Source organism: Pseudomonas sp. BN411, assembly GCF_029871235.1.
Classification (GTDB): domain Bacteria; phylum Pseudomonadota; class Gammaproteobacteria; order Pseudomonadales; family Pseudomonadaceae; genus Metapseudomonas.
Map to the genome: position 1 here is coordinate 1 of NZ_SSOM01000066.1, position 55,572 is coordinate 55,572.

Below are 55,572 nucleotides of genomic sequence, written 5' to 3' on the forward strand. Positions count from 1 at the left end.
CCGCACTGGCGCCAACCGCGTTGCCGAAGGTGGTGCCGACCGCACTGGCGCCAACCGCGTTGCTGAAGGTGGTGCCGACCGCACTGGTGCCAACCGTGTCGCCGAAGGTGGTGCTGACCGCACTGGTGCCAACCGCATCGCCGAAGGTGGTGCTGACCGTACCGGTGCCAACCGTGTCGCTGAAGGCGGTGCCGATCGCACTGGTGCCAACCGTATCGCCGAAGGCGGTGCTGACCGTACTGGCGCCAACCGCATCAGCTGATCCCGGAGCACCGTTCAGAGGCAGGCAATCACGATGTATGCAATCCCTCGAAAGGCAGAAGGCGCCACTTGTGGCGCCTTCTTCATTTTTGCGGAACGAAAAACCGATCTACCTGTGGGGGCGATTTCAATCGCCAGGCGGACCGCAGGTGACCTCGGCGACGTAGGATGGGTGGAGCTTGCGATACCCATCAGCCTTGTCCGCATGGGTATCGCTCCGCTCGCGGAGCGCCGCCCTTAGCGAATGAATTCGCCCCCAACAATCGATAGCCCGCGCTGGGTGATAAGCACTCTCCACCCGGCCGCACCGAATACATCGCCCCTACTTCACCAGGCTCAGGCGCTTGTCAGTGAACACGCAGATCACCCCCGCCTCGTTGTACATGACCGGGTGATTGAAGTCGCAATACGCCGCCGCCACGCTCAGCGGCAGGGACTGGTTGACCGCCTTGCCCGCCTTGAACCAGGACATCTGTCCGGACTTGCACAGCTTGGCCTCGGCATCGGTGCTGTAAGTGCAGAGCACCGCCTGGTCGATGGGTTCCTCTTTCATGCAACCAACCAGCGGCAAGGCCACCAGGCCAACGAGCGCGAGTTTTTTCAAAGGGGTCATGGATAGCTCCGTAGTGGGATGATCCGCCGAATCTGCGGACCCAGGGCCTTTGATCCATGGCCCCGTGCCAGGTTCCGCGGCAGGATCAGGTATAGCCGGTGTACAGCAGCATTCCCCAGGACATCAGGAAGATCGCTGCCAGTCCAACCAGATAATAGACACCCGCCAGCAACAGCCTGGTGGCGAGTGGGCGGGGTGAGTCGTGGATCAGCGGAAGCGCCGAAATGGCCGGCACCAGGAACATGCCGAAGGTGCTCAGACTGGAGTTGAACAACCAGTTGATCTGGAAGAATTCGTGAAGCAACTGGGCGAGGAAGATGAACAGCACAGGGGACCAGACCGGAGCGACCAGCAACAGGGCCTCCACCGGATCCCGAAAAGGATGTTTCTGCTCGCTATGGACGCCCATTTCGCCCCCTGTTCAGGTGGCCCAAGGTTCTTTTGAAACATTTTGTGTGAGGCTAGCCAAGCCTGCTACCAGTGCAAGCCCGCGCCGGTCGTAGCCGACATGCTGCCGCCCGGCGGTCATGGTCGGTACAGGGTCTATAGTCGTTGGAGGTCTTTTTTCCCGTTCAACGCCCTACCGGAGCCCCGCCATGGATACCAGCCATCATTCCCTCAGCGCCCTCTTCGACCAGCTCGGCCTGCCTTCCGACAAGAGCGGGATAGAGCGTTTCGTCGCGAACCACCGCCTGGCGGTGGGACAGCCCCTGCCGGATGCGCCGTTCTGGAACAAGTCCCAATCCGCCTTCCTGCGTGATGCCCTCGTGGAGGATTCCGACTGGACCGAGGAAGCCGACGAACTGGCGGTGCTCCTGAGCAAATGAGCGGAACGAAAAAAGGCGGCCACAGGGGCCGCCTTTTTCATGCCGCAGATCAGAAGTCCTGGAGCGTGGGTCGCAGTACCACTTCGCTGATGTCCACGTCGGCCGGCTGTTCGATGGCGTAGGCGATGGCCCGCGCCACGGACTCGGCCGGAATGGCCATCTTGTAGAACTCGCCCAGGGCCTGGCTGCTTTCCTCGTGGGAGCTGCCGTGCTTCAGCTCGGAGTCCACCGCGCCGGGGGAGATCACCGTGGTGCGGATGCTGCCACCGACCTCATGGCGCAAACCTTCGCTGATGGCGCGTACCGCGAACTTGGTGGCGCTGTAGACCGTGCCACCCGGGCTGAACACCTTGATGCCGGCCACGGAGGCGACGTTGATGAAGTGCCCGCTACCCTGCTTGCGGAACAGCGGCAGCGCCGACGCCACGCCGTGGAGTACGCCCATGACGTTGATATCGAACATGCGCGACCACTCGTCGACCTTGACCTCGTCCATGGGCGCGATGGCCATCAGACCGGCGTTGTTCACCAGCACATCGACACGGCCGAAGCGCTGGACCGCGCCTTCGATCAGCGCGGCCACCTGCCTGGCGGAGGTGACGTCGGTGGCGATGGCCAGGGCTTCGCCGCCAGCGGCTTCGATTTCGGCGACCAGGCCCTGCAGGCGCTCGACCCGACGCGCACCGAGTACCACCTTGGCGCCCAGGGATGCCAGGTGGCGGGCGGTGGCTTCACCCAGACCGCTGCTGGCACCGGTAATGACCACGACCTTGGTGGAAATGTTGTTGCTCATGAGGGCACTCCCAGGAAGCCCGGAGTCGGGATGAATCCGGTAACTGGGCGCCAGTATCGGGAAGGTCTTGCCGTCACTGAATGGAATAGTCAGGATTTTGAAATTCCACAAAATGGAACACCGAACATGTTCAATCGCATCGAACTGCTGCGCATCCTCTGTGTCGCCGCCGAAACCCCGAGCTTCCGCGAAGCCGCTACCCGCCTGGGTGCCTCGCCGCAAACCGTGACCCGCGCCATCAAGGACCTCGAAGACCAGTTCGGCGAACCGCTGTTCCACCGCAGCACCCGCCACGTGCAGATCACCGCCTTCGGCGAGCGTCTCGCCAGCCAGGCCCGCGAAGCCCTGGCCGGCCTGGATCAGCTGTTCCAGCAACATGGCGGCAAGCGCGAAGAGGAGCTGGCCGGGCGCGTGGGCATCGCCGCCCCCCGTTCAGTCGGGCGGCGCTTCCTGCTTCCCGTGCTGGCGCAGATCGCCCGCGAGCATCCGCGCATCCATTTCGACATGCGCCTGTCCGACCAGCTCACCGATTCGGTCGAGCAGCAGATCGACCTCGGCGTACGCATCGGCTTCATCCGCGACCGTCGCTACATCGCGCGGGCGGTTGCGCAGATTCCGCTGCTGGTGGTGGGCACTCCGGAACTACTGCAGCGCCATGGCGCGCCGAAATCGCTGGACGATCTGCACCAACTGCCCACCACCGCGCTGATCGACAACAACACCGGCCGTGTCTGGCCCTGGATGTTCGCCGACGGACAACAGATCCAGCCGGCCAACGCCGCGTTCTGCACCGACGACCAGGAAAACGAAGTGGAGGCCGTACTGGCCGGCATCGGCTTCGGCCAGTTACCCATCTACCTGGCCGAACCGCACCTGCGTGCGGGCCGTCTGGTGCCCGTGTTGCAGGACCAGGCGCCGCCGCCCTGGGAGATGTTCATCTACCGCCCGCAGCAGGGCCCCGTACCGTCCCGGGTGAGGCTGGTGCACGACCTGCTGGTGCAGCACCTGTCCGATCCGAACTTCGTGCCGCAGGGCTGACTTCCGTTAGCGCGTAGGGTGGGCTTCAGCCCACCATCGCAGGTCAGCGTGGGCTAAAGCCCACCCTACAAGGCTCCGGGCCATCGACGGGAATGATGTTCACCATCACCCCCTTTCAATTCCGCGCTGGATGCACCGGCATCACTATCGCTCCATCGGCCTTGCGGCCAACCGGAACGAGATCAACGCCATGTCTGCCGACCCTCGAATCAGCGACAGCCTGTACCAGGTCACCCACGTGACCCTCGATGAACTCCGCCTGCACTTCGAAACCGAAGTGGTGGTCAGCCTGGATGACGGCCGCCTGGCCGTGCGCGAGGCCCCGACTCCAGTGGCGGAGCGCAAGGCCCTGCGCGAACTGATCTACGCCAGCCAAGCCGCCTGATTCCTTCGGCAGCCTGTATCAGGCCTGCTGCACCTGCCGAGGCAGCGGCAGCTTGTAGATGCGCTGCCCCACGGCCGCATAGATCGCATTGGCCACCGCCGGCGCGATCGGTGGTACCCCCGGCTCCCCTACTCCGGTCGGCGCTTGCGCCGATGGCACGATGTGCACCTCCACCACCGGCATCTCGTTGATCCGCAGCACCTGGAAGTCGTGGAAATTGGATTGCTCGACCACACCTTCCTTCAGGGTGATGGCGCCGTGCAGCGCAGCCGCCAGGCCGTAGCCGATCCCGCCTTCCATCTGCGCGCGGATCACATCCGGATTGACCGCCAGGCCGCAATCCACCGCACAGACCACCCGGTCCACCTTGAAGCTTCCGTCCGCCTTGACCGTCACCTCCGCGACCTGGGCGACGAAGGAGCCGAAGGACTCGTGCACGGCAATGCCGCGACCACGTTTTTCACCCTCCGCTCCCGGCTTCAGCGGCTGGTCCCAGCCGGCTTTCTGCGCGGCCAGCTCCAGCGCGCCGAGATGGCGTGGCTTCTTGCCCAGCAAGTCGTGGCGGTACGTGTAAGGGTCCTTGCCGGCAATAGTGGCCGCCTGGTCGATCAGGGTTTCCACCGCGTAGGCGGTATGGGTATGACCCACCGAGCGCCACCATTGCACCGGGACGCTGATGTCGTCCGGCGTATGCAGCTCCACCTGCAGGTTGGGCACCGCGTAGGACAGGTTGGCCGCTCCCTCGACCGAGGTGTGGTCGATGCCTTCCTTCACCATCGCTCCCTCGAAGGCCGTGCCCTTGAGGATGGACTGGCCCACCACGCGCTGGTGCCAGCCCTGCAACTTGCCTTCGCTATCCAGCGCCAGGCGGGCACGGTGCAGGTAGGCAGGGCGGAAGAAACCGCCGTGGGTGTCATCCTCGCGGGTCCAGACCAGTTTCACCGGCACCTCGTGCCCCTTGGCTCGGGCCGCCTTGGCGATGGCCACGGCCTCCAGCAGGTAATCCGACTGCGGATTGGCACGACGGCCGAAACTGCCTCCGGCGTAGAGCTGGGTCAGGCTGACCTTCTCCACCGGAATGCCCAGGTACTTGGCAATGGCCAGTTGGTCCACCGTCTGGAACTGCTCGCCGTTCCACACATCGCATTGGCCGGCGGAAATCTTCACCAGGCAGTTCATCGGTTCCATGGCGGCGTGGGCCAGATAGGGGAACTCGTAGTCGGCCTCGATCAACTTGGCCGGCTGGGCCAGGGCTGCCGCGATGTCGCCCTGCTTGCCAGCGATAAGCCCTTCCTTGCTCGCTGCCTCGCGGTAACGGGCGAAGATCTCTTCGCTGCCGAGCTTGAATGCCTTGCTTTCGTCCCACTCCACCACCAGGGCGTCACGGCCCTGGCGCGCGGCCCAGGTGTTCTTCGCCAGCACGGCCACACCGGCCCGGCCGTGGGGCGTGTCCTTGAACTCCACCACCTCGACTACGCCGGATACAGCCTTGGCCTTGCTCGCATCGACAGACTTCGGCACGCCACCGAAACGCGGCGGATAGGCGACCACCGCCACCAGCATGCCGGGCAGCTTGAAGTCCTGGGTGAAGGTGGCGCTGCCGTCGGTCTTGTCGGCGCTGTCCTTGCGGGACAAGCGCTCCTGGCCGATCAGCGTGAATTCCTTGGGCGATTTGAGCTTCACCTCGCTCGGCAGCGGTTGGCGCGCCGCGGCTTCGGCCAATTCGCCGAATCCGGCCTGCTTGCCGGATGCGGCATGGCTGACCACGCCCTTGCTCACGCTGATCTCTGCAGCCGACACCTTCCATTGCTCGGCGGCAGCGGCCACCAGCATGGCGCGGGCACTGGCACCCGCCTTGCGCATCTGCTCGAAGGAGTTGGCGATGGCCGAGCTGCCGCCGGTGCCCTGCATCGGGCCGAAGGCTAGGTTGTTGTAGAGCGCGGCGTTGGCTGGTGCGCCCTCGACGCGCACCTGGCTCCAGTCGGCATCCAATTCCTCGGCCAGCAGGGTGGCCAGACCCGTGTAGGTGCCCTGCCCCATCTCCACATGCTTGGCGAGGATGGTCACGCTGCCATCTCCGGCGATACGGACGAAGGCGTTGGGCGCAAAGGGTTCGGCGGTGGCAGCCAGCGCTTCGCCACCCCGCAGCAGCGGTGCGAAGGCAATGCCGAGGGCGAAGCCGCCGCTGCCCTTGAGGAAGGTGCGCCGGCTGACATTGAGAATGCCGCTGGCCGCCCGGGTTTCGGTTTCGAAGGTGCCCATGTCGATTCTCCTCAAGCCAGCGTGCCGGCGGCTTCATGGATGGCGGCGCGAATCCGCACGTAGGTGGCGCAGCGGCAGATATTGCCGCTCATGGCCGCATCGATATCGGCATCGCTCGGTTTTGGATTGCCCCGCAACAGCGCAGTGGCGGACATGATCTGCCCGGACTGGCAGTAACCGCACTGCACCACGTCGAGCTTGCGCCAGGCGGCCTGCACGGCCTTGCCCACCGGGTCTTCGCTCACGGCCTCGACCGTGGTGATCTTCTTGCCCACCACCGCCGAAACCGGCGTGACGCAGGAGCGGGTCGCCTGGCCGTCGATATGCACGGTGCAGGCGCCGCACAGGGCCATGCCGCAGCCGTACTTGGTGCCGGTCAGGTTGGCGACGTCGCGCAGGGCCCATAGCAGGGGCATGTCCGCAGGCACGTCGAGTTCGTGGTCCTTGCCGTTCAGGTTGAGAGTAATCATCAGGCTCACCACCTCTGTCTGGATGGTTCAGGAAAAGCCGCTCGGCAACGCCGAGGGCATTCAGGATAAGGATGGTCCAGGGCGCCCCTGCCGGGGCGGTTTCACGCCGACTGGCGCAGGCGCGCGATGTCCCGCACGGGCGGTGCGCCGAACAGCCGGCTGTATTCGCGGCTGAACTGCGATGGGCTTTCGTAGCCCACCCGGCCGCCGGCGCTGGCGGCGTCCAGGGCTTCCACCAGCATCAGCCGGCGCGCCTCCTGCAGGCGCAACTGCTTCTGGAACTGCAGCGGGCTCATGGCCGTCATCGCCTTGAAGTGGTGATGCAGCGCCGAAGCGCTCATGTTCACCTCGCTGGCCAGGCGCTCGATCTGCAGCGGCTGGTGAAAGTTCTTCCGCAACCAGTTCACCGCCCGGCCGATGCGGTGGCCCTGGGTGCCGCTGCTGGCGATCTGGCGCAGCTGCGCGCACTGCTCGCCGCGCAGCAGGCGGTAGAGAATCTCGCGGCGCACCAGCGGCGCCAGCGCGGGGATGTCTTCGGGGGTATCCAGCAGCCGCACCAGGCGCAGCACGGCGTCCTGCAACGAATCGCCCAATCCGCTGACCGACAGGCAGCGCGGACAGGATTGCGGCGCGGGCGTGGGAATCGGCAGCTCCATCAGCAGGGTGCTGATTTCCTTCGGGTCGAGTTCCAGACGCAGGCTGAGGAACGGCACTTCGGGGCTGGCTTCGGTGACCTGACCGATCACCGGTAGGTCGACGGACACCACCAGGTACTCCGACGGCCCGTAGTAATAGGTTTCGTCACCCAGCAACACTTTCTTGCGCCCCTGTACCACCAGGCCGAGGGCCGGCTCGTAAAGGCAGTGCAGCGGCTCGCTGGGCTGGGTGGCGCGATACAGGATGAGGCCCGGAATGGCAGTTTCCAACAGGCCGCCCTGGCGGGTGAATCGTTCAATGATCCGCACCAGTTCCTGCTGCTGGCGCGCGACGGAATCGGATTCCTGAGTGGCGAGGAATGCATGTGCATTCATGGTTTGGACCCTCGGGGAAGATGGGCCAACTCTACCCATGGCTTGCAGGCTCGTCTCGCGCCTGGCAGTGGTTCAGGAGGATCAGGCAATAATCCAGCAGGATTCGGCTATCGACCCGGCCGCCTCGCGCGGCACACTGCCCAACATTCCACAACAAGACAGATTCGGGGCGGACCCAACGGCCCGCCCCGCCTTCCTCAGTCGGCAACCTTCATCACCACACGCCCACCTGCTGGGCAGGTTTCCATGTGACGGTTGGCCTCAACGAAGTCCTCGAACGCGAATACGCGATCAATCGGAGGCTTCAACAGATGATCACGGGTCATCTGGTTGATATGGTCCAGCGCCCGCTTGACCGAAGCCTCATTAGCCTCGATGCCCAACTCCGGAGAACCGGTGAAGTCGAGTACGCAATGACGATAGAACTGCAGATGTTTCTTGAACGCGGCGCAGGCCGGGAACGCGGTGTCGTTGCCGCCGTTGCAGCCATAGACCACCAGCTTGCCGCGCTGCGCGGCGACGTCGCCCAGAAGCTTCATCTGCTGGCCGGCGCACTGGTCCAGGACCACTTCGACGCCTTTGCCCTGGGTGAAGCGCTCGACTTCCAGGACCAGGTCCTGCTCCTCGGTGACGATGATCTTGTCGGCACCCAATTGCTTGAGGAAGGCACGGCTTTCCGGGTAGCTGGTGGAGGCGATGACCTTGGCACCCAGCGCCTTCGCCAACTGGACGGTCTGCGGCGCCAGACAGTGCCCAGCCTCGGTGACCAGGACGTGCTGACCAGGCTTCACGCCGCCCAAGTCGACCAGGGCGAAATAGGCCATCAGCAGTGCCGTGTAATGAATGCTGGCTTCCTCCGGCGTCAGCGCGTCGGGATAGGCAACCAGGCCGCTACGCGGCATCAGGACCAGGTCGCCCCAGGCCGGATGCTGGCTCGGCGTGCTGGCCGGGAAACTGGCAACGGGCGTACCGACAGCCAGGTCTTCAACGCCCTCGCCAACGGCTTCCACGATGCCGGCCATCTCGGAACCAAGGCCGGAAGGTAATTTCGCCGCCTGTTCGGCCGCCAGGTTCTGCCGCCAGAGCACGTCCCTCCAGCCCACACCCAGGGCCTGGGTACGCACCAGCACTTCACCCGGCCCCGGAACGGGGGTCGGCAGCTCATCCAGTTGGAGGACTTCGGGGCCTCCGAACTGATGGAAACGGATCATGCGGGACATCACATACCTCGCCTGTTGACTCTTCATAGCCACGGACTCTATCCGGGCTTTATCCACAAAACCACCCGCAGCCATTGATAGTTGTCATAAACGGCGATGATGTGAGCCTTGACGACCGGACCGGGGAATTGCACCTTTCACACATTAATTACGGATGATTCCATGAACCGGAACGACCTGCGAAGAGTTGACCTCAACCTTCTTATAGTGTTCGAGACGCTCATGCATGAGCGCAGCGTGACACGAGCAGCGGAAAAGCTCTTCCTCGGCCAGCCGGCGATCAGCGCGGCGCTGGCGCGACTGCGCACCCTGTTCGACGACCCGCTGTTCGTCCGTACCGGCCGCAGCATGGAGCCCTCGGCGCGGGCCGTGGAAATCTTCGCCCTGCTCTCCCCGGCCCTGGACTCTATCTCCACCGCCGTCAGCCGCGCCGCCGACTTCGACCCGGCCACCAGCAACGCGGTTTTCCGCATTGGCCTGTCGGATGATGTGGAATTCGGCCTGCTCCCCGCCCTGCTGCGCCGCATGCGCGCCGAAGCGCCCGGCGTGGTGCTGGTGGTGCGGCGCACCAACTATCTGTTGATGCCCAACCTGCTGGCATCTGGCGAAATATCAGTCGGCGTCGCCTACACCGATGAGTTGCCGGCGAACGCCAAGCGCAAGACCCTGCGTCGCTCCAAGTCCAAGGTGCTGCGCGCCGACTCGGTGCCCGGCCCCCTGAGCCTCGACGACTACTGCACTCGCCCCCACGCCCTTGTGTCCTTCGCCGGTGATCTGGGTGGCTTCGTCGATGAGGAACTGGCCAAGGTAGGCAAGACCCGCAAGGTGGTGCTCGCCGTGCCGCAGTTCAATGGCCTCGGCACCCTGCTCGCCGGCACCGATCTGGTGGCCATGGTGCCGGACTACACCGCCGCCGCCCTGACCGCTGCTGGCGGCTTGCGCGCCGAAGACCCGCCGCTACCGGTGCAGTCCTTCGAGCTGTCCATGGCCTGGCGCGGCGCCCAGGACAACGACCCCGCCGAGCGCTGGCTGCGTTCGCGTATCCAGATGTACTGCGGCGATCCGGATAGCCTGGAATAGCCCCCGCCTGCACTTCTGTTGCTTTTCCTGTGGGGGCGAATTCATTCGCCAAGCAGGCCGAAGGTATGCCCATCAGACTCTCAGGGGATGCTCCGCATCCCTTGGCGATTGAAATCGCCCCCACAAGGTTCGTGCCGGGGATTGACCCCCAGCAACGTCGCCGCTTATCCCTGTAGGGGCGAATTCATTCGCCAAGCAGGCCGGAGGTCTGCCCATCAGACGCTCAGGGGATGCTGCGCATCCCTTGGCGATTGAAATGGCCCCTACAAGGTTCGTACCTGGGATTGGCCTCGAGCAACCGCGCAGCTTTCCTGTAGGGGCGAATTCATTCGCCAAGCAGGCCGAAGGGCTGCCCATCAGACTCTCAGGGGATGCTGCGCATCCCTTGGCGATTGAAATCGCCCCCACAAGGTTCGTGCCTGGGATTGGCCTCGAGCAACCGCGCCGCTTTTCCCTGTAGGGGCGAATTCATTCGCCAAGCAGGCCGAAGGTCTGCCCATCAGACCCTCAGGGGACGCTGCGCATCCCTTGGCGATTGAAATCGCCCCCACAAGGTTCGTGCCGGGGATTGACCCCCAGCAACGTCGCCGCTTATCCCTGTAGGGGCGAATTCATTCGCCAAGCAGACGGAGGGGCTGCCCATCAACCATCCAGGGGGATGCTGCGCATCCCTTGGCGATTGAAATCGCCCCTACAAGGTTCGTGCCGGGGATTGGCCCCGAGCAACCGCGCCGCTTTTCCTGTAGGGGCGAATTCATTCGCCAAGCAGGCCGAAGGTCTGCCCATCAACCATCCAGGGGGCTGCTGCGCAGCCCTTAGCGAATGAATTCGCCCCCACAATATTCCCCGGCCGCCTTACCGCCCCGCATCATCAACGAATCCATAACTCCCCCCTGATCAATCACTTCCAGTGATATTCATCTTCAGGGCATTCGATTCGTCTGGTCGAATCCCAGCTTGCAGACTCCGCCCATTCATAAAACCAATTGGCGGAGCTGTCCCATGGAAGCACTTCACAAGAATCTCTGGCGTTACCCACTTACCCTTGCGGCAGCAGTGGTACTGGTCGCCTGTGGCAAGGCACCGGAAGCCAACCTCAACCACGCAGCCCCCAAAGTCTCCGTTGCCGAGGTGATCGAGCAGCCCCTCAACGAGTGGGATGAGTTCACCGGTCGCCTGGAAGCCCCGGAATCCGTCGAAATCCGTCCGCGCGTCTCCGGCTACATCGACCGCGTGGCCTTCGACGAAGGCAGCCTGGTGAAGAAAGGCGACCTGCTGTTCCAGATCGACCCGCGCCCCTTCGAGGCCGAGGTCAAGCGCCTGGAGGCCCAGCTGCAACAGGCCCGCGCCAACCAGGGCCGTGCCGCCAACGAAGCCCGCCGCGGCGAGCGCCTGCGCCAGACCAACGCCATCTCCGCCGAACTGGCCGACGCCCGCACCACTGCCGCTGTCGAAGCCCAAGCCGCCGTTGCCGCCACCCAGGCCGAACTCGACAACGCCAAGCTCAACCTCAGCTTCACCCGCGTGACCGCGCCCATCGATGGCCGCGTCAGCCGTGCCGAAATCACCGAAGGCAACCTGGTCAACGCCAGCCAGTCGCTGCTCACCTCGGTGGTGTCCACCGACAAGGTCTACGCCTACTTCGACGCCGACGAGCGCGCCTTCCTCAAGTACGTGGAACTGGCCCGCAAGACCGGCTCCGACACCCGCGCCGCCAGCCCCGTCTACATGGGCCTGTCCAGCGAAACCGGCAACCCGCACCTGGGCCAGCTGGACTTCCTCGACAACCAGGTCAACCCGCGCACCGGCACCATCCGTGGCCGCGCCGTGTTCGACAACAAGGATGGCCGCTTCACCCCCGGCCTCTACGCCCGCATCAAGCTGGTGGGCAGCGAGACCTACCCCGCCGCACTGATCAAGGACGAAGCCATCGGCACTGACCTCGGCAAGAAATTCGTCCTGGTGCTCGGTGACGACAACAAGGTGAATTACCGCTCCATCGAGCTGGGTCCGAAGCTGGAAGGCCTGCGCATCGTCCGCAACGGCCTGGCCAAGGGCGAGACGATCGTCGTCAACGGCCTGCAGCGCGCCATGCCGGGTGCCCCGGTGGAACCGGAAGCCGTGCCCATGGCCGACGAAGCCACCCTCGACCAGTTGGCCCGCCTGCGCCAGTCCGTGGAAGAGCGCGACGCCCCGCGCGTTGCCGAGCAGAACGCCACCAAACCTTCCGTCGGTCCGCGCGGCTGAGGTAGCACGACATGAATTTTTCCCAGTTCTTCATCCAGCGGCCGATCTTCGCCGCCGTGCTGTCGCTGCTGATCCTGATCGGCGGCGCCATCTCGCTGTTCCAGCTGCCCATCAGCGAATACCCCGAAGTGGTTCCGCCGACGGTAGTGGTACGCGCCACCTTCCCCGGCGCCAACCCCAAGGTGATCGGTGAAACCGTCGCCTCGCCATTGGAGCAGGCCATCGTCGGCGTGGAAGGCATGCTCTACATGTCCTCCCAGGCCACCGCGGACGGCAAGCTGACCCTGACCATCACCTTCGCCCTGGGTACCGACCTGGACAACGCGCAGGTGCAGGTACAGAACCGCGTGACCCGTACCGAGCCCAAGTTGCCGGAGGAAGTCACCCGGATCGGCATCACGGTCGACAAGGCCTCGCCCGACCTGACCATGGTCGTGCACCTGACCTCGCCCGATAACCGCTACGACATGCTCTACCTGTCCAACTACGCCGCGCTCAACGTCAAGGACGAGCTGGCGCGCCTGGACGGCGTGGGTGACGTGCAGCTGTTCGGCATGGGCGACTACTCCCTGCGTGTGTGGCTGGACCCGAACAAGGTGGCCTCACGCAACCTGACCGCCACTGACGTGGTCAACGCCATCCGCGAACAGAACCGCCAGGTGGCCGCAGGCGCCCTCGGTGCACCGCCATCCAACGCCGGCAACAGCTTCCAGCTCTCGATCAACACTCAAGGCCGCCTGGTCACCGAGGAAGAGTTCGAGAACATCATCATCCGTTCCGGTGAAGACGGCGAAATCACTCGCCTGAAGGACATCGCCCGTGTCGAGCTGGGCTCCAGCCAGTACGCCCTGCGTTCGCTGCTGAACAACCAGCCGGCCGTAGCCATTCCGGTATTCCAGCGCCCCGGTTCCAACGCCATCGAGATTTCCGATGCCGTCCGGGCACGCATGGCCGAGCTGAAGCAGAACTTCCCCCAGGGCATGGACTACGAAATCGTCTATGACCCGACCATCTTCGTGCGCGGCTCCATCGAGGCGGTGGTCCACACCCTGCTCGAAGCCATCGTGCTGGTGGTGCTGGTGGTGATCCTGTTCCTGCAGACCTGGCGCGCCTCGATCATCCCGCTGGCCGCCGTGCCGGTATCGCTGATCGGTACCTTCGCGGTGATGCACCTGTTCGGCTTCTCGTTGAACGCCCTGTCGCTGTTCGGCCTGGTGCTGGCCATCGGCATCGTGGTGGACGACGCCATTGTTGTGGTGGAGAACGTCGAGCGGAACATCGGCCTCGGCAAATCCCCCATCGACGCCACCCGTCAGGCCATGAAGGAAGTGACCGGCCCGATCATCGCCACCGCCCTCGTGCTGTGCGCCGTGTTCGTGCCCACCGCCTTCATCTCCGGCCTCACCGGGCAGTTCTACCAGCAGTTCGCGCTGACCATCGCCATTTCCACGGTGATCTCGGCCTTCAACTCGCTGACCCTGTCGCCGGCCCTGGCCGCCGTGCTGCTGAAAGACCACCACGCACCGAAGGACCGCTTCTCCCGCGTGCTCGACAAGCTGTTCGGCGGCTGGCTGTTCGGCCCGTTCAACCGCATGTTCGAACGCGCAGGCGGTGGCTATGTCGGCACCGTGCGCCGTGTGCTGCGCGGCAGCAGCATCGCCCTGGTGGTGTACGGCGGCCTGCTGGTGCTCGGCTACCTGGGCTTCTCCAGCACCCCGACCGGCTTCGTACCGCAGCAGGACAAGCAGTACCTGGTGGCCTTCGCCCAACTGCCGGACGCCGCCACCCTGGACCGCACCGAGGCCGTGATCAAGCGCATGTCGGAGATCGCCTCCAAGCATCCGGGGGTGGAGAACACCGTGGCCTTCCCGGGCCTGTCCATCAACGGTTTCACCAACAGCCCGAACAGCGGCATCGTGTTCACCCCGCTCAAGCCCTTCGATGAGCGCAAGGACCCGTCCATGTCCGCCGGTGCCATCGCGGCCGAGCTGAACAAGCAGTTCGCCGACATCCAGGACGCCTACATCGCGATCTTCCCGCCGCCCCCGGTACAGGGCCTCGGCACCATCGGCGGCTTCCGCCTGCAGGTCGAGGACCGCGGCAACCTGGGCTACGAGGAGCTGTACAAGCAGACCCAGAACATCATCGCCAAGGCGCGCCAACTGCCGGAGCTGAACCCCATGTCGGTGTTCACTAGCTACCAGGTCAACGTGCCCCAGGTGGATGCTGCCATCGACCGCGAGAAGGCCAAGACCCACGGCGTGGCCATCAGCGACATATTCGACACCATGCAGGTGTACCTGGGTTCGCTGTACGCCAACGACTTCAACCGCTTCGGCCGCACCTACCAGGTCAACGTCCAGGCAGAGCAGCAATTCCGCCTGGAGCCCGAGCAGATCGGCCAACTGAAGGTGCGCAACAACCGTGGCGAGATGATCCCGCTGTCCACCTTCGTCAAGGTGGAGAACAGCGCAGGTCCTGACCGCGTGATGCACTACAACGGCTTCATCACCGCCGAGATCAACGGCGCTGCGGCCCCCGGCTACAGCTCCGGCCAGGCCGAAGCGGCGATCGCCAAGCTGCTGGACGAAGAACTGCCCAACGGCATGACCTACGAGTGGACGGACCTGACCTTCCAGCAAATCCTCGCCGGAAATACCGCGGTGTTCATCTTCCCGCTCTGCGTGCTGCTGGCCTTCCTGGTGCTGGCCGCCCAGTACGAGAGCTGGAGCCTGCCGCTGGCGGTGATCCTGATCGTGCCGACCGTGCTGTTTTCCGCCATCACCGGGGTGATCCTGGCCGGTAGCGACAACAACATCTTCACCCAGATCGGCCTGATCGTACTGGTGGGCCTGGCGTGCAAGAACGCCATCCTCATCGTCGAGTTCGCCAAGGAGAAACAGGAAGAAGGCCTGGACCGCATCGCTGCCGTCCTGGAAGCCTGCCGCCTGCGTCTGCGCCCGATCCTGATGACCTCCATCGCCTTCATCATGGGTGTGGTGCCCCTGGTGATCTCCTCCGGCGCCGGCGCGGAAATGCGCCATGCCATGGGTGTAGCGGTGTTCAGCGGGATGATCGGCGTGACCTTCTTCGGCCTGCTGCTGACCCCGGTGTTCTATGTCCTGATCCGTGGCTTCGTCGAAAAAGGCGAAGCCCGCAAGGCCGCCCGCGCCCAGAAACTGAAGGAAGCCCACGCATGATGTACAAGGCTTTTGCCCCTGCCCTGCTGGCACTGGCGCTCTCCGCCTGTGCCGTAGGCCCGGACTACAAGGCCCCTGAAAGCGAGCCCGCGCGGCTCGCCTCGGCGGACGCCGTGAAAGTCGACCGTTCACGCTTCGAGAGCCTCTGGTGGCAGCAGTTCGACGACCCGACGCTGAACCAGCTGGTGCAACAGTCGCTCCAGGAAAACCGTGAGCTGCGCGTGGCGTTCGCCCGCCTCAAGGCCGCCCGCGCCATCCGCGATGACGTCGGCAACGACCAGTTCCCGGTGGTCACCGCCGGTGCCAGCGCCGAGATCGGCAAGGGCCAGCAACCCGGCCTCACTGAAGAGCGGGTCAACAACGAGCGTTACGACCTGGGCCTGAACATGGCCTGGGAACTGGACCTGTTCGGTCGCATCCAGCGGCAGATCGAAGCCAGTGAAGCGGAATCCGACGCGGCCCAGGCCGACCTGCAACAGCTGCAGGTGAGCCTGATCGCCGAGCTGGTGGACGCCTACGGCAACCTGCGCGGCGCCCAACTGCGTGAACGGATCGCTCGCGACAACCTGGAGAACCAGCGCGAATCCCGAGCCCTGACCGAGCAGCTGCGCGATGCCGGCGTCGGCAGCGAACTGGATGTGCTGCGTGCCGATGGCCGCCTGGCCGCCACCGAAGCCAGCGTGCCGCAACTGCAGGCCGAGGAAGCCCGCGCCCGCAACCGCATCGCCACCCTGCTTGGCCAGCGCCCGGAGCAGCTGACCGTGGACCTGTCGCCCAAGCCGCTGCCGGTGATTGCCAAGGAACTGCCCATCGGCGACCCGGCCGAGTTGCTGCGTCGCCGTCCGGATGTCCGCTCCGCCGAGCGCCAGTTGGCCGCCGCCACCGCTGGTGTGGGCGTGGCTACTGCCGACCTGTTCCCCCGCGTAAGCCTTTCCGGCTTCCTCGGCTTCACCGCCGGGCGCGGTTCGCAGATCGGTTCCTCCGCCGCCCGCGCCTGGGCCGTGGCGCCGACCATTTCCTGGGCGGCCTTCGACCTCGGCAGCGTCCGGGCTCAGATCCGCGCCTCCGAAGCCGACGCCGAGGGCGCGCTGGCCAGCTACGAGCAGCAGGTGCTGCTGGCCCTGGAAGAGTCGGAGAACGCCTTCAGCGACTACGGCAAGCGCCAGGAGCGGCTGGTGTCCCTGGTTCGCCAGTCGGAAGCCACCCGCGCCGCCGCCGAACAGGCTGCAACGCGTTATCGCGAAGGCACCGTGGACTTCCTCGTGCTGCTGGACGCCGAACGCGAGCGGCTGGCCGCCGAAGACGCCCAGGCCCAGGCCGAAACGGATGTCTATCGCGGCATCGTCGCCATCTACAAGGCCCTCGGCGGCGGCTGGCAGCCGCAGGCCTGACCCTTTCCTCCCTTGCCCGGCCTCCCCCGGCCGGCAACTTCACCCCGCGGAGTCGAGCTCCTCACCGTGGGGCTTTTTATTCAGGTCCGCGTGGGCATCCGCGGGCGACCGGCAACGCCGGCCACCCAGGCCCACGGACCGTTTCAAGGACGGATGCAACGAATTCGGAGATTGCTCTGGATACCCCAACCCTTGATCTCGACAGGAGACCAACCATGAAAACCCTGATCACTACCGCCACCCTGCTTGCCGTAGCCCTTTCCACCGGTAGCGCAATGGCCTCGGGCGGCGCCGAGCGCACCACGGCCCGCATCGAGAAACGTCTCGCGCAGATCGAGCAGAAGCGCAAGGCACAGGAAGAAGTCGCGCAGCAGAAAGAACTCGCTGAAAAAGCCAAACGCAGCTGAGCTGCTGGGAAGGGACAGGGTCGCCTGTCCCTTCTCGCCTGTTGCACGAGCGCCTGGTCCCACCTCCACGACCGTCGGCGCCACCCCTCTTGCCCGTGCGGCTTCCGCCGGCTAGCGTCATCCCGACTTCAGACGACGCCAGCGCCATGCCCACCGACGCCCAGATCCTCGCCAGCATCGATGCCGCCTTCGGCGACAGTCCGCGCCCAGAGCACTTCACCCATTACCGTCACTGCTGCGAATGCGCCGAGCATGACGAGCTGTTGCGCAGCCGCAACCGCGACACCCTGCAGCATGCCGATGTCGGCAACGCCGGCTGGGACCCGATCTGCTTCTGCTCGCCCGAAGGCATCGCCTATTACTTCCCTGCCCTGGCGCGCTTCGCCCTGGCCGAGCCGGTACCAGAACTGGACTGGTACGGCTGGCAGATGGTCTTCCACCTCGACTACGGCGGCGCGGAAAACGCCTTCTTCCAGCACTGTGCCCCTGACCAGCGCCAGGCGGTCGCCGGACTGCTGGCGCACCTTCTGGAAAGCCGTACCGGATTGCTGGAAATGGACGCCGACAGCGCCTTGCGCGCCCACGGCGTCTGGGGTGGCTGACGCTCCTCAGGTCGCCTGCGTCCGGCGACGCTGCTGCTCCAGAGCTTCCTTGCGCCGAGTCACCAGGGTCTTGGCTGCCGTCAGGTGAACGGGGCCACCCTGATAGGTCGGCAAATCGCGGGACACCCAATCGATGCCCTTGTCGTGCCAGTGCACTTCTCCGGCTTCCAGTTTCAGGTCCCGTTGCAGCTCGTGAATCACCTGGCGTACGCGCTCATCGCTGTAAAAGGCCTCGCTGTCGATCGCCTTGCGCACGGGCTTGCCATCCTGCCCCACCAGGGTGAGCAGCAGCGAACCATCAGGGCGCGGCTGGACAGTTACCTGGTGCTGCGGGAAGGCATCGTAAAAGGCGGTGAATGGCAGCTTCATCGGGGACCCTCCTGTCTGGTGGTCACATCCCTGTACCTAGCGAGGGCCGTGCCCGAACCCATATTTCAGGTGATTTCATTGGAAATCAGCCACATGGCCCCGAGCTTCCAGAATGAGTAGCGGGAAAGTTGCACGATTGCCCCGTATCGCGTCATGCAGGATGCATGAAACCGGATTGCGAAAAGCATGGAGGCCCTGAGCCCACCTGTTGCCAGCACGTCCGATTCCTGCGAAAAGGCTGCCCGCGAATGGCCACACGCAACCAACGAATCCTGGTTCACGATCGTAGGGTGCGCCGCGCGCACCGGCACATTGCGGCAATGCCGGAGACTAATGACCACGTCCACAGGGGGTGGTTTTCCACGTTCAAATCAAGGAGCACACCCATGGGTGACGAACTGCAGATAACCGATATTCAGCTGGGCGACGGCAAGGAAGTGGTCAAGGGCGCCCTGATCACCACCCAGTACCGGGGCACGCTGGAGGACGGCACCGAGTTCGACTCCTCCTACAGCCGCGGCAAACCCTTCCAGTGCGTGATCGGCACCGGCCGCGTGATCAAGGGTTGGGACATCGGCCTGATGGGCATGAAAGTCGGCGGTAAGCGCAAGCTCTACGTCCCCGCGCACCTGGCCTATGGCGAGCGCCAGATGGGTGCCCATATCAAGCCCAACTCCAACCTGCTGTTCGAGATCGAGCTGCTGGAAGTCCTGACCCGGGACGATTGAGCCGCGTGCGGCAACCGTGAAGGCCTTCGCGCCTGCGGGCGGCCGGTTACAGGCTTGTGGCCTGGAACCGCCGCCGAACCGCATAGGAAGGGAGAGCATGCCCAGCAATCGTGTCACCGGACGGCGGCAGGATACCGGGCATTTCTGTCAGCAAGCTGTCAGCTACCCTGCAATGCATCTCTGCGTACGAGCGGCTGGTCGAGCCGAACGTCGGGCAGTTCCAGCTCGACGGTGGAACGGCAGTCGATTTCGTTGCGCGACAATCGACCAGTCAGCGAATCCGAACCTTCACAGGAGTCGCCCATGTCACTGCAACTGTTCGCCCACCCCTTCTCTTCCTACTGCCAGAAGGTGCTGATTGCGCTCTACGAGAACGACATTCCGTTCCGCATGCGCCTGCTTTCCCCGGACGACCCGGCCACCTTCGAACAATTCCAGCGACTCTGGCCGATGCAGCGCTTCCCCCTGCTGCTTGACGGCGAGCGGGCGGTGATGGAGTCGAGCATCATCATCGAGTACCTGCAGCAGCATCATGCCGGGCCGGTGAAGCTGATTCCCGAAGCAGCGGACGCGGCGCTGGAGGTGCGGATGCTCGATCGTTTCTTCGACTGGTACGTGATGACGCCGATGCAGAAACCGGTGCTGAACAGCCTGCGCCCGGAAGACCAGCGCGACGCGTGCGGCGTGGAAGATGCCAAGCGCCTGCTGGAACGCAGCTACGCCTGGCTCGACGAAAAGCTCGCGGGCCGCACCTGGGCCGCCGGCGAGTCCTTCAGCCTGGCCGACTGTGCGGCGGCGCCATCGCTGTTCTATGCCGACTGGGTGCATCCGATCGACGGGGTCTTCGGCAATCTGCGCGCTTATCGGCAACGCCTGCTGGCCCGCCCTTCCGTCGTCCGCGCGGTGGACGAAGCGCGCCCCTACCGGCCGCTGTTCCCGCTGGGTGCACCAGATCGCGACTGAGCCAACCCTTCCAGGGCTTCCACCACCTTGCGCAACCCGGTCTCCACGGGTTTGTCCTGACGCAGCACCAGCCCCAGTGTGCGCGACAGTTCCGGGGCCAGCGGACGCACCTCCAGGCCGCGCCGATGGTGCGCGGCCTTGACCGCCATGCTCGGCACGATGCTGCAGCCGAGGGCCGAACTCGCGGAGCAGTGAACCGCCATGAATCGCCGCGTCAGTGGGAAGGACTGTTCCGCCATTGGAGCCTTTCGCCAGGTGGCCGCTGGCGAGTAAGGTGGCCCATCCGCTCCTCGATCTGAACAGGATGTCCCCCATGAGTGATCTGTCGGCTTTCACCATTACCCGCAAATGGCCCGCGACCCAACCGGATCGCCTGCAGCTCTATTCCCTGCCGACGCCCAACGGCGTCAAGGTTTCGATCATGCTGGAGGAGACCGGCCTGCCCTACGAGCCGCACCTGGTCAGCTTCGAGCGCAACGACCAGATGTCGCCGGAGTTCCTCTCCCTCAACCCGAACAACAAGATTCCCGCGATCATCGACCCCAACGGGCCGGATGGCCGCTCGCTGCCGCTGTTCGAGTCCGGTGCCATCCTCATCTACCTGGCGGACAAGACCGGCCAGTTGATCCCGCAGGACGCCGCCGGCCGCTATGAATGCATCCAGTGGCTGATGTTCCAGATGGGCGGCATCGGCCCGATGTTCGGCCAACTCGGTTTCTTCAATAAATTCGCTGGCAAGGACTACGAGGACAAGCGCCCCCGCGACCGCTACGTGCAGGAATCCGCGCGCCTGCTGGCGGTGCTCGACCAGCGCCTGGAAGGCCGCAACTGGATCATGGGCGAGCAGTACAGCATTGCCGACATCGCCACCTTCCCCTGGGTGCGCAACCTGATCGGTTTCTACGAAGCGGGCGATCTCGTGCAGTTCGAGCGTTTCACCAATGTGCAGCGCGTGCTGGACGCCTTCCTGTCGCGCCCGGCAGTGATACGCGGCCTGGGGATTCCGAAGCGGGATTGAGTTGCACAAGCACCGGCAAGCGGGTTTCCCGTGGGGGCGAATTCATTCGCTAAACAGTCCGAAGGACTGCCCGTCGATCTTGCAGGGGGCTGCTGCGCAGCCCTTCGCGATTGAAATCGCCCCCACAAGAGCGGCACTCAGTCCAAGTACGCGCCATTACTCGCCCCCCGCAAGTCCTTCGTCACCCTGGACTGCATCTCGTAGGCCGGTTCCTCCACCGCGTCGGCGTCCTCGGTATAGCGCCTGGCGAACTCCTCCACACCCCATTCCCGGTACTGCTGCACGTGCTTGAGCTCGTGGGCCCAGAGCGCCACGTCGTGCAGCGCGCCTTCCTCGTTACGGAAGAGAATGATGTCCACCAGGGTGACGGCCTTGGTATCCGGGTCATTGAGCATGGCGCCGGCGGCACCCAGCTCGCTGCGATCCCCTACGCGATAGCGCACCGCATCCAGCACGGCGGCATCGTAGTAGCGCGTCAGTTGCCGACGGATGTCGGGCGGTATCGGTTGTACACCCGCAGCTTCGGCATCGGCGCGGGCCTGCACCAGCCAATGCTGCATGGCCCCGGCGGCCACGCGGGTCACTTCACCCGGCAATGGGCCCAGCACTTCACGGGTGTCCGGCAGGCAGATGCAGGCGCTCACGCAGACCTCGTACTGACCGGGCGGGCACGCCTGGGCCGCAGCCCCCAGGCAGCAAACCCCCAACGCCACCATCACCCTCGAAGCCCGGCTGGCCATTCGACCCTCCCCTGCAGGCTCGTCCCTGCAATGAATCAGACCCCGCGCCAGGGCGGATGTCGCCAGCCACCCGGCGGACGGCCCCGTATCAGACGCCCCGGCGCTCTGCTAACGTGATGCAGGCTCACTCGCGGAAGGGAATTCATGCTCGCATTCATTCAGAACCACCCCCTGGTGTTCGGCGTCGTCCTGATCCTGCTCGACCTCACGGTCTGGCGCTTCATTCCGGCCGAGCAGCGGACCTTGAGGGTGCTCTGCCGCCTGGCGCTGTTCCTTCTATTCAGTACCGTGATCATCGAGGCGGGCATGAGCCCCCTGCAGCCGCCGCCCTGGCCGGAGCCCACCCTCAACCTGGTGGCCACCGCGATGGAAATCGGCTGGTGGCTGTACGGCGCCCGCACGGCCACCGTGGTACTGGGTCTGCTGATGCCGCGTATCGGCCATGCGGGCCGGCTGCTGCAGGACGTGATGGGTGCGGTGATCTTCCTGGTGGCGATAGTGGCTGCGGCGGCCTACGTGATGCAGCTGCCGGTGAAGGGGCTGCTGGCCACCTCCGGGGTCATGGCCATCGTCATCGGCCTCGCCTTGCAGAGCACCCTGAGCGACGTGTTCTCCGGCATCGTCCTCAACACCACCAAGCCCTACCAGCTGGATGACTGGATCTCCATCGACGGCACCGAAGGCAAGGTGGTGGAAATCGACTGGCGCGCCACTCACCTGCTCACCAACAAAGGCAGCACGGTGGTGATCCCCAACTCGGTGGCGGCCAAGACCAAGGTGCACAACTTCAGCCGCCCCTACGAGCTGACCAACGTCGCCATCAGCCTGCGGGTATCCACCCAGGTGCGCCCGCGCCGGGTGCTGGATGCGCTGGAGAAGACAGTGCAGGGCATCAGCGCCCTGCTAGCCGATCCCAAGCCCAAGGTCGCGATCAAGGAGTCGGACCTGGAATCCATGGAGTACGAGGCCAGTGGCTTCATCCGCACCGGCCAGAACAAGACCGAAGTCCGCAACCTGATGTTCGACCTGGCGCACCGCCACCTGGAAGCCGCCGGCATCGCCTTCAGCAGCGAGGCCGCTCCGCAGCCCTGGTCACGACCGCGTCTGCTGCTGGAAGACGTGAAGATCTTCCGTGCCCTGAGCAGCGAAGAGAAAGACACACTCAGCCAGGTCATGGCACCCCTGGCGTTCTCCGCCGGCCAGGTGGTGTTGGAGCTGGGCGAGGTCGCCGATGGCCTGCTGGTGATAGGCACCGGCGTCGTCTCGGCGTCGGTACCCGACGGCACCGGCATGCTCGAAGCCGGACGCATGGGGCCGGGGGAAATCCTCGGCGAGGAAGGCATCGCCAACGATGCGCCGTCCCAGGCGCGGTTCACCGCCCTCTCCTCTTGCGTGCTCTACCGTATTGAACGAGACGCCATCCGCAACTGCCTGGATGCGCGCGTCGAAGTCCGCGCCGCCATCACCCGACTGCGCACCTTCCGCGAACAGGCCAGCCGCAACCTGCTCCTGCAGAAACCTCAGGCAATCAAGAAAGGCGGCTTCCTCAGCTGGCTGCAGAAAAGACAGTAGCCCACACCGTTCGGCGGATTTCCTGGCAAAACCAATAATGGCATTTTTTTATGCTTTAATTGTTTTTGTAGGACAATCCGCAATCCGAGGAGCCCGTCATGAAATTCAGGACACTGGCCTTACTGCTACTTGTCACGCTTGCCCAACCCCTCTGGACCCAGGCCGCCCAGGAGCCGGCCAAGGTCACCGGCGACAGCCCCTCACTGACCACCCGCCTGGCCCTGCGCGACCTCTGGGTGGAACACATCTTCTGGACCAGGAACTACGCCTTCGCCAACCAGCAGCACCAGAAGAAGGAAGCCGAGGCAGCCGCCACTGAAGTGGTCGCCAACGCCAAGTCCATCGCCAACAGCATCGCCCCGCTCTACGGCCAGCCGGCGGCTGACCAGTTGCTGGAACTGCTGGCCGGCCACTGGAGCGCCGTGAAGCATTACAGCGATGCCAGCGTGGCCAAGGATGCCGACGGCAAGAAGGCCGCCGTCAACGACATGACCCGCAATGCCCAGGGCATCGCCAAATTCCTCTCCAGCGCCAACCCCAACCTGCCGGAGGATGCGCTTGTGAGCATGCTGGGCGCCCACGGCGGGCACCACGTGGCCCAGATGGATGCCCTGGCCAAAGGTGACTTCGCGGGCGAAGCCAAGAACTGGGCGGCGATGCGCCAGCACATGCTGGTCTTAGCCGACACACTGACGGCGGCACTGGTCAAGCAGTTCCCGGACAAGTTCTGAGATAGGCCAAGGGGGGAGTCGAATGCTGCAAGGAATGGGACGTACACAACAGGACCTGCTCGGTGCCCTGCTCTACCAGCCGGGCGGCATGAGCATCGACGAACTCGCCAACCACCTGGCGGTGACCCGCACGGCGATCCGCCAGCACCTGGCCGCGCTGGAGCGCGACGGGCTGATCCTGCGGGGTGAAACGCGACCCACCGGCCGCCGCCCGGAGCAGCTCTACCTGCTCAGCCCGCGCGGCCGGGAGCTTTTTCCCCGCCAGTACCAGCTGCTGGCCGACCTGCTGATCGGCGAAGTGGCCGGACTCATCGGGCGCGACGCCCTGATAGGGCTGATGCGTGGGCTGGGCCGCAAGCTGGCGGCCGAAGTGGAACAGCAAGTCGTGGACGAGGCCCACATCGCCCAGCATATGAACCAGGCCGGCTACGAAGCCGAGATCATCCTGCGCAGCTCAGGCGAGCCGGAGATCGTCGCCCACAACTGCGTCTTCCATCACCTGGCGGCCGCCCACCCGGAAGTCTGCGAACTGGACCTGGCGCTCATCGGCACCCTGGGCGGTGGCGAGGTGGACCACACCGAATGCATGGTCCGCCAAGGCCAGGTCTGCCGTTTCCGCATCCGGCGCAAGTGACCGCCTAGCCCGCCTGACCAGCCAATGGCGGGTTTCCGCCCCATCCACAGCCAAAAGCCGGTCGATCCGGGCGGATTCCCGCCACCTCCCGCCCGCTCGAAGGCCTTGAAAGCCGTGCAGTGAATCGTTTCACAGCGTTTTTCCAATTCCGGCACGCCCTTTGCCTACGCACCGCCCTTTTCGAGAAAAGCAAAGGGAACCTCCCCCATGAAAAAAGTCCTCATAGGACTCCTGTGCCTTGCGACACTCGGTTGCGCCCAGCAACCGGAACCGGAGAAAACCGTCGACGTGCTGCTGATCGGCGCCGGCATCATGAGTGCCAGCCTCGGCACCTACCTCCACGAGTTGGAACCGGACTGGACCATCGACATCTACGAACGCATGGACCAGGTCGCCGCGGAAAGCTCCAACCCCTGGAACAACGCCGGCACCGGCCACTCCGCCTTCTGCGAGCTGAACTACACCCCGGAAACTGTCGACGGCAGCATCGACATCAGCAAGGCAGTGGCGATCAACGAATCCTTCGAGATTTCCAAGCAGTTCTGGGCCTACCAGGTCGAGCGCAATGTGCTGAGCAACCCGAAGTCCTTCATCAACGGCGTGCCGCACATGAGCTTCGTCTGGGGCGATGACAACATCGCCTTCCTCAAGAAGCGCCACGCCGCCCTGCAGCACAGCTCGCTGTTCCGCGGCATGGAGTACTCCGAGGATCACGAACAGATCAGCAAATGGGTTCCGCTGGTGATGGAAGGCCGCCCGGCCGAGCAGAAGGTCGCCGCGACCCGCATGGCCATCGGCACCGACGTGAACTTCGGCGAGATCACCCGCCAGCTCATCGACTCCCTGGCCAAGAGCGACAAGGTCTCGCTGAACCTCAAGCACGAGGTACGCGACATCAAGCGTAACGACGACGGCACCTGGACCGTGGTAGTCGCCGATCTCGGCAACAGCGAGGCGGTAACCAGCGTCAAGGCCAAGTTCGTCTTCATCGGCGCCGGCGGTGGCGCCCTGAAACTGCTGCAGAAATCCGGCATTCCGGAGGCCGAAGGCTATGCCGGCTTCCCGGTGGGCGGCCAGTTCCTGATGACCCGCAACCCTGAAGTGGTGGCCCAGCACCAGGCCAAGCTCTATGGCAAAGCCTCCGTGGGCTCGCCGCCCATGTCGGTGCCGCACCTGGACACCCGCGTGATCGATGGCCAGAAAGTGCTGCTGTTCGGACCTTTCGCCACCTTCTCCACCAAGTTCCTGAAGAACGGCTCGCTGCTGGACATGTTCAGCGCCCTGACCACCGACAACATCGGCCCGATGACCAACGCCGGTCTGGATAACATTCCGCTCAGCACCTACCTCATGGGTCAGCTGATGCTGAGCCAGGCCGACCGCATGCACGAGCTGCGCGAATACTTCCCGGACGCCAGGGACGAGGACTGGGAACTGCTGACCGCCGGCCAGCGCGTTCAGGTAATCAAGAAGGACGCCGAGAAAGGCGGCATCCTGCAATTCGGCACCGAAGTCGTCAGCTCCGCCGACGGCAGCATCGCCGCCCTGCTGGGCGCCTCGCCGGGCGCTTCCACCGCAGCGCCGATCATGCTGACCGTGCTGGAGAAGACCTTCAAGGACGAGGTCCAGACCCCGGAATGGCAGGCCCGCCTGAAGGAGATCATCCCCTCCTACGGCCGCAAGCTGAACAACGACCTGGAGCTGACCAACCAGGTCCGCGCCTGGAGCAGCGAACGCCTGCAGCTGGAACACGTTCCGGTGCTGCCTGAAGTAGCTGCGCAGTAAAGGCCCTCACCCCCGGCCCCCGCCCTGCGCCCCAGCCTGAGCGCTTCGCGCTCAGGCGTTCATCGGCACCAGAAGCGGTGCTTCCAAAAGCGTGCCTCTTCACCCCTGAAGAGGAGAGGGGTGACTCGCGCCGGCACCTCCGCACCATCCGGCTGGCCCCCCATTCCTGTGGCGGCGATCCTGTGGGGGCGATTTCAATCGCCAAGCAGGACGCAGTCCTGCCCAACGGACTCACTGCCCAGCCAGACAACCCTCACCCCCGGCCCCTCTCCCAGAGGTAGAGGGGTGACTCGCGCCGGCGGCTCCGTGTGATCCGGCCGGCCTCAACACACCCTTCACAAACCCAACATTTTCCCAAGGTTTTCTTCACGAATTCTTGATTCCGCCGTTCCTAAGCTCCTCGCCATATCCATGAGGGATATGTCGTCACAGCGAGCGGATCATGTTCAAAAGCATCTCGATACGCCCCGAAGCCCTGGCCTTCCTGGCCAGCCTCCTGCTTCTCTCGATCTACAACCTTCCGCTCTGGCAGCACCTCTTCTCCATCATCCCGGCGGATGCCGGCGGACTGGGAATGGGCGCGGCGTTCGGTGTCATGGTGCTGGCCGTGTTCAACCTGGTGCTGGCGCTGGTGTCGTTCCGCTGGGTGTTCAAGCCGGTCCTCATCTTCCTGTTCCTCGCCAGCTCCGGCGTCGCCTACTTCATGAGCCAGTACGGCGTGCTCATCGACGCCAACATGCTGCGCAACGTCGCGGAAACCGACGTCAACGAAGTGCGCGACCTGCTCTCGTTCAAGCTCGTGCTGTTCATCCTGATCCTCGGCGTGCTGCCCAGCTGGCTGCTGTGGAAGCTGCCGGTGCGCCACCAGCCGCTGCGCCGCGCGCTGTTCGACAAGCTGATCCTGGCCCTGGCTTCGGTAGCGGTACTCGGCGCCGTCGCGCTGGCCAACTACCAGGGGCTGGCGTCGCTGCTGCGCAATCACCACGAACTGCGCCTTCTGGTGGTGCCGAGCAACTACCTGAATGCCTCCTACGGCTACCTCAAGGAGCAACTGGTGGTGGCTGGAGCTCCGCTGCAACAGATCGGCACCGACGCACGCAAGGCGCCCGCCTGGCAGGCCCACCAGCGCAAGTCGCTAACGGTCCTGGTGATCGGCGAAAGCGCGCGGGCGGACAATTTCGGCATCCTCGGCTACGGCCGCGACACCACGCCGCTGCTCAAGGGCCAGCCGGGCGTCACCGCATTCGGCAACGTGCGCTCCTGCGGCACCGAAACCGCGGTTTCCGTACCCTGCATGTTCTCCAACATGGGCCGCCACGACTACGACGCCGCCCGCGCCCGCAGCCAGGAAGGCCTGCTGGATGTCCTCAAGCATGCGGGGATTGCGGTGACCTGGCGCGACAACCAGTCCGGCTGCAAGGGCACCTGCGACCGGGTCACCCAGGACAATCTCAGCCATCGAAAAGACGCGGCCTTCTGCACCGGCGGCGAATGCCACGATGAAATCCTGCTGAAGGACCTGCAGGCCTACATCGACCAGCTCAAGGACGACTCCGTGCTGGTCCTGCACCAGATGGGCAGCCACGGCCCGGACTACGCCAGGCGTTATCCCAAGCGCTTCGAGAAATTCACCCCGGTGTGCACCAGCAACGCGCTCAACCAGTGCAGCGAGCAAAGCATCGTCAACGCCTACGACAACACCCTGGTGTACACCGACTACGTGCTGTCGAACCTGATCGACCTGCTGCGCAAGAACCAGGACAAGGTCGACACCGCCATGCTCTACATCGCCGACCACGGCGAGTCGCTCGGCGAATACAACCTCTTCCTGCATGGCACGCCCTACCTGCTGGCCCCCGACCAGCAGAAGCATGTGCCCCTGCTCACCTGGTTCTCCGACAGCTACCGCAAGGACTTCGCCCTCGACACGGCCTGCCTGGGCAAGGAACGGGACAAGCCGCTGAGCCAGGACAACCTCTTCCACTCCGTGCTGGGCCTGCTGCAGGTGCAGACCGGGGAATACAAGGAAGGACTGGACCTGTTCGCCCCCTGCCGCGCCGGGACTACGGCCGTGACCAGCATCTAGTATTTGTCGGTCACCATGCGTGGGCGTCATGACATTTTTTTCACGGGCTTTTGACCTCGCCACAACAGCCCGCCCTCTAGATTGAATAGATTCCTACACGGACCCGGTGCATACATGCCCCAACCTCGGCCGAAGCCTTTCGAGATGGAAAACTCAGGCGCCCCCGACGACGAATACGTCGAACTTCCGTCGCAGCCACGCCGCGAGGGCCTGGCCCGGCGCCTGGCCAACTGGCGTGAAGACCTCATGACGCGGCAAGCCATGCGTATCGCCGGCGAGCCGAATCTGGTGCTCGACCTGCCCTGCGGCAGCGGCCGCTTTTGGCCGACCCTGACTCGTCACCCCAATCGCCTGGTGCTGGCAGCCGATGAACCGGCGCCGCCGCTCGTCCGCCCCCACGCCAGCCGACGCGTGGAGATCGCCGAGCGCATCTGCGCGCTGCACACCCCGGTTTTTGCCATCGACCTCGGCGAGAACGCCGTGGACGCCATCTTCTGCATGCGTTTCCTGCACCGGCTGGACGGCGCTGACCGGCGCCTGGAAGTGCTGCGGGAATTTCACCGGGTCACCCGCGACACCCTGATCGTCTCCCTCTGGGTGGACGGCAACTACCAGTCCTGGAAGCGCAAACGCATGGAGCGGCGACGCAACCCCGATGGCTTCAGCGGGCGCCGGCCCGGCCGCTTCGTGGTGCCACGCGCACAGATCGAAAGCGAGTTTCACAGCGTCGGCTTCGACATCCTTTCCCATCTGGACCTGTTGCCAGGTTTAGCCATGTGGCGGGTCTACGTCCTGCGCAAGGCGTCCTGAGCGAAGGAGCTTTTCATGTCTGCAGATTCCGCCTCGATACCCTACCGCCGCTCCCCCATCGGCAAACGGCCACGCTCCGGGACACAACTGCTGATGCTGCTGCTCGACCGGCGCGCCGCGCGCTGGTTGTTGGCGGGTGTCGCCCTGCTCCTGCTGGTGGGTGCCGGAATACCCGCCTGGCACCACCTCTACCCGGCCACCGCCGCGGAGGGCTGGCGCTACAAGGTGCAACTGGATGCCATCGAACGGGTCAGCGCGCTGCTGCCGGACGGCCAGGGCGGTCTGTACCTCAGCCAGGAGATTCAGGATGGCAAGGGACGGATTCTCCGCACCGGGCCGGGTGATCAGCGGCGCGTGGTGGAAACGGGCCTATCCAAGCCCGACGGCATGGTGCGCTATCGCGGCGGCGTCGCCTTCAGCCAGGAACAGGGAGAACACCCGGTAATGTGGCTGAACGACCAGGGCACCCGGCAGCTGTTCAGCGGCGACAGCGTCGAAGGCCTGGCCACCGACGGCCACTACCTCTACGCCATCGAGGATCTCCACAAGAATGGCCGGCTGCTGCGCTACGACCCGGAAACCGACAGCGTGACCACCCTGCGCAGCGGGCTGGACGAGGCCGAGGCGATCGCCTCCTGCCCCGATGGCCGGCTGTTCTACACCGAAAAGAACTTTGGCCACGTGCGCCAGCTTCGCGCCGACGGTAACGACCCCGTGGTCCTCGACGGCCTGCGTGAACCCGGCTTCCTGCTCTGCAACCGCGAAGGCCTGTGGATCACTGAAGACGCCACCCACATGGCGCGCGTCCTGCTGCTGGACGGCCAGGGCGGCCTGAATGTCGTGCTGTCCCACCTGCGCTCGCCGCAGACCATCGTCGAAACCGCTCCGGGCCGTTACCTGGTCGCCGAACAAGGGCGCAACCGGGTGCTGGAACTGGCGAGACAGGACGATCACCCCTGAAGTCCGCGCTCCCGAGAAGGGCCTGCGCGCGAAACAAAAGCGCGAGCGAATTCAACGATTTGAAACATCAGTACACAATTTTCACATTTATCTTGCTACGTTAGTCCTAACGCCCGCTTGCCGGGTCGGCCGGGAGGGGCCGGGACCGGCGCACCACAAGGTCGCCAGACGGGCCAGAGATAACAACAAACAGGCGCTGAATGAACATCACCATATTCGGAACGGGCTATGTCGGCCTGACCCAGGCAGCCTGCCTGGCAGAAGTAGGCCATACCGTGTGCTGCGTCGATATCGACGAACGCCGAATCGCCCAGCTCAGACAGGGCCTGTCACCGATCTACGAGCCTGGCCTGGAGACGCTCCTGCGGGGCAACCTCGCCGCCGGACGCCTGACCTTCACCACCAGCGCCGCTGACGGCGTGGCATTTGCCAAGGTCATCTTCATCGCCGTCGGCACGCCGCCTGACGAAGACGGCAGCGCTGATCTGCGGCACGTCTTCACCGTCGCCGACACCATCGCTACACACGCCACCGAGGCCAAGGTGGTGATCAACAAATCGACCTCCCCCGTGGGCACCGCGCAGCGCCTGAAGGCTCACTTGAACGAAGCCCTGACACAACGCGGTCATGCGTTTGACATGCAGGTCGTGTCCAATCCCGAGTTTCTCAAGGAAGGCTCGGCGGTGGAGGACTGCATGCGTCCCGAGCGCATCATCATCGGCGTTGACGGCGCACAGGACATCGACCTGTTCCGCGAACTTTACAAACCCTTCAGTCGCAATCATGAAAAGCTGATCGTCATGGACAGCCGCAGCGCCGAGCTGACCAAGTACGCGGCCAACAGCATGCTTGCCACCAAGATCTCCTTCATCAACGAGATGGCCAACCTCGCCGAGCGGCTGGGCGCGGACATCGAAATGGTGCGCAAGGGCATCGGCTCCGATTCGCGAATCGGCTACGACTTCATCTACGCCGGCTGCGGCTACGGCGGGTCCTGCTTCCCGAAAGACATTCAAGCGCTGCGACGCACCGCCGCCGAGGTGGGCTACCACCCGCAACTGCTGGAGGCTGTGGAATCGGTCAACCACCGGCAGAAGCACAAGGTATTCGAGAACATCCACCGTCACTACGACGGCAACCTCAGCGGCAAGACCTTCGCCCTCTGGGGCCTGTCCTTCAAACCCAATACCGACGACATGCGCGAAGCGCCGAGCCGGGTCCTGCTGGAAGCCTTGTGGGCGGCCGGTGCACGCGTCCGCGCCTTCGACCCCGAGGCCATGACGGAGGCCAGGCGCCTGTATGGCGACCACCCCGACCTGCGCCTGGTCGACTCCAAGGAAGAAGCCCTGGACGACGCCCACGCCCTGGTGATCCTCACCGAGTGGTTGAACTTCCGCGTCGCCGACTTCGGCCTGATCCACCAGCGTCTGGGCGACAAGGTGGTGTTCGATGGCCGCAACATCTTCGAACCCGCCCACCTGGTCCGCGAAGGCCTGGCCTACTACCCAATCGGCCGTGCCGCCGTAGGAATCACCCCGCGATGAAGATCCTGGTCACCGGCGCTGCCGGGTTCATCGGCTTCCACACTGCGCTGCGCCTGTGCAATGCGGGGCACCAGGTAACAGGCATCGACAACCTCAACGACTACTACAGCGTCGACCTCAAGCTCGCCCGACTGGAGCGGCTGCGTGCGCTTCCCGGCTTCGCCTTCCACAAGCTGGATATCGCCGACCGCGAGGCTGTGCAGGCGCTGTTCCACGAGCAGGGCTTCGAGCGTGTCATCCACCTCGCGGCCCAGGCCGGGGTGCGCTATTCGCTGGACAATCCGCATGCCTACGCCGAAGCCAACCTCACCGGCTTCGTCAACGTGCTCGAAGGCTGCCGCCGGAGCGGTGTCCAGCATCTGGTCTACGCCTCCAGCAGCTCGGTTTACGGAACCAACGCCAAGGTGCCCTTCGCCATCGAGGATGCCGTCGACAACCCGATCTCGCTCTACGCCGCCACCAAGCGCGCCAACGAGCTGATGGCCCACACCTACGCCCACCTCTACCGGCTGCCCACCACCGGCCTGCGCTTTTTCACCGTGTACGGTCCCTGGGGCCGTCCGGACATGGCGCCATTCAAGTTCACCAAGGCGATCCTCGAAGGCCAGCCGATCGAGATCTACAACGAAGGCGACATGTCGCGGGACTTCACCTACATCGACGACGTCGTCGAAGGCATCGTCCGCATCCAGGACTGCCCGCCGCCCTATGCCGACGAGTCGGAACAGGCTCGCCTGGGTGCGCCCGCACGGCTGTTCAACATCGGGCTGGGCTCACCGGTACGCCTGCTGGATTTCGTCGGCTGCATCGAGTCGGCCACCGGCGTCGAGGCGATCAAGCAGATGAAGCCCATGCAGCCCGGCGACGTGCCACAGACCTGGGCCGACGTCAGCGCGCTGGCCAAGCGCACGGGCTTTCGTCCCGGCACACCACTGCGCGAAGGCGTCGGTCGCTTCGTCGACTGGTACCGGACCTTCTACGGAGTCTGACGGCATATGGGCAACGAACCGCGCCAGCTGACCGAGATCCAGCGCACCCGCCCCCAGCCGGAAGGCACCCGGCCCCATCAGGCGGCGGCCTTCGCGGCGCCACGGGCGATGCTCAAGGGCCTGGGACTGATCCTCAGCCTGGCGCTGATCGGCTACCTGTTCGACAGCAGTGACCTGGGCAACGCGGTCAACGAAGCCTGGATCGACGCCCACATTCGCGGCCACGGCGTCGAGGGTACCCTGCTCTTCCTCGCCGTGGGCATGCTGTTCACCGCACTCGGCCTGCCCCGGCAGATCATCGCCTTCCTTGCCGGCTACGCCTTCGGGCTGCTGCCCGGCACCCTGATCGCCACCCTGGCGACCCTGTGCGGTTGCCTCGTCACCTTTCTCTATGCCCGGCTGTTCGGCCGGAGCCTGCTGCGCGACCGCCTTGGTGCTCGCGCCGCGCGCTTCGACCGTTTCATCCACGAGCACCCGTTCTCGATGACGCTGCTGATCCGCCTGTTGCCGGTGGGCAGCAACGTGCTGACCAACCTCGCCGCCGGCATCTCCAGCGCGCGGCTCGCGCCCTTCCTGGCCGCCAGCTTCATCGGCTTCCTGCCGCAGTCCCTGGTGTTCGCGCTGGTGGGCAGTGGCATCTCGGTCGCACCGACGCTGCGCATCGGCACGGCAGCCGTGCTGTTCCTGATCTCCGGCATGCTCGGCGCCTGGCTGTACCACCGCCATCGCCATGGCCTGGGTATCGATGACAAGGTCGACGCCGCACTGGGCGAAGCGGAGCAGCCATGATGGGTACACAACATGGACAGGCGACGACGGCGTCGCAACCAGGGAACGCAATGACTCGTATGAACCCTTCTGAAGACGGACACCGCATGTCGAACAGGCCTTACCTCTCCGTACTGATCCCGGCCAAGAACGAAGCCGAGAACCTGCCCACGCTGCTGGAAGAGATTCGCCATGCGCTTGTCGGCGAGTCCTTCGAAGTGATCGTGGTCGACGACGGCAGTACGGATAACACCGCCTCGCGCCTGCTCGCCATGAAGCACGCCGGCTACCCGCAATTGCGCGTCCTCAGCCATGACCGCTCGCTGGGCCAGAGCACCTCGATCTACCACGCGGCGCAGGCCGCCGAAGGCACCTGGCTGGCGACCCTGGACGGCGACGGGCAGAACGACCCGGCGGATATCCCCGGCATGCTGGCCATCGTCCGCGGCCCGGACGCCCCCATCAATCTCAAGCTGATCGCCGGCCACCGGGTGAATCGCCGCGATACCGCCAGCAAGCGCTGGGCTTCGCGCTTCGCCAACCGCCTGCGCGGCCGCCTGCTCAAGGACAACACCCCGGACACCGGTTGCGGCCTCAAGCTGATCGAGCGGGAAGCCTTCCTCCGCCTGCCCTATTTCGATCACATGCACCGTTTCATCCCGGCGCTGATCCAGCGCCACCAGGGCGGCATGCTGGTTCACCCGGTGAATCACCGTCCGCGTAGCGCCGGGGTTTCCAAATACGGCAACCTGGACCGCGCCCTGGTGGGCATCCTCGACCTGTTCGGCGTGTGGTGGCTGATCCGCCGCACCCGCTTCAACACCACGGCCCGCGAACTGGAGGGCTGAGCATGGGTCGCCTCTCGCCCACCCTGGATGGAACCGCCGAACCCCTGAGCCTGCTGAGCTCCCGGCGCATCTCGCTGCTGCTCCTGCTGTTGCTCGCCGCCGCGATGATCAGCGCGGGCCTCGGCATGCGCCACCCGTCCAACGTGGACGAGGAGCGCTTCCTCGGCGTGGCCCTGGAGATGCTTCAGGGCGGCGACTGGCTCATTCCCCATCGCGCAGCCGAGATCTACCCGGACAAGCCGCCGCTGTTCATGTGGGCCATCGCCAGCCTTACCCGGCTCGGCATTTCGCCGACCATCGCGCTGTTCCTGCCGGCGCTGCTGGCCGGCCTGGTCACCGTCGCCTGCCTGCACGACCTCGGTGCGCGCCTGTGGAACCGCCGTGTCGGTGTGATCGCCGGCCTGCTGTTCCTCGCCACCTACCAGACCTACAGCATCCAGCGCGCCGGGCAGATCGACGGTTTCCTGCTCCTGTGGACCGCCCTCGGCCTGTACGGCATGGCCAGGCACTTGCTGCTGGGCCCGGCCTGGGGCTGGTTCTACGTGGCCTGCGCGGCCATGGGCTTCGGCATCATCAGCAAGGGTGTGGGCTTCCTCCCGGCGCTGATGTTCATTCCCTATGTCTTTGCCGCCCGCCGTGGCTGGCACGGCGTGGCGCGGATGCCGGGCGAAGGCCGCGCCTGGCTGCTCGGCCTGGTGGTGGCCCTGGCGGCCATCGGTACCTGGCTGCTGCCGCTGATCATCAAGGTGATGCTGTTTGGCGACGAAGCTAGCCGCGCCTACCTCAACGAAATCCTCCTGCGCCAGACCGCCCACCGCTACGCCAACGCCTGGCACCACCGCGAACCCTTCTGGTTCTTCTTCACCCATGTGATTCCCAAGTACTGGCTGCCCCTGGTGCTGGCCCTGCCCTGGCTGGTACCGGCCTGGCGCCGCCAACTGGCCAAGCGCGACGGCCGTTACCTGGTGCTGCTGGGCTGGGTCGTGCTGGTGCTGATCTTCTTCAGTCTCAGCAGCGGCAAGCGCAAGCTCTACATCTACCCCGCCCTGCCCGGCCTGGTGCTGGCCACTGCGCCCCTGGTGCCCTGGCTGCTGCGCCGCTGGTTCGCCAGCCGTCCGCGCGGCCGGAAGATTTTCATTGGTCTGGCCCTGTTCTGGTTCTTCGCCTGGTTCGCCCGGGGGTTCGTCGAGCCGATCAAGGAAGGCGTCAATCCGCGCCAGACCCTGATGATCGAGGTAGCCGATGTCACCAACGGCACCGAGCTGATGCTCACCCACTGGCGCGAGGGCCACTGGCTGTATGCGCGCCAGCCCCTGGTGCACTTCGGCATGGTTGGGCCACAGCAGGTGGAGAAAGCCGCCGAGTGGCTGCGCAGCCACCCCGGTAACTACGCGCTGATCCGGCCTGAAGACCTGCCCCGCTGCTTCAAGCCGGAACTGGCCAAGCGCGTTGGCGATGGTGACGACGAAGACTGGTACCTGGTGCAGGGCAACGCCGACAACGGCCAGTGCCAGGACGCCACGGCCCGGCAACAGCAACCCTATCGATTCGCCTGGAAGCAACCACTCGACTGATGGACCGATAACGGAGTGCGGCCCCCCCACTGTGAGGGGCTCGCGGTCGGCGCTCGTCCGAAGTACAGGATAAAAACAATGAACAGTGCAGTTGAACTCAAGCGACACACCACCCGGCCGGGGCCGAACCTTCGCCGGCTCGCCCTCTGCGGACTGGGGCTGGCGATCCTGCTCGCCGCCGTGGTCGCCACCGGCAAGTTCCACTGGCACCAGCGGGCCTGGTTCTACGTCACCAGCAACCTGCACGCGGACGCCTGGGCGGGCCGCAGTGTCTGGCTGCCGGATTACCGCGTCGAGGTCGAGGCGCGTCCGGTGGAAGGGGTGAACGACGACCTGTCCGCCATCGCCTTCGCCCCGGACCGCAAGGGCCTGCTGGCGGTAACCAACGCACCACCGGTCAAGCTGCTGGAGATGGACCACGAGGGGAAAATCACCGCGCAGTACCCGCTGGAGGGCTTCGAGGACGTCGAAGCCCTGGCCTACATGGGTGACGGCCAGGTGGTGGTGACCGATGAGCTGCAGCAGCAGTTGGTGTTCTTCCACCTCCCTGAGCAGCCCGGCCAGGTCATCGACAAGCGCGACAGCCAGACCCTGGCCCTGCCACTGGCCTCCAGTGCTCACAACAAGGGCTTTGAAGGCGTGGCGTACGACGCCGCCCACGACCGCATTTTCGTCGCCAAGGAGCGTGACCCGCGCCAGCTCTATAGCGTGAGCGGCGTCAAGGCGAGCCTCGGCGGCAAGTTGCAACTCAAGGTGGAAGACCTCAGCGACTGGATCGATCGCAGCGTCTTTACCAGCGATATTTCCGACCTGCATTTCGACGCCGCGACGGGGCACCTGCTGGTGCTCAGCCATGAATCGAGGCTGGTGATCGAACTGGACGAGAACGGCGATCTGGTCAGCTTCCGCACCCTGCTCGGGGGCTTCGGTGACCTGAAGGAAAGCGTGGGCCAGGCCGAGGGCCTGACCCGGGATGACGCGGGCAATCTGTATGTAGTGAGCGAGCCGAACCTGTTCTACCGCTTCAGGAAGAACTGACCGGTAGCGCCTCCCCGGCCTCCACCGGCGCCGGTCGGTAGAGCACCAGGCGGTAGCAGAGCAGGCTGATCACCCAGTCGAACAACAAGGTCCAGACGTTGTGGGAGAGAAAATGCGCCCCCTGCATCATCCTCCCCAGGGAGAACACGCTACCAAGGGCCAGGGCGCCCACCAGTGCCACTCGTGCCAGGCGCGGACGGCGGTCACGCAGGGCGAAGAACAGCGCCAGCAGGGAGAAGCCGGCCGAGGCATGACCACCAGGCCAGCAGCGCCCCGGCTTGTCGACGTAGGGATGGTGGCCCACCAGCGGCGAGTACGGCTCGACGCCGCCGAACTCCTCCAGGCTCCAGGGGCATTGCACGGCGGTGACCGCCTTGAGCGGCGTGACGATGGCCGTGGACAGCCCCAGTGCCAATACCAGGTAGCCCAGCGGACGGCGCCACTGGCGCAGCCGGCTGGAGAGCAGGCTGGCGATGAAACCGGCGATGGCCAGCACGCCGAGACCGATCACCGCCTGCTTGGCGCGGTCGTGCAGCACGTCTTCGAGGAAGGCGCTGTGACGACCAATGAAGCCGGTCTGCGGGTCATAGAAGAGATGGGCAAGGGCAAAGTCGAGCCGCGGTACGTCAACCAGCAGCAGGAGCGCCATGGCCGCCAGCGGCAGGCCGCTCCAGAGCGCAAAATTGAAGGGGCGCGAGTGGGGCATAGTGAAGTCCTGGGTGAGGAAGGTCCGCCGCAGTCTGACCTCCCTCGTGTGAGCAACTGGTAAAGGTCTTGTGAAAAAAGCATCAACGGCACCCTGGTGCCGGACAGAGGGCAGCACGTGCGCATACTGATCATCGAAGACAACCGCGACATCCTCGCCAACGTGCTGGACTACCTCCAGCTCAAGGGCTACGGCGTCGACTGCGCCCAGGACGGCCTCTCCGGCCTGCACCTGGCGACCACCCAGCACTACGACCTGATCGTGCTGGACATCATGCTGCCCGGCATCGACGGCCTGCAGCTATGCAACCGACTGCGCCAGGAAGCACGCCGCGATACGCCGATCATCATGCTCACCGCCCGCGACACCCTGGAGGACCGCCTGGCCGGGCTCAGGTCCGGTGCCGACGATTACCTGGTCAAGCCCTTCGCCCTGTCCGAACTGGTGGCTCGCATCGAGGCGGTGGTGCGGCGCAGCCACGGCGGACGCAAGCGCCAGCTGCAAGTGGCCGACCTCAGCTACGACCTCGACACCCTCGAAGCCACCCGCGCGGGCCAGATCATCAAACTCAACCCCCTCGGCCACAAGCTACTCACCACCCTGATGCGCAGGAGCCCGGCCGTGGTCCGCCGCGAAGTGCTGGAAGAAGCCCTCTGGGGCGACAACTGCCCGGACAGCGACAGCCTGCGCAGTCATATCCACCAGCTGCGCCAAGCCCTCGACAAACCCTTCCCGCGCCCGCTGCTGCACACCATCCATGGCGTCGGCTACCGGCTGGCGGATCTGGAAGAACGGGACTGAGGTGGGGCAGATTCAGAAGCCAATCCGGTAGGGTGCGCCGTGCGCACCGGCGGTTTGACGGGGTGCCGAAGCCTCGGTGCGCACAGCGCACCCTACGGTCCAGACTGCGGCCAGGACGGTGAATGAATTCGTCCTCACAGTTTCTTGCCCCCCTTCTTGCCTAACCTGATAGCAGCCGCACCAACAGGACAGGGACATGCCCGCTACCACAACCACCTCCCGCATCCCGCGCACAGTCTGGGCGCTGGGTTTCGTCAGCCTGTTCATGGACCTTTCCTCCGAACTGGTGCATGGCCTGCTGCCGCTGTACCTGGTGGGCAGCCTGGGCGCCAGCATGCTCGCCGTTGGGCTGATCGAAGGCCTGGCCGAAGCCACCGCCCTGGTGGTCAAGGTCTTCTCCGGGGCCATCAGCGACTACCTGGGCAAGCGCAAGGGCCTGCTGCTGTTCGGCTACGGCCTGGCAGCCCTGACCAAACCCCTCTTCCCCCTCGCCGGTTCCGCCGACCAGGTGCTGCTCGCCCGCCTGCTGGACCGGGTCGGCAAGGGAATCCGGGGTGCGCCACGGGATGCCCTGGTGGCCGATGTCGCCCCGCCGGAAATACGCGGCGCCTGTTTCGGCCTGCGTCAGTCCATGGATACCGTCGGCGCCTTTCTCGGGCCACTGCTGGCGATCCTGCTGATGACGCTGCTGGCCGGTGATATCCGCCTGGTGCTCTGGTTCGCGGTGCTGCCGGCCTTGGTATCCGTGGCCTGCATCCTGGTCGGCGTGAAGGAATCCGAGGCTTCCCGGCCTTCCCGGCACCTGCGTTCGCCCGTCCGCTTCCGCGCCTGGCGCAGCTTTCCCGCAGCCTACTGGTGGGTGGTGGGCCTGGGCGCCCTGTTCAGCCTGGCCCGCTTCAGCGAAGCCTTTCTGGTTCTGCGGGCGCAGGACGCCGGTTTTTCCACCACCTGGGTTCCCCTGGTGATGGTGGTGATGGCGGGGTTCTACATGCTGTCGGCCTATCCGGCCGGCAAGCTCTCAGACCGAATCAGCCCGACGGGGTTGCTGGCGTTTTCCCTGGTACTGCTGATCGTCGCCGACCTGCTGCTGGCCCGTGCCGGCTCCCCTGCCCTGCTGCTGGCCGGCGTCGCCTTCTGGGGCCTGCACATGGGCTTCAGCCAGGGCATTCTCGCGGCGCTGGTGGCCGAAACCACCCCGACGGACCTCAAGGGCACCGCGTTCGGCCTGTTCAACCTGGCCAGCGGCGCCGCCCTGCTGGTGGCCAGTGTGCTGGCAGGCTGGCTGTGGCAGAGCCTGGGCGCGGCCAGCACCTTCCTTGCCGGTGCGGCTTTCTGCGTGGCGACGCTCCTGCTGCTGGTGCTGCGTCGGCGCTAATCGAAAGTCGGGCTGCCCTCCCTGCCTGCCGGCGCGAACCTTGGTCCGATGGCCCGGGGCGGCTGCCGTACTCCGGGTCGCATGGGACGACAACAAGGAGAAGAAAATGCCCTGGTACTTCGAAGCGCTGATCAGCATCCCGGCCGGCCTGTTGCTCGGCAATTTCACCGAATGGTGGTTCCACCGCATCGTGCTGCACGGCATGGGCCGCAAGCGCGGGACCTTCTGGAGCTTCCATTTTCACGAACACCACCGCAATGCCCGCCAGCACAACTTCTACGACCCCTGCTACCGCCGCCCGCCCCTGGGCTGGCACGCCCAGGGCAAGGAAGCCTGGGCGCTGGTGGCCGCCAGCGTGCTGGTGGCGCCGCTGTTCCTCTGGGCGCCCTGGCTGTGCCTGACGCTGTGGTACTGCGCCGGCAACTACTACTTCACCCACAAGAAGGCGCACGACCATCCCGACTGGGCGCGCAAGCACCTGCCCTGGCACTACGACCACCACATGGGCCCCAACCCGCAGGCCAACTGGTGCGTGACCAAGCCCTGGTTCGACTGGGTGTTCGGCACGCGGGAGCATTTCGTGGGGAGGGAGCGGGAGGCGGAGGCGGCTTCTTGAAACTGAGGGTCCGAGCGGCCTGAAACACCCTCACCCCCGGCCCCTCTCCCAATAGGAGAGGGGTGACTCGCGCCGGCCATCTCCGACTTCGGCACATACCCTGTGGGGGCGAATTCATTCGCAGAAAGGCTCGAACTCCGGGCTACCCGCAATCACCCTCACCCCCGGCCCCCGCCCTGCGCCCCAGCCTGAGCGCTTCGCGCGCAGGCGTTCATCGGCACCGGAAGCGGTGCTTCCGAAAGCGTGCCTCTTCACCCCAGAAGGGAGAGGGGTGACTCAGCGCCCACCATCGGCGCAATCCCTGTAGGGGCGAATTCATTCGCCAAGCGGGCCGCAGGTCCGCCCCCGCTCCACTTTGCGCATTCCTGATATCGCCACTCCTCCCCCCGCCTTAACGTCTCTCCGGCAGGCACGGGGCTCCCGTGCCCGCTCGACAACAACAATAAGGAAACACCGCCATGCTCAAGAAAGCTGTACTCGGCTGGCCCCAGATCGCGGGGCTCGGTATCTCGCTGGTGATCGCCGGCCAGTTCTCCGGTTGGAATTTCGGCCTCGCCGACAACGGCTGGGCCAACATGCTCCTGGCCACCCTGCTGATGGCCGCGCTGAGCTGTGGGCTGGCGCTGTGCATCAGCGAGCTGTCCACCGCCATGCCCCATGCCGGCGGCGTATTCGCTTACGCGCAAAGCGCCTTCGGCCCCTTCGTCGGCTACCTGGTGGGCTCGGCCTGCGCCCTGGCGCTGACCATCGGCACCGGCGCCGCCGCCACCTTCGTTGCCTCCTACATGGAATCGGTATTCGGCTTCGGCGGCTGGCCCGTGAAGCTGGCGCTGTTCGCCCTGATCATCGGTGTGCATATCCGTGGCGTCGGCGAGGCCCTGGGGTTCACCCTGCTGGCCGGCGCCATCGCTGCCGCGACGCTGCTGGTGTTCGGCGCCGCCATGGTGCCGCACCTGGACGTCGCCAACCTGACCGGCACGACCGGCAGCTTCAGTGACGCCCTCAGCCTGCACGGCATCTTCGCCTGCGTACCTTTTGCCATCTGGATGTTCATCTGCATCGAGCAGGTCAGCTCCGCCGCCGAGGAAGCGGCCGATCCGGGCCGCAGCATGTCCCGCGGCATCATCGCAGCCATCGCCACGCTGTTGCTGACCGCCATCACCGTGCTGATCTGCGCACCGGGCGCAGCGGGCGTGCAGGTGGTGGGTTCAGCAGCAGACCCGCTGTACGCCGCCATGACCCACAGCGGCGGCCATGACGAATCGAGCTGGCTGGCCCAACTCGTGGGCATCGGCGCCATCTGCGGCCTGCTGGCCACCTTCTTCTCGGTGGTGTATTCGGCGTCCCGCCAGCTCTTCGCCCTCTCCCGCGACGGCTACCTCCCGGCCGCGCTGGCACGCACCAATCGCCGTGGCTCGCCCTATGTCGCGTTGCTGGCACTGGCAGCCATCGGCCTGCCGCTGACCCTGGTCAGCCCGGAAAAACTGCTGCTGTGCGTGGTGCTGCTGCTCTGCACCTGCCACCTGTTCCTGTTCGCTGCCTACATCCGCATGCGCCGCACCCATGCCCACCTGGCGCGGCCGTTCCGCCTGCCTGGCGGCCCGGTGATCGCCAGCATCGGCATGCTGCTGACGCTGATGGTGATCGCCGCCTGCTTCCAGCTGGAAGTCGAAATGCTCAGCGCCCTCGCCTTGCTGGCCGTCCTGCTGGTCATCAACTACCTGGTGCGCGCCTCGCGCGGCGCCAAGCCCATTGCCTCGGAGAATCCCGACCATGTCTGAACTGGACCTTCTGCAACGTCGCCACCGCGCCATGGGCGACCAGTCACCGCTGTTCTACGACCAGCCACTGCAGCTGGTGAAGGGCCAGGGCGTGTGGCTCTTCGATGAGAGCGGCAAGCGCTACCTGGACGTCTACAACAACGTGCCCTGCGTGGGCCATTGCCACCCGCGCGTGGTGGAAGCCATGGCCAGCCAGGCGGCCACCCTGAACATCCACACCCGCTACCTGAACGACCGCATCGTCAGCTACGCCGAGCGCCTGACCGCCACGTTCGACGCGTCGCTGGATTGCGTGATGTTCACCTGCACCGGCAGCGAGGCCAACGAACTGGCCCTGCGCATGGCCCGGTTCTGCACCGGCGGCAAGGGGGTGATCGTCAGCAGCTACAACTACCACGGCAACACCACCAGCCTGGCCGAGGTGACTACCGCCCTGCCGAGCTCCGAGCCCTTCTCGCCCTTCGCCCGTGCGGTGCCGATTCCCTGCCTGTACCGGGCGCCAGCAGGCACCAGCGCGGCCGAACTGGCCGACCAGTACGTGGCCCGCGTGGCCGAGGCCATCGACTCGCTCAAGGCTCAGGGCGTCCAGCTCGCGGCGATGCTGATCGATACCCTGTTCGCCAACGAGGGTTTGCCGCGCCTGCCCGCAGGCTATGTCGAGCGCATCGCCGCGCTGGTCCACGAGGCCGGGGGCCTGTTGATCGTCGACGAAGTGCAGGCCGGTTTCGGCCGCACCGGCGAGCACATGTGGGGCCACCAGGCCCACGGCGCGGTGCCTGACATCGTCACCCTGGGCAAACCCATGGGCAACGGCTTCCCCCTGGCCGGGCTGGTGGCCAGCCGCGAGCGCGTGGAGGCCTTCGGCGGGCGCAACCTGTACTTCAACACCTTCGGCGGTTCGCCGGTGGCCGCCGCCGTGGGCAGCGCGGTGCTGGACGTGATCGAGGACGAACAGCTGCTGCGCAACGCCCGCGAGGTGGGCGCGCACCTGACCAACGGACTGGAGCGCCTGGCAGGCCAGCACTCGATCATCGGCGACGTGCGTGGCAAGGGCCTGTTCTTCGCTGTCGAGCTGGTGCGCGACCGTCATGCCAAGACGCCGGCAGGCGCCGAAGCACGCCGGGTGGTCAACCAGATGCGCCAGCGCGGCGTGCTGATCAGCAAGATCGGCCAGGACGACAACCTGCTGAAGATCCGCCCGCCGCTGGTGTTCTCCCGCGCCGATGCGGACCTGTTCATCGACACCCTCGACTCTGTCCTTCGCGAACTCTGAGGCCAGCGCCATGAGCCGATTCCACACCCTCGACCACGAACAGCAGCTCGCCAGCCTGCAACGCCTGGCCTTCGACGCCTTGCGCCAATGGGACGGCGACTACGTTCGCCTGGACCTGATCAAGTACCGCGAAAACGCCGTGTTCTGCGCCACCCGCAGCGACGGTCAGCGCAGCGCCCTGCGCGTGCACCGCGACGGCTACCACTCCGAGGAAGCCCTGCGCTCCGAGCTGCAATGGATGGAAGCCCTGGCGGCGGACGGCATCCATGTGCCACAGATCATCCGCACCCGCGACGGCGAACACCTGGCGCAGGTGCACAGCGAGGAGCTGGGCGAGTCGCGCTACATCGACATGCTCGGCTGGCTCGGTGGCGCCAGCATCGGTTCCGCCGAACATGGCCTGGAGGTGGACGCCGATATCGCCGGGCTGTTCTTCGATGCCGGCGCGGTGGCTGCACGCATCCACCTGAGTTCGGCCCGCTGGGAGCAACCCAACGCCTTCAGCCGCCATGCCTGGGACGAGGAAGGCCTGATCGGCCAGCGTCCGTTCTGGGGGCCGTACTGGCAGCTCGACCTGCTTGACGACCGGCAGCGCGAGCTGTTGCAGGCCACCCGCCAGGCGGCCCGTGCCGACCTGCGCCGCTACGGCCGCAGCCTGGACAACTTCGGCATGATCCACGCTGACCTGGTGCCGGAAAACCTGCTGCTGGAAGACGCGCGGCTGCACCTGATCGACTTCGACGACGCCGGCTTCGGCTGGCACATGTTCGAACTGGCCACGGCGCTGTACTTCTGCCTGGACGACCCGCGCTTCACCGAAATCCAGGCGGCGCTGCTGTCCGGCTACCACTCGGTGAAGCCGCTGACCCCGGACGACCGCGCCACCCTGCCGCTGTTCCTGGCGCTGCGTGGTCTGACCTACCTGGGCTGGATCCACACCCGCCGGGAAAGCCGCACCGCCGAGGAACTGGCGCCCATGCTGATCGAGCGCGCCTGCCGCCTGGCGCAGGACTACCTCGACCAGCGCGGCTGATCCGTCGCGCCGGCACCTGGCAGGGATGCACAAGTGCCTGGCGTGCATGGCAATGCCGGTTGTGCGACGCTCCGCCATCATGGCCCGGAGCGTCCGCCACCCGCGCTCGACAGGTGAACCGACATGACAGGCATAGCCCGACACCAGGCATCCGACTCGGACGAGCTCGCCGGCGCGCTGGCCGGCTGGAGCCAGGACTACACCCAACTGGGACGTGGCCGGCTGCACGCCGAGTTGCTGCATATCCAGCTCGCCGAGGCGTCGCTGATCTACGAGCACTCCAACCTGCACCTGCACGAAAACATGACGCCGCCGGAGGGCCAGGTGGTGTTCGGCATTCCCCTGTCGGTTTCCACGGATTCGACCTTCAACGGCGGCACCCTCGCCCGCGACACCCTGCTGGTGCTGGAAGGTGGCCAGGAGATGGAAATCTGCGCTCCCGGCGAGATCGGCATGCTCGGGATGACCATCGACCGCCGCCTGCTCAGCCAACTGCTGGGGGCCGAAGAACAGGAGCGCCTGGAGCAGGCCCTCGACCGCCGCCGACTGGATATTTCACCGCTGGCCGCGCAACGCCTGCGCCAGGACCTCTGCGCCTCGATCAGTGCCTTCGAGCGTGCCGAGTTCGATCCGCGCTCCGCCGAAGACGGCCTTCGCGCCGTGATGCCGGGGCTGGACGGCGTATTCCAGGGACTGGACGAGGTGCTGCGCGGCCCCACCCTGCACAGCGGCGTCATGCCCCGCTCGCTGGAACAGCGTCGTCGCCTGGTGCTGGCGGCGGTGGAGATCATGCAGACCCGCCTTGACCTGCCGCTGTCCATGCCGGAACTCTGCCAGGCGTTGAACACCAGCCACCGCACCCTGCAGTACTGCTTCCGACAGATCTGCCAGGCCACGCCCCAGCAGTTCTTCCTTTCGCTGCGCCTGGCCGAAGCCCGTCGCCGGCTCAAGCAGGACCCGCTGCAAAGCATCACCACCCTGGCGCTGGACCTGGGTTTCGCCAGTTCCAGCCACTTCTCCTCGCTTTACAAACGCCTTTATGGCGAGCAGCCCTCGCTTACCGGCCGGCGAAGTTAGGGCTGTACCCAGCCTTTTTCGAGGAGTGGCCGGTCCCAGGCGGGTTCGTCGCTGATACGTTCAACCAGGAATTCGATCAGGGTGCGCACTTTGAGCGCCCGACGCTGGGTGGCCGGGTATACGGCGGAGAAGTTGAAGGAGGTCAGCGAATAGTCGGTGAGCACCGGCACCAGGCGGCCGTCCAGCAGGTCGGCGCTGGCTGCGAGGGTGGGCAGGCAGACCACGCAGGAACCGGTGACGGCGTAGTCCCGCAGCAGGTGCACGGAGTTGGAACGCACCTGCCCGGTGAGATTGAGCTCCACCGGGTCGATGCCGTTGAACACCCACTTGTTGCGCGATGGGTAGCCCTCGTAGAGCGCCACCTTGTGCGCCTGCAGATCCGCCGGCACGGCAGGTGCGCCATGACGCTCCAGGTACTCCGGGGATGCGCAGAACAGCCGGCGCACGGAGAACAGCTTGCGCTCGATCAGCGATTCGGCCAGGGGCGGGAACATCTGGAACGCCACGTCGAAACCCTCTTCGATCGGGTCCACCACCCGGTCGTTGACGATCACGTCCACCTCGATATCCGGGTACAGCTCGGTGAACTCCGCCAGCAGCGCACCGAAATGGCCGAGGGCGAAGCCCGGCAGCATCTGGATGCGCAGCTTGCCGGTGGGCTTGGCGCGCAGGTCACGCATGTGCTCGGTGAGGCTGTTGAAGCTGGCCACCATGTCGGCGCATTCCTTGTAGTAGGCCTCCCCTACTTCCGACAGCCGCACATGGCGGGTGCTGCGGTGGAACAGCGGCGCGCTGATGTACTCCTCCAACTGCTGGATGCGGTGGCTGATGACCGAGCGGGTCACCCCCAGCTGCTGGGCGGCCCTGGCGAAGTTGCCGGTTTCCGCGACGCGGACGAAGGCTTCGATGCTGAGCAGGCGGTCCATGTTCGATTCCGATCTGGCGATGAGTTGCAGGATAGAAACATGTGGGGGCGAATTCATTCGCTAAGGGGCGCGAAGCGACCCCAAAACGGCAGTCCTTCGGCCTGCATAGCGAATGAATTCGCCCCCACAGGAAGAGCAATTCGCCCCTGACGTTAGCCTCCGACCAACCTTCTCTGCATCGGAAACAGCTGCCAGCCCAGCCGCTCGCTCACCAGTCCCCACACGCCCTGGGGCGCTTTCAGCATCATCACCACCGCCACGCTGCCGAGGATGATCATGTACAGCGCGCCGAACTCGGCGAAGCAGCTGCGCAGCACGAAGTAGATCAGGGTGCCGATCAACGGGCCCTCCAGGGTGCCGATGCCGCCGATGATGACAATGAAGATCACCGCTGCGGTCCAGTCCTGCACGCTGAAGGCGGCGTCCGGGGAGATACGCAGCTTCTGCAGGAAGATCAGCGCGCCGACCACGCCGGTACAGCCGGCAGCCAGCACGTAGACCATCATCTTGGTGCGGAACACGTTGATGCCCAGGCTGCCGGACGCCGGCTCCGAATCGCGGATGGCCGTCAGCGCCAGGCCCTGACGCGAGCGCAGCAGCAGATAAACCACCAGCACCGCGCCGACGGCAATGGCCAGGGCGCTGAAGTACAGCAGCATCTCGCGACCGTCACGGCTGCTGCCGATCTGCCGCACGATGGACGCCGGCAGGCTCTGTCCGGAGCCGCCGCCCAGGCTGCCGACCTGCGCCAGGCCCAGGCGGAACACCTCGGCCACTACCCAGGTACCAATGGCGAAGTAGGCGCCGCGCAGGCGAAACAGCACCAGCGCCGTCGGCACTGCAAGCACGGCCACCACCAGCCCGGAGAGGAACACCGCCGCCAGTGGCGGTACGCCCAGTTGCGAGGCCAGCACGAAGAGCAGGTAGCCGCCCAGGCCGACGAAGGCCTGCTGACCCACGGAGACCATTCCGGCGTAACCAGCCAGCAGGTTCCACATCTGCGCCAGGGCCAGGTAGTAGGCGAATTCCACCACCAGGCGCAGCACTGCGCGATCGGCCCAGAACGGCAGGGACGCCAGCAGCAGGACCAGCACACCCAACAGCGCCAGGCCCACCTGGCTACTCCGGGTGGCGCGCTGGACGAGGTAGGCATTGTTCATCGCATTCATCAGTCGACACTCCGGGGGAACAGGCCGCGTGGGCGGAAAACCAGGATCAGCAGGAACACCAGGTGGCCGGCGAGGATCTGCCAGCCCGGGTCGATGCGCGCCCCCACCGCCTGGGCGACACCGAGGATCACGCCGCCCGCCAGGGTGCCCCAGAGACTGCCGAGGCCGCCGATGATCACCGCCTCGAAACCGTAGAGCAGGCGCGCCGGGCCGACGCTGGGGTCGAAGCTGGTGCGCACCGCGAGGAACACCCCGGCGATGGACACCACCGCCATCGCCAGCGCCATGGCCAGGCCGAAGATGTGGCGGTTGTCGATGCCCATCAGCTGGGCGGTGTGCTGGTCATCCGACGTGGCGCGGAAGGCGCGGCCGAGGCGGGTCTTGTAGAACAGCAGCTGCAAGCCGCCGATCACTGCCAGGGCGCAGCCGAACACCATCAATGGCATCACGCCGAGGCTGAGGCCGCCCACCGAGAGACTGGCAACTTCCAGATCACCCTGGGACAGCTTCTGGCTATCGGCGCTGAAGAACTCCAGCAGCACGTTCTGCAGGATGATCGACAGGCCGAACGTCACCAGCAGCGGCGGCAGGATGTCGTTGCCAAGGGTGCGGTTGAGCAGTTGCCGTTGCAGGCAGTAGCCGACCACGAACATCACCGGCACCACCAGCACCAGGCTGGCCAGGGGCGACAGGCCGAGCACTTCCACCACCACCAGGGCCAGGTAGGACGCCAGCACGATGAAGTCGCCATGGGCAATATTGACCAGGCGCATGATGCCGAACATCAGCGACAGGCCGACCGCGAACATGGCGTAGAGGCCGCCGAGCAGCACGCCCTGCACCAGGGTATTGAGCCATTCCATCGTCATGCCTCCGCCAGGCCGAAATAGGCCGCCTTGATCTGTTCCTTGCTCACCTCACCGGGCTTGCCGGACAGGGAAATGCGCCCCTCCTGGAAGCAGTAGAAGCGGTCGGCGACGCTGAGGGCCTGGTTGATGTCCTGCTCCACCAGGATCACCGCCGTGCCGTCGGCCTTGATCGATGGCAGCGCGGCATAGATGTCCTTGATGGTGGTGGGCGCGAGACCGAGGCTGATCTCGTCGCAGAGCAGCAGGCTCGGGCTCGACATCAGCGCGCGGCCGATGGCGACCATCTGCTGCTGGCCGCCGGACAGTGCGGTACCGGGGCGCTTGCGCAGCTTCTCCAGAACCGGGAACAGGCCGTAGATGCGCTCCAGGTTCCAGGCGCCCTGGCGCTTGCTGTAGGCACCGATCAGCAGGTTCTCCTCGACGCTCAGCGAGGGGAACAGCTTGCGGCCCTCCGGCACCAGTGCGATGCCGCGTTCCAGCACCCGGTTGGCCGGCAGGCTGCCGATGTATTCGTCCTTGAAGCGGATGGCGCCGGGATCGTTGCGGATCAACCCGGCGAGCGAGCGCAGGAAGGTGGATTTGCCGGCACCATTGGAACCGATGATGGCGACGGTTTCCCCTGCCGCCAGTTCCAGGTCGATGCCGAACAACGCCTGGAAGTCGCCGTAGCCGGCGCGCAGTTTGCGGATCGTCAGCATGAATTCAGCTCCCGATGCCCATGTAGATTTCCTGCACCTTCGGATTGGCCATCACCGCATGGGGCTCGCCTTCGTCCAGCTTGCGGCCGAAGTTGATCACCGCCAGGCGGCTTACCACCGCCAGCAGCGCGTGGACGATGTGCTCGATCCAGATGATCGCGGTGCCGGAACGGTGAATGCCCTGGATGGTGCCCACCAGCTCCAGGCACTCAGGCTCGGTAAGGCCGCCGGCGATCTCGTCCAGCAGCAACAGTTGCGGCCGGGTGGCCAGGGCGCGGGCCATTTCCAGGCGCTTGCGCTCCAGCAGGGTCAGGGAGCCGGCCAGGGCGTTGGCCTTCTTCATCAAGCCGGTGAGTTCGAGGATGTGCGCGCACCAGGCGTAGCCGTCCTTCTCCGACTGGCCGGCGCCGAACGTGGCGCCCACCAGCAGGTTCTCGAACACCGTCATCTTCACGAAGGGATGGGGAATCTGGTGCGAACGGCCAATGCCACGCTGGCAGCGCTTGAACACCGGCTCGCGGGTGACGTCTTCACCCTGAAAGCTGATGCGCCCGCTGTCAGCGGCGACGCCCCCGGCGATGAGGTTGAACAGCGTGCTCTTGCCCGCGCCATTGGGTCCGATGATGCCCAACGCCTCTCCCGGCGCCAGGGCCAGGCTGAGATCGTCGGTCACCTTCACCGAGCCGTAGCTCTTGTGCATCTGCTCCAGTACGAGGAGTTGTTGCATGTGTTGATACCTGCTGCATACCGCTCCCTCTCCCCCGTGGGGGAGAGGGCTGGGGAGAGGGGGTAAGAAATCAACCGCCGTAAGTGATCGCCTGCATCTCCCCACCAACGGGAATCTGCGGCGCGGTCTGGTTGCTGGTGATCACCAGGTCGTAGGTGAAGGGCCCGCCCAGGCGCCACTGGCCGGACACCAGCGGGGTCTTGGCGACGTTCTTCACCGGACCGTTCTTCCAGCTCACCGGGCCGACCACGGTGTTCAGTTCGGTCTTCAGCAGCGCATCGCGGGTGGCCTCGGGATTACCCACTTCCTCGGTGCGCTGGAGGATGTCCACCGCCAGCTCGAACAGCGCATGGACGAAGCCCAGCGGCTGGGTCCACTGCTTGCCGGTGGCCTTGGTGTAACGCTCGGCGAGCTGCCCGGCAGTGAGGCCGTTGAGGGACGAGCTGAAGGGATGGCTCGGGCTCCACCAGATTTCCGTGGAGAGGTTGTGCCCGGCCTTGCCCAGGGCCTCCACTGCCGAGGGGAACAGTAGCGCCTTGCCCACCGACATGGCCTTGGGCTGGAAGCCCTGCTGGCGCGCCTGGGTCCAGAAGGTCGTGAGGTCCGGCGGGATGACCACGCCCGTGACGATCTCGGCTTCGGCCTTCTTGAAGGCGGAAATCTGCGCGGAGAAGTCGTCGGTCAGGCTCTGGAAGCGACCCGGGTCCACCAGCTGGAAGCCCTTCTGCGAGAGCACCGGCGGGAAGCCCAGCTTGCTGTCGCCCCAGGCATTGCCGTCGCCGTCGTTGGGGAACAGTCCACCGATTACCTTGTTGCTGCCCATGCCGCCCCACATGGCGGTGTAGGTGGCGATCACATCTTCCAGGCCCCAGAAGAAGTGATAGGTCCACTGGAAGCCTTCGTCCGGCTTGCCGCCACGGGTGAAGAACCAGGGCTGCCAGGGCGCCACGGTGGAGATGCAGGGGATTTCGTTGATCTCGCACTGGTCCGACACCGGGTTGGTGGTCTCCGGGGTGGAAGACACCAGCATCAGGTCGATGCCGTCGGAAAGGATCAGCTCGTTGGCCACTTCGGCGGCGCGGTTGGGGTTGGACTGGCTGTCCTTGACGATCACCTCCAGGCGGCAGCGCTGGCCGCCCACTGTGATGCTGTTCTTCAGCACCGAGGCCAGGCTCTCGATGATGTAGGCATCCGCTGCGGCGAAGGGGGCCAGCGGCCCGGTCTGCGGGCTGACGTAGCCGATGCGGATGACCTTTTCCGCCGCGAACAGCGGTCCTGAAGAAAAGCCTGCGAGCAGCGAGCCGCCAGCCACGACGCCGCTGGCCCGCAGGAAATCACGCCGGGAAAGCCCGGCACCGAGGAGTTTCTTGTTGTTGTCCATGACGGATACCTCGACTGGAGAATGTGACCCGGCGCGGACGCGCAAAGAGGCCCGGCCGGGAAGGCAGTAGGTGCGGATGGATCAGAAGAAGACGGTGATGTCGAAAGAGCCCACCAGTTGGCTGTCTTCGCGGCCGTCGCCGAAGGCGTCGCGACCGTTGCCGCTGTGGATGTCGTAGCGCAATTCGGGGCGCAGACGGACGTTGGGCACCGGCGTCCAGGCCAGGTTGGTGGTGAAGCCGTAGAAGCTGCCCCAGCTCGGATCGGGGATGCCGGTTTGCGGGTCGATGTTGGCCATCACCACGTGTACCGGCGCGTCGGTGTAGAACCACTCGGCACGGCTGTTCCACATCAGGTTGTCGCCCAGGCGGTGGTACCAGTTGACGTCGGTGCCGTACCAGTGGGCGTTGTCCTTGTTGGCGAAGGCGGCGAAGGCCGCGCCCTCCTGCTGGCCGTAGTTGAACTCGACGGCGACGCGGTTGCGCTCGTCGAGCACATGGGAAACCGTCAGGTAGGAGGCGTAGCGGGTCAGGTCCTGGTCATCGGTCCCGGCCGGGATCGGCGAGCCGCAGGCGCACTCGGCGAAGCTGTCGCCCGCGCCGTTGCCGTAGATGTTTTCCCAATCGACCCAGGTGCGGAAGTCCGCCGAGCGCCAGCGCAGGTTGGCGATCACGTCCGGGTCGCCGTTGGGGTCCTGCATGTTGTTCCAGCCCTGCACCAGGCCCAGCTCGAAGCCGAGCATGCTGCCGCCCTCTTCCTGGGGCAGCTTGAAGGAATACAGCGCGCCGGTGTGCTTGGCTGGGCCGTGCATGAAGGAATAGGTGTGGCTGTAGAAGTCCGCCGGGGCCGGGCTCCCCAGGGCGAAGCCGATCTCGTTCTCCAGCGGGGTGTGGAAGACGCCGAGCATCAGGTTGGAGCCGCCGAGTACCGGGATGTAGAAGTCCAGGTAGGCCTGGGCGATGTTGAAGTTCTCGTCGTTGGCGTCGGCGCTGCGGTTGACGCCGAAGTCTTCGTCGAAGCCGTAGGTCTTGAAGAAGCGCGCATCCTTGCCATACAGCGCGGTGACGTTGAAACCCCAGTCGGCTTCCTGCGGCATCGGCCCCGGGAACGGACCGACACGGCCCACCACGTTGCCCTTGGGCGTCTTCTCGATGGCCAGGGCGAACTGGTTGAGGTTGAAGCCTTCGTCGTTGTTGAAGAAGGCCTGCTTGCTCACGTCGTCACTGCCGTTGTCGTTGTAGATCCAGCCGGCCTGGGCCCAGCCATGGACCTTGATGCCGTAATCCTTTTCCAGGCCATCACCGAAGGCGCTGCGGAACAGCGAACCGGACGGACCCGGCTCGGCGGCCTGGGTGAATACGGGAAACAGCGCGGCGGCCGCCAGGACCGGAGCGAACAGGGAGGATGCGGAACGATGCTTGCGAGGAATCATGGCAGCTACCTTGTTTTTATTAGTCAGCCTGATGCGGACAACTCCCACTGGCAGTGCGGGTCTGGATGTCCGGTTGGGGCGCAAGCTACAAGCGGCCCTCACCTCCAACAATTCCGGTTTCAGCGATATGAGTGTTTGCGAATCGAGAACAATGGCGCCTGCCCTGAGCTAGAGCGGCTGATGGGGGGATGGGGTACGGCGGAGTGGGCGGTTATCGGACGGAATTGGCACACGTGCCGGAAAAGAAAACCTTGTGGGGGCGATTTCAATCGCTCATCGGTCCAGACGCCTTGTAGGAGCTAGCTTGCTAGCGAAAGGGAGCCATTCGCTGGCAAGCCAGCTCCTACGGGCAATGCAGCGACTTGCACAGACATAGCCGATGAATTCGCCCCCACAGAGAAAGCGGGCCGTGGGCTGCTTCAACGCTTCCTGCGCAACGGCTCCAGCAACGGCTTCAGCCCGTTGTGGTCGATCTCCTGCATGAGCATCAGCAGCCGTCCGATCTCGCCTTTGGGGAAGCCTTCGCGGGCGAACCAGTTGAGGTAGTGCCCGGGCAGGTCGGCAATCAGGCGGCCCTTGTACTTGCCGTACGGCATCTCACGGGTGACCAGGAGCAGCAGGTCTTCGGGGTTCATCAGGCGGCCTTGCGGGTGGAGGAAGCGGCGATTGTCGCAGAGCCGCAGCTCAGGCATCCACCGGCGCGCCCAGCAGGCCGAATTCCGCTGGCACCTTCACGTAGAACAGGGTCACGCCCTCCTCTTCCATGCGCTTGAGCAGGGCGTCGCACTCCGCCTCGCTGAGGGCCATGAGGATCAGCATGGGCTGGTCGGCCATCTCGAAGAAGTGATGGGAATGGAAGTGTTTGGTATGCCCAAACCCTTCGATACCGGAAACCAGGGTGGCCCCGCGCAGGCCCATTTCCATGGCCAGGGCGACGATCCAGTCGGCGAGCATCTTGCCCTCGTGACGGCGGTTCTGCTGGGTGTAGAGGGTGAGTTGATAGCCGTTCATGCAACCTCCTCGTGGAGCGTGCTCACGATCGCGCGAGCTGTAAATGAGCAAGCCCGAAGCCATTCGCAACGCAGTTATTCCGACGCGCAGCCGATCGTGAGCAGGCTCTCAGATGATGCCGCCGTTGACGCGCAGTGTCTGGCCATTGACCCAGGCACCCTCCGGGCCAACCAGGAAGGCCACCAGGTTGGCGATGTCCTCGGGGTTCCCGAGGCGTTCCAGCGGGGCCTGCTTGGTCAGGCGCTCCACCAACTCCGGGGGCTTGCCGTCGAGGAACAGGTTGGTGGCCGTGGGCCCCGGCGCCACGCAGTTGACCGAAATGCAGCGGCCACGCAATTCGCGGGCGAAGATCGCGCTCATGGTTTCCACCGCCGCCTTGGACGCCGCGTAGATGGCGTAGCCCGGCAGCCCCATCCCCACCACGCTGCTGGACAGGTTGACGATGCGCCCGCCGCTGCGCAGGCGCGAGGCAGCCATCTTGAGGGTGTTGAAGGTCCCGCGCGTGTTGATGGCGAACATCCGGTCATAGAGCGCCATTTCGGTATCGGCCAGCGGCACCAGGCCAGGCTGGATCACCCCGGCGTTGTTCACCAGGATGTCGACGGCGCCGAACTCCATTTCCGTCTGGTCGAACAGCACTGCGACCGCTACGGGGTCGCTGACATCGGCCAGCACCGGATAAGCCCTGCCACCCGCCCGTCTGATTTCGTCCACTACCCGCTCGGCGGCTTCCGGCCGCGTGGCGTAATTGACGACTACCTGGATGCCATCGGCTGCGAGACGGCGAGCGATGGCGGCGCCGATGCCCCGGGACGCTCCGGTGACGATTGCGGTTCTGGCAGTTTCTGGCATGCGGCTCTCCCGAATGGCCCTCAAAGCCACGGCTGGTGCCGCTTGCGGGGGCCTTTTCAGTGGTATAGCCGCAGATGGCGCACTGTGCGGGACCGGCTATCCGGCGCCTACAAAGTGCCGGCTACCGGCGCTGTGGTTGCCGCCGGCCGATAGCTGGCCGGGCTGAACAACCGGGTCACCCCCAGCATCAGCAGCACGCCGACCACCAGCACCAGCCAGGCGGCGGTGAAGCCGCCGGTGACCTCCCGCAGCCAACCGCTGAGCCAGGGCGACACAGCGTTGATCAGGAAGCCCACGCCCTGCACGAAGGCGGCCAATTGGCCCGCCTCACGCGGATCGCGGCGATGGTCGAGGGTGAGGATCAGGCTGAGGGCGAAGCACGCCCCCAGGCCGAAGCCGATCAGGGCGATCCACAGGGCGAACAGTTCCAGGGGCGCCCAGATCAATCCGGCGAAGCCCACCGCCTGGGCGATCAGGCTCACCGACAGCAGCGGCCGACGGTCCGTGCCGCGTTGCGCCAGGGCGGGCATGCCCAGGGCCGCGATCACCTGGAAGATGGTCATGAAGGCCAGCAGCGAACCGCTGCGGGTCGGGCTCCAGCCGAGTTGCTGATAGTAGGCCGGCAGCCAGGCGACCATGCTCATGTAGCCGCAGTTGACCAGGCCGAAATACAGGGCGAGCAGCCAGGCGCGACGATTGCCCATGAAGCTCACGGACCGGCCGCCAGCTAGGGGCGCAGGGCTCGGCAGGGGCCGCGACAGCCAAAGCGCCAGGGCCAGCACCGCCGGTACCAGCCAGAGCCCCAACCCCACCTGCCAGTGCTCGAAGTGATGGGCCAACAACGGGCTGGTCAGCGCTGCCA

54 protein-coding genes and 1 pseudogene (1 of these 55 only partly in view) are annotated in these 55,572 nt (G+C 65.4%); 33 read left to right on the forward strand and 22 right to left on the reverse strand.

Translation table 11 applies throughout. From position 1 onward, the window contains the following. Positions 1-262 (forward strand): annotated as a pseudogene (locus E8F06_RS12110) (phage infection protein); the annotation flags it as partial. A 321-nt stretch (positions 263-583) separates the two neighbouring features. On the opposite strand, the gene E8F06_RS12115 reads toward E8F06_RS12110, so the two are convergent. Both E8F06_RS12115 and E8F06_RS12120 read right to left on the reverse strand, forming a co-directional pair. Further along, positions 584-874: a hypothetical protein gene (locus E8F06_RS12115; protein ID WP_280367381.1), complete on the reverse strand. Its 291-nt coding sequence runs from the start codon at positions 872-874 to the stop codon at positions 584-586. A gap of 85 nt (positions 875-959) precedes the next feature. Further along, entirely contained in the window at positions 960-1,283 is a 324-nt protein-coding gene (locus E8F06_RS12120; RefSeq protein ID WP_280367383.1) for a hypothetical protein, read from the reverse strand. A 187-nt stretch (positions 1,284-1,470) separates the two neighbouring features. Between E8F06_RS12120 and E8F06_RS12125 the strand changes: the two genes are divergently transcribed. Continuing rightward, positions 1,471-1,701: a DUF2789 domain-containing protein gene (locus tag E8F06_RS12125; protein ID WP_280367385.1), complete on the forward strand. Its 231-nt coding sequence runs from the start codon at positions 1,471-1,473 to the stop codon at positions 1,699-1,701. Between the two features lie 49 nt (positions 1,702-1,750). Here the strand turns inward: E8F06_RS12125 and E8F06_RS12130 are convergent, their stop codons facing one another. Next, positions 1,751-2,494, reverse strand: a complete 744-nt coding sequence (locus tag E8F06_RS12130; protein ID WP_280367387.1) for an SDR family oxidoreductase — start codon at positions 2,492-2,494, stop codon at positions 1,751-1,753. A 126-nt stretch (positions 2,495-2,620) separates the two neighbouring features. On the opposite strand from E8F06_RS12130, the gene E8F06_RS12135 reads away from it, so the two are divergent. Further along, the gene (locus E8F06_RS12135; RefSeq protein WP_280367390.1) at positions 2,621-3,532 is read left to right on the forward strand and encodes a LysR family transcriptional regulator; all 912 of its coding nucleotides are present in this window, start codon (positions 2,621-2,623) and stop codon (positions 3,530-3,532) included. A gap of 190 nt (positions 3,533-3,722) precedes the next feature. Beyond that, positions 3,723-3,917: a type III secretion system co-regulatory protein PtrC gene (gene ptrC, locus E8F06_RS12140; RefSeq protein WP_151133456.1), complete on the forward strand. Its 195-nt coding sequence runs from the start codon at positions 3,723-3,725 to the stop codon at positions 3,915-3,917. Between the two features lie 18 nt (positions 3,918-3,935). Here the strand turns inward: ptrC and E8F06_RS12145 are convergent, their stop codons facing one another. The 4 genes from E8F06_RS12145 to E8F06_RS12160 form a co-directional block, all read right to left on the reverse strand. Then, on the reverse strand, positions 3,936-6,179 hold the full coding sequence (locus tag E8F06_RS12145) for a xanthine dehydrogenase family protein molybdopterin-binding subunit (RefSeq protein ID WP_280367393.1): 2,244 nt from the start codon (positions 6,177-6,179) through the stop codon (positions 3,936-3,938). An 11-nt stretch (positions 6,180-6,190) separates the two neighbouring features. Next, positions 6,191-6,649, reverse strand: coding sequence for a (2Fe-2S)-binding protein (locus E8F06_RS12150; RefSeq protein WP_190834118.1), 459 nt, complete (start codon positions 6,647-6,649; stop codon positions 6,191-6,193). A 101-nt stretch (positions 6,650-6,750) separates the two neighbouring features. Beyond that, entirely contained in the window at positions 6,751-7,680 is a 930-nt protein-coding gene (locus E8F06_RS12155; protein WP_280367397.1) for an AraC family transcriptional regulator, read from the reverse strand. Positions 7,681-7,877: 197 nt separating this feature from the next. Then, the gene (locus tag E8F06_RS12160) at positions 7,878-8,900 is read right to left on the reverse strand and encodes a zinc-dependent alcohol dehydrogenase family protein (RefSeq protein ID WP_280367399.1); all 1,023 of its coding nucleotides are present in this window, start codon (positions 8,898-8,900) and stop codon (positions 7,878-7,880) included. Positions 8,901-9,062: 162 nt separating this feature from the next. On the opposite strand from E8F06_RS12160, the gene E8F06_RS12165 reads away from it, so the two are divergent. The 6 genes from E8F06_RS12165 (at position 9,063) to E8F06_RS12190 (ending at position 17,827) form a co-directional block, all read left to right on the forward strand. After that, complete coding sequence (locus E8F06_RS12165) at positions 9,063-9,980, forward strand: LysR family transcriptional regulator (RefSeq protein WP_280367401.1); 918 nt, start codon at positions 9,063-9,065, stop codon at positions 9,978-9,980. A gap of 1,002 nt (positions 9,981-10,982) precedes the next feature. Then, complete coding sequence (gene mexE, locus E8F06_RS12170; RefSeq protein WP_280367403.1) at positions 10,983-12,227, forward strand: multidrug efflux RND transporter periplasmic adaptor subunit MexE; 1,245 nt, start codon at positions 10,983-10,985, stop codon at positions 12,225-12,227. A gap of 11 nt (positions 12,228-12,238) precedes the next feature. Further along, positions 12,239-15,427 carry an efflux RND transporter permease subunit gene (locus E8F06_RS12175; protein ID WP_280367405.1) on the forward strand — a complete coding sequence of 1,063 codons (3,189 nt, stop codon included), beginning with the start codon at positions 12,239-12,241 and terminating at the stop codon, positions 15,425-15,427. Then, the gene (locus E8F06_RS12180; RefSeq protein WP_280367408.1) at positions 15,424-16,818 is read left to right on the forward strand and encodes a TolC family protein; all 1,395 of its coding nucleotides are present in this window, start codon (positions 15,424-15,426) and stop codon (positions 16,816-16,818) included. Before E8F06_RS12175 ends, E8F06_RS12180 begins: the two co-directional genes overlap by 4 nt. A 215-nt stretch (positions 16,819-17,033) precedes the next feature. Continuing rightward, on the forward strand, positions 17,034-17,225 hold the full coding sequence (locus tag E8F06_RS12185; RefSeq protein ID WP_280367410.1) for a hypothetical protein: 192 nt from the start codon (positions 17,034-17,036) through the stop codon (positions 17,223-17,225). A gap of 146 nt (positions 17,226-17,371) precedes the next feature. Continuing rightward, the gene (locus E8F06_RS12190) at positions 17,372-17,827 is read left to right on the forward strand and encodes a hypothetical protein (RefSeq protein WP_280367412.1); all 456 of its coding nucleotides are present in this window, start codon (positions 17,372-17,374) and stop codon (positions 17,825-17,827) included. Positions 17,828-17,833: 6 nt separating this feature from the next. On the opposite strand, the gene E8F06_RS12195 is transcribed toward E8F06_RS12190, so the two are convergent. Continuing rightward, positions 17,834-18,196: a DUF3509 domain-containing protein gene (locus E8F06_RS12195; RefSeq protein ID WP_280367414.1), complete on the reverse strand. Its 363-nt coding sequence runs from the start codon at positions 18,194-18,196 to the stop codon at positions 17,834-17,836. A gap of 386 nt (positions 18,197-18,582) precedes the next feature. Here E8F06_RS12195 and E8F06_RS12200 point away from each other — a divergent pair, with 386 nt between their 5' ends. Both E8F06_RS12200 and E8F06_RS12205 read left to right on the forward strand, forming a co-directional pair. Further along, positions 18,583-18,924: an FKBP-type peptidyl-prolyl cis-trans isomerase gene (locus E8F06_RS12200; protein ID WP_151133444.1), complete on the forward strand. Its 342-nt coding sequence runs from the start codon at positions 18,583-18,585 to the stop codon at positions 18,922-18,924. Between the two features lie 303 nt (positions 18,925-19,227). Continuing rightward, positions 19,228-19,887: a glutathione S-transferase family protein gene (locus E8F06_RS12205; RefSeq protein WP_280367416.1), complete on the forward strand. Its 660-nt coding sequence runs from the start codon at positions 19,228-19,230 to the stop codon at positions 19,885-19,887. Here the strand turns inward: E8F06_RS12205 and E8F06_RS12210 are convergent. Next, positions 19,845-20,105 (reverse strand): LysR substrate-binding domain-containing protein, encoded by a 261-nt coding sequence (locus tag E8F06_RS12210; protein ID WP_280367588.1) that lies wholly within the window; start codon positions 20,103-20,105, stop codon positions 19,845-19,847. The genes E8F06_RS12205 and E8F06_RS12210 overlap by 43 nt on opposite strands. A 95-nt stretch (positions 20,106-20,200) precedes the next feature. On the opposite strand from E8F06_RS12210, the gene E8F06_RS12215 reads away from it, so the two are divergent. Continuing rightward, positions 20,201-20,905 (forward strand): glutathione S-transferase N-terminal domain-containing protein, encoded by a 705-nt coding sequence (locus E8F06_RS12215; protein WP_280367418.1) that lies wholly within the window; start codon positions 20,201-20,203, stop codon positions 20,903-20,905. Between the two features lie 137 nt (positions 20,906-21,042). Here E8F06_RS12215 and E8F06_RS12220 read toward each other — a convergent pair whose 3' ends face one another. Next, positions 21,043-21,549 (reverse strand): DUF4157 domain-containing protein, encoded by a 507-nt coding sequence (locus E8F06_RS12220; RefSeq protein ID WP_280367421.1) that lies wholly within the window; start codon positions 21,547-21,549, stop codon positions 21,043-21,045. A 240-nt stretch (positions 21,550-21,789) separates the two neighbouring features. On the opposite strand from E8F06_RS12220, the gene E8F06_RS12225 reads away from it, so the two are divergent. The 13 genes from E8F06_RS12225 to E8F06_RS12285 all read left to right on the forward strand — a co-directional run bounded on the left by E8F06_RS12225 (position 21,790) and on the right by E8F06_RS12285 (position 36,984). Further along, complete coding sequence (locus E8F06_RS12225) at positions 21,790-23,217, forward strand: mechanosensitive ion channel family protein (protein WP_280367425.1); 1,428 nt, start codon at positions 21,790-21,792, stop codon at positions 23,215-23,217. A 98-nt stretch (positions 23,218-23,315) separates the two neighbouring features. Beyond that, the gene (locus tag E8F06_RS12230; RefSeq protein WP_280367427.1) at positions 23,316-23,948 is read left to right on the forward strand and encodes a hypothetical protein; all 633 of its coding nucleotides are present in this window, start codon (positions 23,316-23,318) and stop codon (positions 23,946-23,948) included. Positions 23,949-23,970: 22 nt separating this feature from the next. Continuing rightward, the gene (locus E8F06_RS12235; RefSeq protein ID WP_280367429.1) at positions 23,971-24,582 is read left to right on the forward strand and encodes an HTH domain-containing protein; all 612 of its coding nucleotides are present in this window, start codon (positions 23,971-23,973) and stop codon (positions 24,580-24,582) included. Positions 24,583-24,789: 207 nt separating this feature from the next. Continuing rightward, positions 24,790-26,367, forward strand: coding sequence for a malate:quinone oxidoreductase (locus E8F06_RS12240; protein ID WP_280367432.1), 1,578 nt, complete (start codon positions 24,790-24,792; stop codon positions 26,365-26,367). A 442-nt stretch (positions 26,368-26,809) separates the two neighbouring features. Then, complete coding sequence (locus E8F06_RS12245; RefSeq protein ID WP_280367435.1) at positions 26,810-28,453, forward strand: phosphoethanolamine--lipid A transferase; 1,644 nt, start codon at positions 26,810-26,812, stop codon at positions 28,451-28,453. A gap of 144 nt (positions 28,454-28,597) precedes the next feature. Next, complete coding sequence (locus E8F06_RS12250) at positions 28,598-29,263, forward strand: class I SAM-dependent methyltransferase (RefSeq protein ID WP_280367436.1); 666 nt, start codon at positions 28,598-28,600, stop codon at positions 29,261-29,263. Between the two features lie 15 nt (positions 29,264-29,278). Beyond that, positions 29,279-30,223: a hypothetical protein gene (locus E8F06_RS12255; protein WP_280367439.1), complete on the forward strand. Its 945-nt coding sequence runs from the start codon at positions 29,279-29,281 to the stop codon at positions 30,221-30,223. Between the two features lie 200 nt (positions 30,224-30,423). Continuing rightward, positions 30,424-31,767 carry a UDP-glucose/GDP-mannose dehydrogenase family protein gene (locus E8F06_RS12260; RefSeq protein WP_280367440.1) on the forward strand — a complete coding sequence of 448 codons (1,344 nt, stop codon included), beginning with the start codon at positions 30,424-30,426 and terminating at the stop codon, positions 31,765-31,767. Next, positions 31,764-32,756 (forward strand): NAD-dependent epimerase, encoded by a 993-nt coding sequence (locus E8F06_RS12265; RefSeq protein WP_280367443.1) that lies wholly within the window; start codon positions 31,764-31,766, stop codon positions 32,754-32,756. The genes E8F06_RS12260 and E8F06_RS12265 overlap by 4 nt, the downstream gene beginning before the upstream one ends. Positions 32,757-32,762: 6 nt before the next feature. Further along, complete coding sequence (locus E8F06_RS12270; RefSeq protein ID WP_280367446.1) at positions 32,763-33,545, forward strand: VTT domain-containing protein; 783 nt, start codon at positions 32,763-32,765, stop codon at positions 33,543-33,545. Between the two features lie 86 nt (positions 33,546-33,631). Next, on the forward strand, positions 33,632-34,372 hold the full coding sequence (locus E8F06_RS12275; protein WP_280367449.1) for a glycosyltransferase family 2 protein: 741 nt from the start codon (positions 33,632-33,634) through the stop codon (positions 34,370-34,372). 2 nt (positions 34,373-34,374) lie between these two features. Beyond that, a complete protein-coding gene (locus tag E8F06_RS12280; RefSeq protein ID WP_280367451.1) occupies positions 34,375-35,946 on the forward strand; it encodes a glycosyltransferase family 39 protein in 1,572 nt (523 codons plus the stop codon). A gap of 78 nt (positions 35,947-36,024) precedes the next feature. Then, complete coding sequence (locus E8F06_RS12285) at positions 36,025-36,984, forward strand: SdiA-regulated domain-containing protein (RefSeq protein WP_280367453.1); 960 nt, start codon at positions 36,025-36,027, stop codon at positions 36,982-36,984. On the opposite strand, the gene E8F06_RS12290 is transcribed toward E8F06_RS12285, so the two are convergent. After that, a complete protein-coding gene (locus E8F06_RS12290) occupies positions 36,971-37,690 on the reverse strand; it encodes a phosphatase PAP2 family protein (protein ID WP_280367455.1) in 720 nt (239 codons plus the stop codon). The two genes, E8F06_RS12285 and E8F06_RS12290, sit on opposite strands and share 14 nt — an antisense overlap. A 117-nt stretch (positions 37,691-37,807) precedes the next feature. Between E8F06_RS12290 and E8F06_RS12295 the strand changes: the two genes are divergently transcribed. From E8F06_RS12295 to E8F06_RS12325, 7 genes are all read left to right on the forward strand, one after another. Further along, on the forward strand, positions 37,808-38,491 hold the full coding sequence (locus E8F06_RS12295) for a response regulator transcription factor (RefSeq protein ID WP_151133428.1): 684 nt from the start codon (positions 37,808-37,810) through the stop codon (positions 38,489-38,491). Positions 38,492-38,687: 196 nt separating this feature from the next. After that, the gene (locus E8F06_RS12300; protein ID WP_280367458.1) at positions 38,688-39,866 is read left to right on the forward strand and encodes an MFS transporter; all 1,179 of its coding nucleotides are present in this window, start codon (positions 38,688-38,690) and stop codon (positions 39,864-39,866) included. 106 nt (positions 39,867-39,972) lie between these two features. Further along, positions 39,973-40,482, forward strand: coding sequence for a sterol desaturase family protein (locus E8F06_RS12305; protein ID WP_280367459.1), 510 nt, complete (start codon positions 39,973-39,975; stop codon positions 40,480-40,482). A gap of 458 nt (positions 40,483-40,940) precedes the next feature. Further along, positions 40,941-42,263 carry an amino acid permease gene (locus E8F06_RS12310; protein WP_280367461.1) on the forward strand — a complete coding sequence of 441 codons (1,323 nt, stop codon included), beginning with the start codon at positions 40,941-40,943 and terminating at the stop codon, positions 42,261-42,263. Next, a complete protein-coding gene (locus E8F06_RS12315; protein WP_280367463.1) occupies positions 42,256-43,536 on the forward strand; it encodes an aminotransferase class III-fold pyridoxal phosphate-dependent enzyme in 1,281 nt (426 codons plus the stop codon). Before E8F06_RS12310 ends, E8F06_RS12315 begins: the two co-directional genes overlap by 8 nt. 10 nt (positions 43,537-43,546) lie before the next feature. Next, positions 43,547-44,569: a phosphotransferase gene (locus E8F06_RS12320; RefSeq protein ID WP_280367465.1), complete on the forward strand. Its 1,023-nt coding sequence runs from the start codon at positions 43,547-43,549 to the stop codon at positions 44,567-44,569. 123 nt (positions 44,570-44,692) lie between these two features. Then, positions 44,693-45,646 carry a helix-turn-helix domain-containing protein gene (locus tag E8F06_RS12325; protein ID WP_280367468.1) on the forward strand — a complete coding sequence of 318 codons (954 nt, stop codon included), beginning with the start codon at positions 44,693-44,695 and terminating at the stop codon, positions 45,644-45,646. Here the strand turns inward: E8F06_RS12325 and E8F06_RS12330 are convergent. From E8F06_RS12330 to E8F06_RS12380, 11 genes are all read right to left on the reverse strand, one after another. Then, positions 45,643-46,572: a LysR family transcriptional regulator gene (locus E8F06_RS12330; protein WP_280367470.1), complete on the reverse strand. Its 930-nt coding sequence runs from the start codon at positions 46,570-46,572 to the stop codon at positions 45,643-45,645. The two genes, E8F06_RS12325 and E8F06_RS12330, sit on opposite strands and share 4 nt — an antisense overlap. 152 nt (positions 46,573-46,724) lie before the next feature. Beyond that, positions 46,725-47,741, reverse strand: a complete 1,017-nt coding sequence (locus E8F06_RS12335; protein WP_280367472.1) for a branched-chain amino acid ABC transporter permease — start codon at positions 47,739-47,741, stop codon at positions 46,725-46,727. Then, a complete protein-coding gene (locus tag E8F06_RS12340) occupies positions 47,741-48,604 on the reverse strand; it encodes a branched-chain amino acid ABC transporter permease (RefSeq protein WP_280367474.1) in 864 nt (287 codons plus the stop codon). The genes E8F06_RS12335 and E8F06_RS12340 overlap by 1 nt, the downstream gene beginning before the upstream one ends. Before the next feature lie 2 nt (positions 48,605-48,606). Further along, complete coding sequence (locus tag E8F06_RS12345; protein ID WP_280367477.1) at positions 48,607-49,308, reverse strand: ABC transporter ATP-binding protein; 702 nt, start codon at positions 49,306-49,308, stop codon at positions 48,607-48,609. A gap of 4 nt (positions 49,309-49,312) precedes the next feature. Then, positions 49,313-50,035: an ABC transporter ATP-binding protein gene (locus tag E8F06_RS12350; RefSeq protein ID WP_280367479.1), complete on the reverse strand. Its 723-nt coding sequence runs from the start codon at positions 50,033-50,035 to the stop codon at positions 49,313-49,315. A 70-nt stretch (positions 50,036-50,105) separates the two neighbouring features. Next, positions 50,106-51,416: an ABC transporter substrate-binding protein gene (locus E8F06_RS12355; protein WP_280367482.1), complete on the reverse strand. Its 1,311-nt coding sequence runs from the start codon at positions 51,414-51,416 to the stop codon at positions 50,106-50,108. 81 nt (positions 51,417-51,497) lie between these two features. Next, on the reverse strand, positions 51,498-52,847 hold the full coding sequence (locus E8F06_RS12360) for an outer membrane beta-barrel protein (protein ID WP_280367484.1): 1,350 nt from the start codon (positions 52,845-52,847) through the stop codon (positions 51,498-51,500). Between the two features lie 419 nt (positions 52,848-53,266). After that, positions 53,267-53,482 carry a DUF3820 family protein gene (locus E8F06_RS12365; RefSeq protein WP_280367589.1) on the reverse strand — a complete coding sequence of 72 codons (216 nt, stop codon included), beginning with the start codon at positions 53,480-53,482 and terminating at the stop codon, positions 53,267-53,269. A 49-nt stretch (positions 53,483-53,531) separates the two neighbouring features. Then, entirely contained in the window at positions 53,532-53,858 is a 327-nt protein-coding gene (locus tag E8F06_RS12370; RefSeq protein ID WP_280367487.1) for a DUF190 domain-containing protein, read from the reverse strand. A gap of 108 nt (positions 53,859-53,966) precedes the next feature. Continuing rightward, positions 53,967-54,710: an SDR family oxidoreductase gene (locus E8F06_RS12375; protein ID WP_280367490.1), complete on the reverse strand. Its 744-nt coding sequence runs from the start codon at positions 54,708-54,710 to the stop codon at positions 53,967-53,969. A gap of 107 nt (positions 54,711-54,817) precedes the next feature. Beyond that, positions 54,818-55,572, reverse strand: the 3' portion of a protein-coding gene (locus E8F06_RS12380) for a CynX/NimT family MFS transporter (protein ID WP_280367492.1). 442 nt of this gene lie beyond the right edge of the window; only the last 755 of its 1,197 coding nucleotides appear in the window; its start codon lies beyond the right edge, outside the window; it ends in the stop codon at positions 54,818-54,820.

Excerpts from the sequence above, each read along its gene's own strand:
- E8F06_RS12115 (WP_280367381.1), bottom strand. The coding sequence starts at position 874 with ATGACCCCTTTGAAAAAACTCGCGCTCGTTGGCCTGGTGGCCTTGCCG.
- E8F06_RS12120 (WP_280367383.1), bottom strand. The coding sequence starts at position 1,283 with ATGGGCGTCCATAGCGAGCAGAAACATCCTTTTCGGGATCCGGTGGAG.
- E8F06_RS12125 (WP_280367385.1), top strand. The coding sequence starts at position 1,471 with ATGGATACCAGCCATCATTCCCTCAGCGCCCTCTTCGACCAGCTCGGC.
- E8F06_RS12130 (WP_280367387.1), bottom strand. The coding sequence starts at position 2,494 with ATGAGCAACAACATTTCCACCAAGGTCGTGGTCATTACCGGTGCCAGC.
- E8F06_RS12135 (WP_280367390.1), top strand. The coding sequence starts at position 2,621 with ATGTTCAATCGCATCGAACTGCTGCGCATCCTCTGTGTCGCCGCCGAA.
- ptrC (WP_151133456.1), top strand. The coding sequence starts at position 3,723 with ATGTCTGCCGACCCTCGAATCAGCGACAGCCTGTACCAGGTCACCCAC.
- E8F06_RS12145 (WP_280367393.1), bottom strand. The coding sequence starts at position 6,179 with ATGGGCACCTTCGAAACCGAAACCCGGGCGGCCAGCGGCATTCTCAAT.
- E8F06_RS12150 (WP_190834118.1), bottom strand. The coding sequence starts at position 6,649 with ATGATTACTCTCAACCTGAACGGCAAGGACCACGAACTCGACGTGCCT.
- E8F06_RS12155 (WP_280367397.1), bottom strand. The coding sequence starts at position 7,680 with ATGAATGCACATGCATTCCTCGCCACTCAGGAATCCGATTCCGTCGCG.
- E8F06_RS12160 (WP_280367399.1), bottom strand. The coding sequence starts at position 8,900 with ATGTCCCGCATGATCCGTTTCCATCAGTTCGGAGGCCCCGAAGTCCTC.
- E8F06_RS12165 (WP_280367401.1), top strand. The coding sequence starts at position 9,063 with ATGAACCGGAACGACCTGCGAAGAGTTGACCTCAACCTTCTTATAGTG.
- mexE (WP_280367403.1), top strand. The coding sequence starts at position 10,983 with ATGGAAGCACTTCACAAGAATCTCTGGCGTTACCCACTTACCCTTGCG.
- E8F06_RS12175 (WP_280367405.1), top strand. The coding sequence starts at position 12,239 with ATGAATTTTTCCCAGTTCTTCATCCAGCGGCCGATCTTCGCCGCCGTG.
- E8F06_RS12180 (WP_280367408.1), top strand. The coding sequence starts at position 15,424 with ATGATGTACAAGGCTTTTGCCCCTGCCCTGCTGGCACTGGCGCTCTCC.
- E8F06_RS12185 (WP_280367410.1), top strand. The coding sequence starts at position 17,034 with ATGAAAACCCTGATCACTACCGCCACCCTGCTTGCCGTAGCCCTTTCC.
- E8F06_RS12190 (WP_280367412.1), top strand. The coding sequence starts at position 17,372 with ATGCCCACCGACGCCCAGATCCTCGCCAGCATCGATGCCGCCTTCGGC.
- E8F06_RS12195 (WP_280367414.1), bottom strand. The coding sequence starts at position 18,196 with ATGAAGCTGCCATTCACCGCCTTTTACGATGCCTTCCCGCAGCACCAG.
- E8F06_RS12200 (WP_151133444.1), top strand. The coding sequence starts at position 18,583 with ATGGGTGACGAACTGCAGATAACCGATATTCAGCTGGGCGACGGCAAG.
- E8F06_RS12205 (WP_280367416.1), top strand. The coding sequence starts at position 19,228 with ATGTCACTGCAACTGTTCGCCCACCCCTTCTCTTCCTACTGCCAGAAG.
- E8F06_RS12215 (WP_280367418.1), top strand. The coding sequence starts at position 20,201 with ATGAGTGATCTGTCGGCTTTCACCATTACCCGCAAATGGCCCGCGACC.
- E8F06_RS12225 (WP_280367425.1), top strand. The coding sequence starts at position 21,790 with ATGCTCGCATTCATTCAGAACCACCCCCTGGTGTTCGGCGTCGTCCTG.
- E8F06_RS12230 (WP_280367427.1), top strand. The coding sequence starts at position 23,316 with ATGAAATTCAGGACACTGGCCTTACTGCTACTTGTCACGCTTGCCCAA.
- E8F06_RS12235 (WP_280367429.1), top strand. The coding sequence starts at position 23,971 with ATGCTGCAAGGAATGGGACGTACACAACAGGACCTGCTCGGTGCCCTG.
- E8F06_RS12240 (WP_280367432.1), top strand. The coding sequence starts at position 24,790 with ATGAAAAAAGTCCTCATAGGACTCCTGTGCCTTGCGACACTCGGTTGC.
- E8F06_RS12245 (WP_280367435.1), top strand. The coding sequence starts at position 26,810 with ATGTTCAAAAGCATCTCGATACGCCCCGAAGCCCTGGCCTTCCTGGCC.
- E8F06_RS12250 (WP_280367436.1), top strand. The coding sequence starts at position 28,598 with ATGGAAAACTCAGGCGCCCCCGACGACGAATACGTCGAACTTCCGTCG.
- E8F06_RS12255 (WP_280367439.1), top strand. The coding sequence starts at position 29,279 with ATGTCTGCAGATTCCGCCTCGATACCCTACCGCCGCTCCCCCATCGGC.
- E8F06_RS12260 (WP_280367440.1), top strand. The coding sequence starts at position 30,424 with ATGAACATCACCATATTCGGAACGGGCTATGTCGGCCTGACCCAGGCA.
- E8F06_RS12265 (WP_280367443.1), top strand. The coding sequence starts at position 31,764 with ATGAAGATCCTGGTCACCGGCGCTGCCGGGTTCATCGGCTTCCACACT.
- E8F06_RS12270 (WP_280367446.1), top strand. The coding sequence starts at position 32,763 with ATGGGCAACGAACCGCGCCAGCTGACCGAGATCCAGCGCACCCGCCCC.
- E8F06_RS12275 (WP_280367449.1), top strand. The coding sequence starts at position 33,632 with ATGTCGAACAGGCCTTACCTCTCCGTACTGATCCCGGCCAAGAACGAA.
- E8F06_RS12280 (WP_280367451.1), top strand. The coding sequence starts at position 34,375 with ATGGGTCGCCTCTCGCCCACCCTGGATGGAACCGCCGAACCCCTGAGC.
- E8F06_RS12285 (WP_280367453.1), top strand. The coding sequence starts at position 36,025 with ATGAACAGTGCAGTTGAACTCAAGCGACACACCACCCGGCCGGGGCCG.
- E8F06_RS12290 (WP_280367455.1), bottom strand. The coding sequence starts at position 37,690 with ATGCCCCACTCGCGCCCCTTCAATTTTGCGCTCTGGAGCGGCCTGCCG.
- E8F06_RS12300 (WP_280367458.1), top strand. The coding sequence starts at position 38,688 with ATGCCCGCTACCACAACCACCTCCCGCATCCCGCGCACAGTCTGGGCG.
- E8F06_RS12305 (WP_280367459.1), top strand. The coding sequence starts at position 39,973 with ATGCCCTGGTACTTCGAAGCGCTGATCAGCATCCCGGCCGGCCTGTTG.
- E8F06_RS12310 (WP_280367461.1), top strand. The coding sequence starts at position 40,941 with ATGCTCAAGAAAGCTGTACTCGGCTGGCCCCAGATCGCGGGGCTCGGT.
- E8F06_RS12315 (WP_280367463.1), top strand. The coding sequence starts at position 42,256 with ATGTCTGAACTGGACCTTCTGCAACGTCGCCACCGCGCCATGGGCGAC.
- E8F06_RS12320 (WP_280367465.1), top strand. The coding sequence starts at position 43,547 with ATGAGCCGATTCCACACCCTCGACCACGAACAGCAGCTCGCCAGCCTG.
- E8F06_RS12325 (WP_280367468.1), top strand. The coding sequence starts at position 44,693 with ATGACAGGCATAGCCCGACACCAGGCATCCGACTCGGACGAGCTCGCC.
- E8F06_RS12330 (WP_280367470.1), bottom strand. The coding sequence starts at position 46,572 with ATGGACCGCCTGCTCAGCATCGAAGCCTTCGTCCGCGTCGCGGAAACC.
- E8F06_RS12335 (WP_280367472.1), bottom strand. The coding sequence starts at position 47,741 with ATGAATGCGATGAACAATGCCTACCTCGTCCAGCGCGCCACCCGGAGT.
- E8F06_RS12340 (WP_280367474.1), bottom strand. The coding sequence starts at position 48,604 with ATGGAATGGCTCAATACCCTGGTGCAGGGCGTGCTGCTCGGCGGCCTC.
- E8F06_RS12345 (WP_280367477.1), bottom strand. The coding sequence starts at position 49,308 with ATGCTGACGATCCGCAAACTGCGCGCCGGCTACGGCGACTTCCAGGCG.
- E8F06_RS12350 (WP_280367479.1), bottom strand. The coding sequence starts at position 50,035 with ATGCAACAACTCCTCGTACTGGAGCAGATGCACAAGAGCTACGGCTCG.
- E8F06_RS12355 (WP_280367482.1), bottom strand. The coding sequence starts at position 51,416 with ATGGACAACAACAAGAAACTCCTCGGTGCCGGGCTTTCCCGGCGTGAT.
- E8F06_RS12360 (WP_280367484.1), bottom strand. The coding sequence starts at position 52,847 with ATGATTCCTCGCAAGCATCGTTCCGCATCCTCCCTGTTCGCTCCGGTC.
- E8F06_RS12365 (WP_280367589.1), bottom strand. The coding sequence starts at position 53,482 with ATGAACCCCGAAGACCTGCTGCTCCTGGTCACCCGTGAGATGCCGTAC.
- E8F06_RS12370 (WP_280367487.1), bottom strand. The coding sequence starts at position 53,858 with ATGAACGGCTATCAACTCACCCTCTACACCCAGCAGAACCGCCGTCAC.
- E8F06_RS12375 (WP_280367490.1), bottom strand. The coding sequence starts at position 54,710 with ATGCCAGAAACTGCCAGAACCGCAATCGTCACCGGAGCGTCCCGGGGC.